The following is a 56,211-nucleotide window of genomic DNA, read 5'->3' as shown; positions in this document are numbered from 1 at the left end:
CCAGCGCATGAAAGGTCATCACCAGCGGCACCTTCAATTGCTCGCGTACCGGCAACGCCGCCAGCCCCGACATGAAGAAGTTGGCGTGCACCACGTCGTAGGGGCGGCGTTCCCGGCGGCAGAAGTCGAGCATCCATCTGCCGAACTCCGTCATGTAGGGCAGCAGCTGTTCCTTGGGCAACTGGCGCGCGGGCCCTGCGGGCACATTGATGATGCGCACGCCGGGCATCCAGCTGATCACCTCGGGCAGCACGGCGCTGTCCTTGCGGGTGAACACATCGACCGCATGGCCGCGCGCGGCAAGCTGGCGGGCAACGTTGGCCACATAGACGTTCTGTCCGCCGCTGTCCACGCTGCCCGCGTGTCCCAGCGGCGACGCGTGTTCACTGACCATCGCAATTTTCTGCATGACCGTTTTCCTGATAAGGGGGAGACCATCGCGCCACGTCGCCGTGCCGTATGGGGGGTGCTGTCGGGGGGTGCTGTCGGGGTAGTGCTGGCTGGGGGATAGGTATCAGGCAAGGCGCTCTCCTTCCATGCCGCCGCCGTCCTCGCGCGCCGGCTCGGCAAGCGCCAGGCGGCGCTGCATCGCGCGGACCGGCGCGGGAACGACACGTCGATGCCAGAGCGCCCACGGCATGCCGCGCAAGGTGTCGGCCAGCGTCGTCAGCGGGTGCCCCTCGACCACGGCCTGCCGCCAGGCGCGCCGCGTCTCACGCCATGCGTCACGCGCCGGCAGACGCATCCAGGCAATCCAGATCGCATTGCGCACCAGCAGCGACCGGCGCCGCACGGCGTCGCGCAGCAGGGAGGGGTCATGCCGCGTCACCACGCCGGCGCAATAGACCATGGCCCAATTGCGCGCGGCCAAGTCATAGGCCAGCAGCATCTCTTCGCCGCCAATGAACAGCTTCGGGCTGTACCCGCCGCACTCGCGGTAGGCGTCCGCGCGCATCACGCTGGCGCCGGCCATGAAGCCCAGCAGCCGGTGCCCCGGCAAGCCCTCCGACGGCAAAGGGCTGCGGGACATGAGCGTGCACGTCGGGTCCTCTTCATTGGCCGCGCCGACCAGGATCCGCGCGTTCACCACGGCCACATCAGGATGCAGGTCCAGGATGTGGGCCGCCTGCGCCAGGGCGCCAGGCTGCCAGCAGGTATCGTCGTCGCAAAAGGCCACATAGCGCGTGCGGACGGCGTCGACCCCGGCATTGCGTCCGGCCGCGCCCAGGTTGCGGGGGCAGCGCACCAGGGTGATGTCAGGATGATCGGCCGCCAGCGCCTCGGCCGTGCCGTCGGTCGACCCGTTGTCGACCACCACGATCGGCCATGCCTCGTTCAAAGCTTTCAGGCTGGCCACGGTCTGCCGGACCACTTCCCTGCGGTTGTAGGTCAGCACGACAAGGGTGACCTTGGGCAGATCCGTGGGCGGCAGCGGCGTGTCCTGCATCGTGTCAGGCTGCCGCATGAAGCAACCCTGCCCGGTCCAGCGACCAATACCCTTCCGGAAGCGTCGTGTCATCGAACCCGCCCGGCCCGAATGCTTTCAGCTGGCTCGCATAGCACGCCACGGCCTCGGCCTTTGCGGCGCGGTCGCCTTGCCACGTCATGGGAAAGACTGCGGACCGCACGCCCCCTTCGGCCAATCCCGCCAGCCGTTGTTCGCGCAGCCCGTCCATGCGCCGGTACAGCGCGTCCTCGTAGGCCATCCATCGGGGGGACCATGACGGCCGTAGCACCTCCTGCGACGCCTGATGCCACAACGCCAGACACGCGCGATGCGTCAGGTCGTGGTCCGAGTGGAACAGGCCAAGGGGGAACACGACGGCATCGGGTTGCTCGCGGGCGATCAGGGCCGCCAGCGCCTCGGCAATATCGTCCGGGTCAGGAGGCGGCGCAGCGCCGGGCGACCCGTCGCAATACTGGCTGTCCAGAAAGTTGAGCCATACCGGCCGCGCGCCCAGCCTGAGCAAGGCGCTGGCGTCTTCGTTGCGGCGGGTGACCATCGCCTCGCACGCCGAACGGAAACCGCAGGCGCGATCCCAGTCGGTGGCGGTGTGGCCTGCGGGCGGCGTGCCGGCAAACACCGTGGCGACCATGGCGTGGGGATGGGCGCTCAACAGTTCGCCGCACGAGAACACCGCATCATCCAGATGGGGCGAAATCACCATCACCTTTCCCAACGGCCCCACCCCCTCGCTCTGCATTGCATCACCCTAGTCAACATGATCGCAACACAGCATTAGCAAGAGCCGTACCGAACGGCTCTATGCCGTCAGGACGTCGCTTCGAGTCGTCTTTGGCGACCCATGCATGTAAAACATCGAAAGGGCTAAGCAGCTTCTGCTCAACAATGAGCCTGCTCAAAATCGATCATTGAAGAGCAATAATCGACTCTTCCGTTTGCGCCGCGTGCATCAGCTCGACTGCCCTGCGTACATGCTGCGGCATGCTTCCGCGCACGCGCGGCATGCCGCCGCGCAGCGTTGGCAATGGTCGGCCTCGTGCTTTTCGCAGACGGCGGCGCAGGCGTCGCACACCTTGGCGCATACGCCGCACACCTCAGCGGAAAACGCGCCTTCGCGCGCCATGGTGCTGGCGGCCAGCGTGCAGATTTCCGCGCATTCGATATCCAGGCGGATGCATTGCGTCATCGCGTCGGCATGGGGTTCCGACAGGCATGCCGAAGCGCATGGGTTGCAGGCCGCGGCGCAGGCATAACACATGTCGATGCACTGCTGGAAAGGATTGGGTGTCATGGCGCTTACCTCCGTTGAAACACACCGCCGGCCGCAAAACCCGTTCCGGCAACGCGCGTTGCAGGGAACACGCTTTGCGCCACGACCGGCATCCCCACCTCGCCATGACAGGAGCATTTCATGAACAAGACAGCGGCCGATATCCTGGTCGACACACTCGTCGACTGGGAAGTCGACACCCTATTCGGACTGCCGGGTGACGGCATCAACGGCATCATGGAAGCGCTGCGCACGCGCCAGGATCAGATTCGATTCGTCCAGGTCCGGCACGAAGAAGCCGCCGCCTTCATGGCCTGCGCGTATGCCAAATTCACCGGCAAGCTGGGGGTCTGCCTGTCGACGTCCGGGCCGGGCGGCGTGCACCTGCTGAATGGTTTGTACGACGCCAAACTGGACGGGGCGCCGGTGCTCGCCATCACCGGCATGCAGTACCACGACCTGATCGGCACCTACACCCAGCAGGACGTGGAACTGGATCGGCTTTTCATGGATGTGGCGGTGTACAACGCCCGCGTGATGGGTCCCGCGCATGTCGAGAACGTCGTGAACCTGGCCTGCCGAACCGCGCTTGCCCGCAATGGCGTGGCCCACGTAACGATCCCGGTCGAGATGCAGTCGCAGCCGGTCAAGGACGACAAACGGTCGTCGCGCAATGTCGCGCATCACGTGACCGACCTGCAGGCCAGCAACATCGCATTGCCAACCGACGACCAGTTCCAGCGCGCAGCCGCCGTCCTGAATGAAGGCAAGAAGATCTGCATCCTGGCGGGACGCGGCGCGGCCAGCGCCGGGCCGCTGCTCGAAACCTTGGCGGACCGGCTGGCCGCACCCGTCGCCAAACCCCTGCTGGGCAAGGCCGTGCTCGCCGACGACAATCCCTACTGCGTGGGGGGCGTAGGCCTCCTCGGCACGCGTCCCGCGCAGGACGCGCTCGAATCCTGCGACACCCTGCTCATCGTTGGCAGCTCATTTCCGTACATCGAGTACTACCCCGAGCCCGGCAAGGTGCGCGCGGTGCAGATCGATGCGGATCCGGCGCGCATCGGGCTGCGTTATCCGGTGGATGCGGCCCTGGTGGGCGACACGGGCCGCGTGCTCGCCGCCCTGCTGCCGCACCTCACGCCGCACGCGGACCGCAGCTTCCTGACGACCGCGCAAGACGGCATGAAGGAATGGCGCGACCTGCTGACCGAACGCGCCACGCGCACCGATATCCCCATGAAGCCGCAGGTAGTCACGCATCATCTGGATGGACTGCTGCGGGACGACGCGATCGTCGTCACCGACTCCGGCACCATCACGGCATGGGTCGCCCGCCACATCACGATGCGCGGCAGCATGAAATTTTCGTGCTCGGGCACCTTGGCGACCATGGGCTGCGCCGTGCCCTATGCCGTGGCGGCAGCCATTGCCTATCCGCAGCGGCAAGTGGTGGCGGTGGTTGGCGACGGGGGCTTCACCATGCTCATGGGCGAACTGGCGACTTGCGTCAAGTACGGGCTGGACATCAAGATCGTCATCATGAAGAACGATGCCCTGGGCATGATCAAGTGGGAACAGATGGGCATGCTGGGCAACCCGGAATACGGTTGTGAACTGCAACCGATAGACTTTGCGGCCGCCGCGCGGGCGTTCGGCGCCCAGGCGGTCACCATCAACGATCCGGCACATTGCCAGCAACAGCTGACCCAGGCGTTTGCGATGACCGGACCGGTGGTGATTGAAGCAGTGATCGATCCCCACGAACCCCCCATGCCGCCAAAGGCCTCGGTGGGTCAGGCAGCCCGCATGGCCAAGGCCATCGCACGCGGCACGCCGGATGGCGGCCGCATCATGCGCACACTGGGTGCCGACATCGTGCGGGAACTGACCTGATCAGCGTTCGCCGTCGCGGACTGGCAGCACGTTCGAGACCTTCTCGATCAGCTGGTCCATCGGCACGGGCTTGCACAGGTAGTCCGAAAAGCCCGCGGCCCGCACACTGTTGATGATCGCCGTGCCGCCGTAGCCGGTCAAGGCCACGGCCGGCACGTCGGCCAGGGGCGGCATCTCACGCAGCTTCTTGATGAGCTGCATGCCGTCCATCTCGGGCATCGCGATATCGGAAATGATCAGGTCAAACGACTGGCCCACAGCCACAGTCAATGCCGCCGCGCCACTGGCCGCGCTGGTGACCGTCGCGCCCTCAAGCTCGAGCAGCATGCCCATGGTTTCCAGCACGTCGGGCGAATCATCCACCAGCAGGATGCGCGCACCGCGCAACTGACCATGCGACACCGGCGCGTCGACGGCCTGTTCCGCCGAGTTGCCGCCGTCGGCCAGGGGCAGCAGGAAGGTGAACGTCGACCCCCGCCCTTCGCCTTCCGACAACGCCGTGACCGAGCCGCCATGCGCTTCGGCCAGTTGGCGAGCCAGCGCCAGGCCGATGCCCAGGCCGCTCTTGTTGCGGTTCGAATGCTGCCGATCGATCTGGTTGAACATGTCAAACACCGCGTCGACCGCTTCGGGCGCCATTCCGATTCCGGTATCCGTCACATCCAGCCGTGCATTGCCGTTGTCGGTCACCAGCGTCACGGTGACCGTGCCGCCTTCGGGCGTGAATTTGACCGCGTTGCTGAGCAGGTTCCACACCACCTGTTCCGATCGTGTTGCGTCCGCATCCACGATCACGGGGTCCTGCGCCAGATTGACCTTCAGCTGCACACTGCCCGCCGACGCTTGCGCCGACACTGTCTCGATGCACCCCTGCACCACCTGGACCAGGTTCAGGCGTCCACGGTTGAGCTTGAGCTTGCCGGTCGACACACGCGACATGTCGAGCAGGTCATCGATAATCTTGGACTGGTTGCGCACCGACCGCCGCACGGTTTCGACCGCCTTGCGGCCCACCGCCGACGTCACCATGCCCGGCGTGCGCGACAGGATGTCGACGTTCAACTGGATCAGGTTCAAGGGGTGGCGCAGTTCATGCGACATCACCGCAAAGAACAGGTCCTTCAATTCGTTGGTGGCGCTGGTGCGTTCCAGCGCTGCGTCCTGCGCATTTTCCTGCATCTTGCGATCGGTCAGGTCGCGGGCGATCTTGGCATAGCCCAGCAGGTTGCCATCGACCATCGGGTGCACCACGCCGCTGCAATAGAAGCGCGAGCCATCCTTGCGGATATGCCAGCGGTCGTCGGACGCATGGCCGAACTTGCGGGCGCGTTGCAGTTCGGCCGCCGGCACGCCCTGCTCCCGGTCTTCCGGCGTGAAGATGATGGCGCCGGACTGGCCTTCCACTTCCGACGCGCGATAGCCGAAGATCAGTTCGGCGCCGCGATTCCAGCCCGTGATCACGCCTTCTTCGTCCATGGTGATGATGGCGTAGTCGGTGGTCGAATCGGCCACCAGGCGCATCCGTTCCTGGCCCGCGCGCAGGCGTTCTTCAGCGCGCTTGCGCTGCGTGATGTCGATGAAGGTCAGCACGGCGCCTTCGATCCGGTCTTCGGCCGTGCGGTACGGCACCAGCCGCGCCAGGAACCAGGCGCCGTCGGTGCTGGGTACTTCGTTTTCGATCATCCGCAGCGACGTGAAGGTTTCGGCCGCATCTTCGGCCAGGGTCGGGTAATCCAGCCGATGGGTAATGTCCATCAGCGACCGGCCCGCGTCGGACGAAATCAGGTTGAACAGGTCGGCCGCGCGCGGCGTGTACCACTTCACCCGCATCGCCCGGTCCACGAACACGGTCGCGATCTCACTCGACGAAATCAGGTTCTGCAGGTCGTCGTTGATCTTGGCGGTCTCTTCGACTTTTGTCTTCAGCTCAAAATTGACCGTGATCAGTTCTTCATTGATCGATTGCAGCTCTTCCTTGCTGGTTTCCAGCTCTTCGGTCGCCGAACGCAACTCTTCGTTGATCGCCTGCAGTTCTTCGTTCGAAGCTTTCAGCTCTTCGGTCGATGTCTCGGAATGTTCGATGGTGTCCTGCAACTGGTCCTTCAGGCGCTGCAGCTCGTTTTCCAGCTGCGTCAGCACGCTGTCCTTGCCTTCGACCGATGTGCCGCTTTCCTGGCTCATCGACTCTTCGACCTCATCGAACAGCACCAGCACGAAGTCCGCATCGGCCTGGTGATCGCGAAATGGCTTGGCGACCATGTTCACGTAGTAGTTGCGGTCATTGCGCTGCAGCCGCACGCGGCGCGCTTCCACGCTCTTGTTGGACTGCACGGCCTGGAACAGCGCGGTGCGCAGTTCCAGCCGCAGTTCCGGATGCACCAGCGACAGCAGGTTGTGCGACGGCTCGCCGCCCACGTAACGCAGAAAGCGCCCGGCCTGGTCCGACATGTGCACGATGTCGCTGTTGTGGTTCACGATCACACTGGGCGGCGCGTATTGCTCGAGCACCCTGCGGTGGACTTCGGCGTACATGACTTTCCTTGAACTGGCCAGGCTGATCTCGGAAGCCACTTGCGGAAGCCGCGGGTAGGCGCTGGGGGCCGCGTCCGATATGGGCGCCCGGACGCTGGACGCGACCGGTTTGGCACGGTAGATACGGTGTTTCTTGTCGACGGTCACGAACAGCTCGTCGACGGCTTCCGCCGATTCGGACCCACCCAGGAACAGGTAGCCGCCGGGCATCAGCGCGAAGTGGAAGGTCTGGAGGATGTCCCGCTGCGCATCGCGATCCAGATAGATCAGCAGGTTGCGGCAGGAAATGAGGTGCAGCCGCGAAAAAGGCGGGTCACGCAGGATATTGTGAACCGCGAACAGGACCTTGTCGCGCAATTCTTTTTTGACGCGGAAATGGTTCTGGTGCTTCGTGAAGTACCGGTTCAGCCTATCGTTGCTGACGTCAACCAATATCGATTCGGGGTAGATGCCGCTGCGCGCGGTCGCAATGGCGCGCTCGTCGATATCCGTGGCAAACACCTGCACGGTGCCCATGCCCTGCGTGGCGTCCAGCGCATCCGACAGCAGCATGGCCAGGGAATACGCTTCTTCGCCGCTCGAGCAACCCGCGCTCCATACCCGCAGCGCGCCATCGCCCCCTTCGGCGCTGGCGCCCGTCAGGCGCCACACCACTTCATTGTCCAGCGCCGCGAACGACTCGAAGTCGCGGAAGAAATTGGTCACGCCGATCAGCATGTCCTTGAGCAAGGCGCCTGCTTCGTCCGGGCTGGCCTGGAGGAAGTCCCGGTAGCCCGGCATGTCGGTCAGGCCATTGACCTGCATGCGCCGTTCGATCCGGCGCAGGATGGTGCCGCGTTTGTAGTGCTTGAAGTCGTTGCCGGTCCGGTGGCGCAGCAGCAGCAGGATTTCGCGCAAGGCGATCTCGGCCGCTTCGGCACGTTCGAAGGATCGCGCCGGATGGACGTTGGTCGGTCCATCCTCCGTCCTGGGCATCTCGATCGATTCGGCGGTGCTCCAGATGCTGGCGATCTTGGCGGGAATGGACGCCACGGGCAGCACGAAATCGACCGCCCCGGTATCGACCGCCGCGCGCGGCATGCCGTCAAACAAGGCTTCCTGGGGGTCCTGCGCAATCGCGATGCCGCCCTGTTCCTTGATCCGTTCCAGCCCCAGCGCGCCGTCCGAACCCGTGCCTGACAGGATCACACCAAACGCGCGTTCCCGATGCACATCGGCCATGTCACGGAAGAACAGGTCAACCGCTACCTGGCGCTCGCGCGGCCGGTCGGCCGGCTCGACGTTCAGGTGCCCGTCGTTCATCGTCAGATGCAAGGACGGCGAGATCACATACACGTGATCCACGTCGATGGGCGTGCGTTCCTTGACCTGCAGCACAGGCATCGATGTCGTCCGCTGCAGGATCTGGTCAGCCGTGCTTTCATGCTCGGGCGACAGGTGCAACACGACCACATAGGCCATTCCGCTGGTGGGCGACGTGGCGCCAAAAAATTCCAGCAGCGCTTCCAATCCGCCAGCGGATGCGCCCAGTCCCACAACAGGAAACGTGAGATGGCTGCGTTCCAGCTCGGGCTGGTTGCGCGGAGTGGTGGCTGAGGAGTCGTTGGTCATCTGTTTCCTGCAAGCCCCGGCATGCCTGGGCTCGGGTGGCGCCGTGGCGAAAGGGAATCATCACATTTTTGCACAAGGGCTGGTGATTGGCGGCAGAGCCCGGTTTCTGTGACAATTCGAGGCCCGCGATTATCTCGCAATACGCACTGAAACTGGAGCTTTCTTTGACACGCATCGACGACCCGACGCATGACCGCGAAGTCGGCCTGGCCGACTCCACGCTGGATACCACCCGGATCGACGACGTGCGTATCAGCGCCGTCCGCCCGCTCATCTCACCTGCCCTGCTTCTGGATGAGCTGCCGGTCTCGCCCGCAGTACAAACCCTGGTGGAAACCAGCCGCGCGCGCATCGCCGACATTCTGCACGGCCGGGATGACAGATTGGTGGTGGTGGTCGGACCCTGTTCCATCCACGACCATGGCCAGGCCATGGAGTACGCCCGCCGGCTCAAGTCGGTGGCCGACGCGCTGGAAGGCGAATTGCTCATCGTCATGCGCGTCTACTTTGAGAAGCCGCGCACCACGGTTGGCTGGAAGGGCTATATCAACGACCCCCGCCTGGATGGCAGCTTCCGCATCAACGAAGGCTTGCGCCGTGCTCGCGAACTGCTGCTGGAGATCAGCGAACTCGGCCTGCCCACGGGCACCGAATTCCTGGACTTGCTCAGCCCGCAATTCCTGGCGGACCTGATCGCCTGGGGTGCGATCGGCGCGCGGACCACCGAAAGCCAGAGCCACCGCCAGCTGGCGTCCGGGCTCAGCTGCCCGATCGGCTTCAAGAACGGCACCGATGGCGGCGTGCAGGTGGCATCGGATGCGATTGTGTCGGCGCGGTCGCGGCACGCCTTCATGGGCATGACCAAGATGGGCATGGCCGCCATTTTCGAGACGCGCGGCAACGACGACGCCCACGTCATCCTGCGCGGCGGCAAAAGCGGCCCGAACTTCGACGCCGCTGCGATCGATGCCTGCTGCGCGGCGCTTGAAAAGGCCGGCCTGCGCGGCCAGGCCATGGTCGACTGCTCGCATGCCAATTCGTCCAAAGACCATGAACGCCAGGTCACGGTTGCGCACGACGTGGCAGGCCGGGTCGCCGCGGGCGAACGCCGCATTCTGGGCCTGATGATCGAAAGCCATCTGGAAGGCGGCCGGCAGGACCTGAATGAAGGCGTCTCGCTCAAGCCCGGCGTGTCGATTACGGATGCCTGCCTGGCCTGGTCGGATACCGAACCTGTGCTGCAAGCCCTGGCAGACGCCGTGCGCAAGCGGCGTGCGTTGTCCGCCGCGGGCTGACATGACAAAGGCATTGCGTGGCGGGCCAGCCGAGGCGCCTGGCGCCTCGGTACAGGCCGACGGGCAGATCAAGACGCTGCATCTGTCCACGCCCGTCGTCCAGAGCAGCATGTGGGTGCTCAAGCCCGACGCGCTGGACCTGGAATACACGCGCCTGATGATGGGCTTTCTGCTCTTTCATCCGGCGCCACCCCGCATTGCCATGATCGGCCTGGGCGGTGGTTCGCTCGCCAAGTTCTGCTATCGGCACCTGCCGAAAAGCGTGATCGAAGTGGCCGAGATCAGCGCCGAAGTCATTGCGCTTCGCAACGAATTTCATATCCCGCCCGACAACGCGCGCCTGACCATCCGCGAGATCGATGGCGCGCAATTCGTGCGCGATGTCGCGGCGCGGCCCGATGTCCTGCTGGTGGATGGCTTCGATGCGGACGGCGTGCCGCCGCAACTCAGCTCGCAGGACTTCTATGAGGACTGCCGCGCCATGCTGGCGGCGGATGGCGTCATGGTCGTGAACCTGCATCAGCAGGACCCCGAACTGCCGGACCTGCTGCGCCGCATCCGCCGCGCCTTCGATGACGCCGTGTTCGACGTCGTGGACGACGATGGCGCGAACTGCATCGTGTTTGCGCGCAACGGGCCGCCTTTCAGGGCGCCGGACTCGGTCGTCCCGCGCCGCCCCGGCCAACTGGACCGGGACGGCTGGCGGCAACTGATGCCCGCATTTGGGCAGATCGCCGCAGCAATGATGGCGCTGTAGCCAGCGGCAACGCCCGCTTCAGGCGCCGGCGCCGTGCTCAAGCGTCGCCGATATTCACCGTCACGACACCGCTTCCGCCGCACGCCTCGCAGGGCTGACCCGCCTGCGTGCCGCTGCCGCCGCACGCCGGGCACGTGTTCTCGCCCGTGCCCGGGGTGCCCTCGGGCACCTCGTCACCCGGTCGGGACGCAACGTCGCCCGGCACGATCGGCGCCATCATGCGCGACGGCCCCCTCATGGTTTCAACACCACTTTCACGCAGCCATCCTTCTTGTCGCGGAAGGTCTCGTACATGCCCGGCCCGTCTTTCAAGGACATGGTGTGCGTGATCACGAACGACGGATCGATCTTGCCTTCTTCGATCAGGCGCAACAGGTCATCGGTCCACTTGGCCACGTGGGTCTGTCCCATCTTCCACGTCAGCCCCTTGTTCATCGAGGCGCCAAACGGGATCTTGTCGACCAGTCCGCCATACACCCCGGGGATCGACAAGGTGCCGCCGGGCCGGCACACATAGATCATCTCGCGCAGCACGTGCGGCCGGTCGCTTTCGGCCATCACCGCCTGCTTGGCGCGGTCGACCATGCTGTCCAGGGACCGCGTCACGTGCGCCTCGAGGCCGACAGCGTCGATACATTTCTCGGGACCCTTCCCCTGCGTCAGCTCGCCCAGCCGATCGAGCACGCTCTCTTCATCGAAATTGATGGGGATCGCGCCGCCCGCCGCGGCCATCTGGAGACGTTCCGGCACGCGGTCGATGCAGATGACCTGCTTGGCGCCCAGCAGCACCGCGCTGCGGATGGTCATCTGCCCGACCGGGCCGGCGCCCCAGATGGCGACCGTATCCGTCGGTTCGATGTCGCATTGCACCGCGGCCTGCCAGCCGGTGGGAAAGATGTCCCCAAGGAACAGCACCTGTTCGTCGCTCAACGTGCTCGGCACCTTGACGTGCGTCGTGTCCGCATAGGGAACGCGGACGTACTCGGCCTGGCCGCCGGGGTAGCCGCCGGTCAGGTGGGTATAGCCGAACAGGCCGGCCGTGGTGTGGCCGAACATCTTGTCCGCCAGATTCTTGTTGCGGTTGGTTCGCTCGCAAACCGAAAAGTTGCCACGGCGGCACTGATCGCACTGGCCGCAGGTAATCGTGAACGGCACCACGACGCGATCGCCGACCTTGAGCTTGCGGGTCTCCTTGCCGACCTCGACGATCTCGCCCATGAACTCGTGGCCCATGATGTCGCCATGCTTCATGCCGGGCATGAAGCCATCGAACAAATGGAGGTCCGAGCCGCATATGGCGCAAGACGACACTTTCAATATCGCGTCGCCCGCATCCTCGATTTCAGGGTCGGGCGCATCGTCATACCGGATATCCTTCTTTCCATGCCACCGTAATGCTTTCATCATCGAGCTCCTTTTAGCGTTACCGGCGCCGCAACGGAAAGCGAACGAGACCGGCAGGCGGCATGACGCAATGACCATGCCGCGGTATGGTCTCGCGCACGCTTGCCAATGAGCCCTTACGCCAGGGCAAGCATTGCTCATCGTCGGAAAATATCGCTCATCGACAGGCTCGTGTCGGGCCATGCAAAGCGCGTGCAGTCGACGGCTACCGCCGCCGCATGTACTGCGCACCCGCCGAGACCGCGGACACCACCAGTACCGCCGCGGCGCCCCACAACAGCGGCCGCCCCGTTGTCGTCAAGGTCGTGTAGTAACTGCGGCTGCGAACCATGCGCGGCTCGTTCAGGCGCCCGCCTGCATCGTGTCGGGGCGCGTACAGCGCGCCTTCATGCTGTCCCGATGCCGTATCGCTGCGCTGCTGGTTGCGCATCACCGGGCCCAGCAGCAGGTCAGTCAGCTTGGGCATGCGGCGGGCAAAGGCGGACGTCATCTTCGACGCGCTGCCCACGTAGATGTCGCGTTGCGGATGCGCCGCCGCATACACAATGGCGCGCGCCACGGTCTCGGGGGCATACAGCGGAGGTGGCAGACGCGGCTCGACGTCCATGTAGTTCTTGGCGTTCTCGACAAACGACGTATCGATCGACGCCGGCTTGATCAGCGTCACCGACACCGGCAGGCCTTCGCCTTCGATCTCCATCCGCAGGGCATCCGTATAGCCCTTGACCGCGTGCTTGGACGCCGCATACGCGCCCTGCAGCGGCAAGGCCACATCCGACACTTCACTGCCCAGGTTGATGAGCGCACCGCCATGCTCGCGCAGCACTGACAGCGCCTTGAGCGAGCCGTACACCACGCCCCAGAAATTGGTCTCGAACAATTGCCGCTGGTCTTCGACCGACACCTGGTCCAGCTTGCCGAAGATCGAGACACCGGCGTTGTTCACCCAGGTATCCACGCGACCAAAACGCTCCATCGCGGCCGTCAGGATCTGATCATGGCTTTGCTGCTTGCCCACATCGACCGCGCACGAAATGGCCTCGGCGCCGTCCGCTGTCAGCGTGGCGACCAGGCTTTCGAGTGCGCTTGCATCGCGCGCAACCAGGACCAGTCTGGCCCCCTGCTTCGCGGCCAGTTCGGCGGTCGCGCGGCCAATGCCGCTGCTCGCGCCGGTGATGACCATGACTTGTTCAGATACGGGTTTGAGTTTGATCGCCATGGATATGCTCCGAAAGGGTGGCAGCCTGCGCGGGGTGGCAGGCATCGACCAGGTCGAGAGCAAGGACTGCGCCGGAGGGCGAACCTCAGGCAAGGCCAGGGATCAGACAGCGCCGGTGGCGCAGCTCATGCGGAAGGTGAAGCGGGTCTCGTCGACATTCGACACCACGTCCAGGCTGCCGCTATGGGCGCGGGCGATTTCCGAAACGATGTACAGACCCAGGCCCAGCCCTTCGGTTCGCGAGTCGGTCGCACGCACAAAAGGCTGGAACAGCTGCGCCAGGGTCTGCGGCGACATGGGCGTGCCATGGTTGATGACGGACAGTTCCAGGACGCCGCCGGTCGTCGACGCGGCCACATGGACCGGGCGGCTGGTGTCGCCATGCGTCAACGCGTTCGCAAGCAGGTTGGACAGCAACTGGCCGATGCGGCCCGGGTCGCACGCCACCGATTCGGTCATCGACAGGCTGGACGTGATCAGGCGGTCAGGCCACGCCACGCGCAGTTCGGACACCACCTGCTCGATCGTGGGTTGCAACGGTACGTTGTCTTGCCGCACCAGGCCCAGGCCGCCACCCAGGCGCCCCCGCGCAAAGTCCATGACATCATCGATCAGGCGCGCCATGCGCTGCACGCTCTTGCTGATCATGCCGACCATGGTGGACGCGCGGGTATCCAGCGGCGCGTGCGCCAGCACTTGCGCGCCCGCCGCGATCGACGCCAGCGGATTGCGCAAGTCATGCCCCAATACCGCAATGAACTGCTCCCGCAGTTCTGCCCGTTCGCGTTCGTCCAGCAAGGCGGCCTCGCTGGTGGCCAGGCGTTGCTGCGCATCCAGCTCCGACCCGATCAAATCGGCAAACAGCCGGAACATGCTGATCACTTCGTCGTTCTTGAGTTGCGCGGGACGGGGGTCGATCGCGCACAAGGTGCCGAAGAATTCTCCCGACCGCCGATAGATCGGCATCGAGATATAGCTTTGAAAGCCATAACGCGCCGGGGTGTGGTGAGTGCAAAAGTCGGGATCGGAGGCCACCTCGTCGATGACCACAGGTTCGCCGTTGGTGTAGATCTCGCTGCAGATGGTCGAATCGAGGTCAAGCTCGCCGCCCGGGTGGAGCCCGAACTGGATGTCGTCCCGCACGGCGCACGCAATCCAGCGGCTGTCTGTCACCCGCGCGACGGCGGCGAAACCCATACCCGTCACCTTGCAGATCACCGACAGGATCGTCGGAACGCCATCCAGGCGGCCGATCGCCGCCACATCCGCCTGAAGCTCGCTATCCACTTCGTTGCCTGACACCCTGTTGCGCCTTCGCAGCTACGTAATTTTGCATAATAGTGGATATCGTGAGAATTCCAGCCCACGTGTCGGTTCCGCGACGGATTAGGTCTCCACCCTCCCGGGCTAACGCACGGGCAGGAAACGAAAGAACATGAAGTTCTGCGCGTAGTTGATGCCGATCCGGCGGGTGTTCTCGCCCAGCAGGTTGGCCACCAGATCCAGCCGGCCGATCAGCGCGCCAAACTCGCGTTCAAAGCTCAGGTTCACCCCTCGCTCGGTCATCTCGTTGGCCAGCAGCAGGGGCTGCCCCGCGGCATCGCGCCGGGTGGCCAACAGCCAGGCCGCGGCTTCGACATTGCGCGCCGCGTTATAGACGTGATCGGCCGACAACAGGTCAAACGCGTAAAACCGCGTCTTGCCGTCATGGGCGGCGATGATGGTGTCGGCCATGCCGTAGACGAACGCCGCCACCCGATCGCCCGCGTAATTGGGATCCAGCGCGGCGGCCAGCAACTGGATATCGCGCAGGCCGGCCACGCTGGGCGGCGGCGTGCGCGACTCGATCGACAGGCGCACGGCCGCGATCGCCTCTTCCAGACTGCCCTTGCCGGACTTGCGCCATTCACGGGGATTGCGGCGATACAGCTTGCCCATCAGGTTGACCAGGCTCGATAGGTTGTCGCGCATGGCGATCGTCAGCGTCCGGTTGAAATCCGTCTGGGCCACCTGATCCGAGCTGAGGTCTTCGGTGCCGCGCATCGAGGGGTCGAACGGCAGGCTGGGATGCGTGGATCCGCAGCCCGCAAGAAGATGTGCTGTCAGCACGCTGATGATCAGCGCACTGACGGTGGACGCGCGTCGCGACGGTGGGCAGACAGCGCTGACGGACGGATCCGGCGCGGGCGTAGGCGTGGGCAAGGACAGAAGCGATCGGGCGGCGTGCAAAATTGCAGGCGTACGCTACAACAAAGCATCCGGCGGTGGGTGCCCGCCGCCACGCCGAGTTGTATCCAGCCGTTCCGGTGCGCCGCGGCCGGGTGCCACCCAGGCCGGCGGGCCAGGGGCTCAGCCCTCGTAGCGCTTGCCCTGGGCCAGCAGTTCCGGCGTTCCCAGCACCTCGTTCAGCCCATCGAAATCCAGCATGCGTTCGCGAAACGGCGTGGTCGTCCGGTGCGTCTTCAGGCTGCCGTAGTAATCCTGCAAGGTATGCGCCACTGCCCGCGCCGCGCCGCCCGGGAAGATGGCGATGCGGAAACCATGCCGCTGCAATTGGTCGGCATCCTGGATCGGGGTCTTGCCGCCTTCGACCATATTCGCCAGCAGCGGCACGCGGGAAGCAAAGCGTGCGCACGCGGCATCCATTTGCTCGGGCGTGCGCAAGGCCTCGATGAACAAGGCGTCCACCCCGGCTTCCAGATACTGCTCGGCCCGGTCCAGCGCAGCGTCCAGGCCTTCCACCGCAACCGCGTCGGTGCGCGCCAGGATCAGCGTGGCGGGGGAATGCCGCGCGTCCACCGCCGCCTTCAGCTTGCCGACCATTTCCCTTGCAGGGATCACCGACTTGCCGTCCAGATGTCCGCAGCGTTTCGGAAAGCCCTGGTCTTCGATCTGGATGACCGCGGCGCCTGCCCGCTCGAATCCGCGCACGGTCCGCATCACGTTCAACGCGTTGCCAAAGCCCGTATCGGCATCCACGATCACGGGCAATGCGACCCGCTCCGTAATACGCGCCAGGGTCTCTTCCACCTCGGAAAACGTGGTCAGCCCCACGTCCGATCGGCCAAGCCGCGTGTAGGCGACCGACGCGCCCGACAGATACAAGGCCTCAAAGCCGGTCTGTTCCGCAATCAGCGCGGTAAAGGCGTCGTAGACACCGGGCGCCAGCACGATGTCCGGCGACGCCAGGCGGGTTTTCAGGTCATGAGGCATGACGGGCTGTCCTTGGGTAGTTGAATCCTGCAACCACCTGGTCGCAGGTCAGGATATCGGCAATGGTCGCCAGGTCGGCCAATGACGCGGCGTGCACGGATTCCTTGAATGCCGCGCAGCCGTCCGACATGACCACCGTGTGGAACTCGCGCATGTGGGCCTCTCGTGCCGTGCTGGCCACGCCGCCGTTGGTCACGATGCCGCACACGATGACGCAATCGATGCCGGCATGCCGCAACACCCAGTCGAGTTGCGTGTTGAAGAAGGCCGAATAGGCGACCTTGGCGAATGCCACGTCGATCAATCCGTCCAGTTCGGCCACATTGGCCTGCCCCTTGCTGCCGGGTGCAAAGTCGCCGCGCTGCAAGAACGGCCGCAGCTGCAGCAGGTGCGGGGCGATCATCGGTTCGCCTCGCGCGTCCGGCCACAGCGTGAACTGGCTGGCGACCACCATGCCGCCGGCGGCCTTGACGACGCGTGCCACCTCGGCCACCCGTGGTGGCAAGGCGGCGGCCGCGGCACTGGTTGCGCCCCCGCGCGCATAGGCGCCATCGGGGGCCAGGAAATCGTTTTGCAGATCCACGATCAGGAGCGCGGTGCGCGCGCCGTCGAACGTGTGACTGTCATTGGCGGGCAGCATCGCATCAGCCATGGGTCAGCTCCTTTCCGTAACGGCGCGCCAGCTGGTTCAGCAAGCCACCCGCCTGCGCCATGTCCACCAGAAATGACGGGATCGGGGCGCACCGCAAGGTGCGTCCATCGGCGGCAAGAATCTCGGGGATGACCTGACCCTCGGTTGCCGGCACGTGCAGCGCGATGGCCTCGCCTTCCTCCAGTACGTCGACGTCCGGGCACGTGAGCAGCATCAGCCCCAGGTTGAACGCATTCCGAAAGAACAGGCCACCGTACGACGGCGCGATCACGGCTGCAACGCCCAGCGTCACCAGCGCACCCGCCGCCTGCTCGCGCGATGACCCGATGCCAAAATTCGGTCCCGCCACCAGCACGTCGCCTCTCTGCACGGTACTGGCAAACTCCGGGCGGACCGACTCCAGGCAATGGGTCGCGATCACGTCGATGCCGTGTTTCATCACATACCCGGGCGCCAGCAGGTCGGTGTCGATGTCGGCACCCAGCTTCCAGACGCGATGTCGCGCAGTGCTAGTTTGGGCATCGCTGGATGCGGATGCCGCCGTCGCATTCGATGATGCGGCCGCCGTCGCATTCGATGATGCGGCCGATGTCGCATTCGATGTCGCGGCCGATGTCGCAGTCGACATTGCGCCCGATCCTGCCGCCGATCCGGCCGTGTTCGATTCCCTGCTCATGCCAGCACCTCTCTCGGGTCAGTCACGCTGCCGCGCAGCGCCGACGCCGCCACGGTGTAGGGCGAGGCCAGATACACCTGCGCCGTGGCCGATCCCATCCGTCCCTTGAAGTTGCGCGCGGTGGTCGAGATCACGACGTCCCCATCGCCCATCGGACTGCCATACCCCGCACAGGCGCCGCACGACGTCGGGTACAGCTCTGCCCCTGCGTCGCGCAAAATCTGCAGGTCCCCCGACGCCTGGGCCGCTTCCTGGTCGCGCAGGCTGGCCGGCGCCACGATCAGGCGGACCCCGCTTGCCACCTTGCGTCCCCGCAGCACGCTGGCGGCTGCCTGCATGTCTTCCCGCTTTGCGCCGGTGCACGCGCCAATGTAGGCGACCTGAATCGCGGTACCGCGATGCGTATCCACCGGATGGCTGTTGGCCGGACTGTGCGGCGCCGCCACCATGGGTGGCAGGGTCGATGCATCGAAGTCATGCCGCGTCACGCGGGCATCCGCATCCGTAAACCACGGACCCGTGTCGACACCCGGCGCCCCATGCGCCGCCAGCCACTCGGCCGTTACCGCATCAGGCGCGATCAGTCCGACTTGCGACCCCAGCTCGGCGCTCATGTTCGACAGCGTCATGCGCTCTTCCATCGACAACGCCGTCACGGCGGGGCCGCAGAATTCCACCGCCTGGTAGTCGCCGCCGTTCATGCCGAACCGGGCCAGCATGTGCAGCATCATGTCCTTGGCCGTCACCCCTGCCGCCAGATGGCCCGACCAATGCATCTGGATCGTCTCGGGCACCCGCAACCAGATCTCGCCCGTCACGACCGCGCCCAGCATCTCGGTGCTGCCCACGCCGAACATATATGCGCCGAACGCACCGCCCGTGGGCGAATGGCTATCGCCACCCACGCACATCATGCCGGGCCGGATGTGTCCGTGCTGGGGCACCACCACATGGCAGATGCCCATGCTGTCATACACATTGGGCAGGGCCTGCTCGGCCGCCCATTCGCGCGCGATGCGGACAATGCGGCGCGAGTCGTCATCACGTTCGGGCACGTAGTGGTCCATGACCAGCACCACCCGCTGCGGATCCCAGATGTGCGCGCCCAATTGCTCCAGCATGGGCTTGAGGCGGCGGGGGCCGGACGAATCATGGAACATGGCCAGATCGACACGGCAGGTCACGATGTCGCCAGGAACGACTCGATCAGTGCCAGCGGCGCGGGCAATCAGCTTTTGCGCCAGCGTCTGGCCGGCGGACGACGTGAGGGGCATGCGTGCCTCCTGGGAATCGCGGACAAGCCCGGCGCATTCCCCCGTACGAAGGCAGCACACGGCCAGGCAACCGGCATGATGCCGGGCTGGTCATATTGTACTGTCAATAGAACAATTGTTTTTCGGGCGGAGGGCAGGGATTACCCCGCCCTGCCCGGATGCACCGTCAGGTCAATCCCGCCCCGTTGCCGGAGACGACCGATGATTTGCCACCCACACCTTGGCGTCGATATCACCGACCCGTGACAGGTCCATCTCGTATTCGTAGCGGTCGGGCCGGTACAGACCCTGCAACCACAGCACCGGGCGCTCTTCGGTGTCGAACACCACCCGGTTCACCGACAGCAGCGCCGAGCCAAGCGGCACATCCAGCGCCGTTGCCACCGCGGCGTCAGCCTGCTTGGCCGAAATGCTTTGCGTGGCGCGGCCGATATCGATGCCGCTTTCTTCCAGCAGCACCAGGATGGCTTTCTTGCCCAGCTGCTTGCGGCCCAGCCCCCGTGCCAGCGCATGCGGCACCCAGGTGGTGATGTGCGACACCGGACCCGCCCGGGTGCTGCGCACACGCACCGCACGCAGCACCTCGGCCCGCGACGCGACCTGCAACGTTTGCGCAACCGGACCGCTGGCTTCCACCGTCTCGTGCTCCAGCACCTTGACGGTCGTATCCAGGCTGGCCGCCACGATGTTGTCCAGCAGTCCTGTCAGGCGCGACGTGCTGGCCTTGACCGGCACGGCATCGTCGGGGGCATGCACACGGCGCGTGCCGCGACCGGCGGCACGCTCGATCAGCCCTTCGGCCGACAGGTTTTCAAGGGCCTTGCGCATCGTGGCGCGCGAGACGCCGAACTCCTCCATCAATTCCATTTCACCGGGGACACGAACGTCGTAAAGTCCGTCACGCAGCCGTTCTTTCAACACGAGATAGACGCTGTGGTACTTGGGGAGAGGCAGGGACTGCTGCATAGGAAATGGCACTCTGTCTTATTGTCTGTCTAATAGAACATTTGTCTTGACGCCGCGATGACACGTGCCCGACTATTTGCTTATTCCAAACAGCTGCGGGGCATGAGTCATGGGCAATCATAGTACAGGTGGGTCGGGCAAAAGGGCGCAGCCTGCGCCCCTGGCGCGCGGTGCGCAACGCCGCGCCTTCGTGCTCTCTGGCCTGGCCGTGACCGTGGCCATGACGCTGGCCGGCGCCACGTCGGCGATGGCCGCGCAGCCGGTCTATCCCGACCGCCCGATCACGCTGATCGTGCCCTTCAGCCCCGGCGGATCCACCGACATCATCGGCCGTCTGGTGGCCAACAGCCTTGGCGAAGTCCTGGGCAAGACCATCGTGGTTGAAAACAAGGGCGGCGCCGCCTCCATCCTGGGGACCGACCTGGGCGCCAAGGCGGCGCCCAACGGCTACACCCTGGTCATGACCAACGGCGCCGCCATCACCACCGGCCCGCTGCTTGGCCAGAAGACCCCCTACAAGCCGATCGACGACTTCACGCACATCATGCTGCTCGGCACCTTTCCGAATGGCCTGATCGTGCGGGCCAACCACCCCGCCAAAGACTTCAAGGAATTCCTGGACCTGGCCCGCAAGGCCGGGGGCAGCTACAACTATGGATCGGCCGGCGTCGGCTCGGCAGGCTTCCTGACCGGCGAGCAGCTCAAGCAGCGCGCCAACATCCAGATGACCCACGTGCCCTACAAGGGCACCGGCCCCGCCATGAACGACCTGCTCGGCGGCCAGATCGATGCGATCTTCAACAACATTGCCGTGGCGTCGGTCCAGGCGCGTGCCGGCAACGTGCGCGTGCTCGCCGTCAGCGGCCCCAAGCGCGTGTCGGCGTTTCCCGATGTGCCCACCATGGACGAAGTCGTGCCTGGTACGGTTGGCGAAGCCTGGTTCGGTGTCTCGGCACCGGCCGGTACCCCGCAACCCATCGTCGACACCCTGACTGCCGCGCTGACCAAAGTCATGGCCAACGCCGACTTCCGCGCCAAGCTGCTGGAACAGGGGCTGGTGTCGGTAGCCGCGCCGCAAGCCCAGTTCGTCCAGTTCATCAAGGATGAAGACCGCAAGTGGGCGCCCATCATCAAGTCCGCGAACATCAAGCTGGATTGATCGCCCGTGCCCGTCGAATACGCCCCCAAAGGCCTGGTCGGCCTGCTCACGCCGCAAGCCAATACCACCGTCGAACCGGAATACGCCATTCTTTTGCCCGCCGGCTACGCGCACATCAACGCACGCATGATGAGCGACAAGTCCAGCATCGAAGCGCGCCTGGTGGACTACGTGGACCAGCTGGACACCGCCTGCGACCAGTTCGCCAACGCGCCCATTGACGCGATTGCCGTCGGCACCACCGGCGCGTCCTATATGGTCGGCAAGGAACGCGAAGCCCGCGTGCTGGGCGAGATCGAAGCCAAGCGCGGCGTGCATGCCTTCACCGCTGCCACGGCCGTGGTCGATGCCTTGAAAGAACTCGGCGCGACCCGCATCGCGCTGGCCTCGCCCTACCCCGCCTCGCTGACGCAAGCCGGCGTGCGCTATTGGGAATCACGCGGCCTGACCGTGTCCAAGGTCGCATCCGGCGAATTGGACGACAGCCAGTTCCATCCCATTTACTCCATGAAGGCGGGTGCCGCCGGCGCCTTGCTCGAAGGCCTCGCCGACGATGCCGACGCCATCGTCATGCTGGGCACCGGCATGCCCACGCTCGGGCCTCTGCTGCAAGCCAACGTGCACTCCAAAGTTCCCGTGCTGTCCTGCATGCTGTGCCTCGGCTGGAAGGCCGTGGCCGCCTTGGCGCCTGAGCAGACACGGCTGGAAACGTGGATCCGCGGCGACCACTGGCGGGAGCGATTTGAACGCCAACAGGTGTCCGGATGAGGGCGGCCACCCCGCTCCACCCCGCACTTGCCTTCAACGTCCACCGTCCATGAAAAAGGCCGCGGCATCTTCCGATGCCGCGGCCATTTTTTTATTGCGCCCGAATCAAGCGATCTCGTTCGATTCCCTTAGCCCGGTAATCATCGAGGTTTCGAGCAAGTATTCGCGCGCCTGCACCGGGTCATTCGCCTTGCGCATCAGCCCGTGCAAGGTCTCGCGGCGTTTCTCTTCGCCACGTTCCTGCATGCGCGCCCGATTGCGGCCCGACTGCTCCAGCACGTGCTTGATGGCGATCGGACGGCGCTGCCGCTGATACTGCTCCAGCAGGTCAGCCGACTCACCTTCCAGAATCCGCTTGAGCTTGTCGCTCAGATTGAAGGCATCGTGGATACCGCCATTCATGCCCATGCCGCCACTCGGGCTGTTCACGTGCGCCGCGTCGCCGGCCAGCACGATGCGGCCGTGCACATACCGGTCCACCACACGCTGGTGGATGCGATAGGGACGGATCTCCATCACGTTATAAGGCACGTCGCGCGGATAGATGTGCTGCAGCTTGCGCTCGATCGACGGCGGGGTGATCGCCTCTTCCAGCGTCTCGCCTTCCCACGGGTACAGGCTCACTCGCCAGATACCGGGCAGCCGCAACAGGCTGAATGTGCCCGTCTCGGCCCAGCAATAATTGATGTACGAGAGCGTCGGAATATGTTCGTGAAACGGAAAATCCGTCGTCGCCAGCACGGTCGTTTCAGGAAAGGTATGCCCTTCAAACGACAACGACAGCGCATCGCGCACCGTGCTGCGCGCCCCGTCGGCGCCCACCAGATAGCGGCCCGTCAGCGTGCGCGGCGTGCCGTCCTCGGCCTGCACCTGTGCCGTGACCGACTCGGCATCCTGCGCCACCGACAGCAGCTTGTAGCCCATCAATAGTTCAACGTTCGGCAGGTTCTCGCGAATGTGTTCGATCAGGTATTCGGCCAGTTTCCACTGCTCGGTCTGCAGCCTATACGGGTGCGCCGTATCGTCCTTCAGCACCGACAGATCGAATTCCGCGTATTCGCTGGTCGCATGCATGCGCACCTGCCACGTCGGCGCCACCAGCCCTGCTTCGATCAGGCGCGGCGTGATGCCGTACGCGTCGAGCATGTCGAGCGTTGGCGGATGGAAGGTCGATGCCTTCAATGCCCGCGACACGGTCGCATCGGACTCGACCACCACCACGTCGATCCCGAAGTGCCCCAGCCGCATTGCCGTGACCAGCCCCACCGGGCCGCCCCCGACAACGATCACCTTGGGCCGGTCCGCCCCGCTCACGCCATGCCTCGGATCATCAGTGTCTTCCTGAAATCGGGAGCCCCGCCCATGCGGGATCAACCGGTCACGGCACTGCCATGACACGGGCATTTCACATGTTTTTCAATTGACCTGTCAATAGGACAAAGTGTTTGTCCCCCCATGGCGCTGCGCGCCTCCCCCAGGGGCGACACTGGCGGACTGGCGGAGCCAGATCCGCTGTGTCCTGGTGGGAACATGCGCTTTTGCGTGACAGGAGGTAGCGGGGTCAGATCGCGTAAGGTAGGCCGGTGAAGTTTTCGGAGAAGGCCAGGCGGCCGGCGTGGGTGCCGGTCAGGGTGTCCAGGTCGGCGCGTTGCAGGCGGCGTTCGAAGGCGCCTTGGCCGGGGAACTGGTGGACCATGGTGCAGAGACCGGCCGAGAAGCGCTGGACCAGCCACATGCGTTCCAGGCACAGCGCGGAGTACTGGTCGAGCACGTCGGTCGATGCGCGGCGGTAGAAATCAAGGATGCCGCGGCTCAATACTCGGATGTCGGCGACCGCGGCGTTGAGCCCCTTGGCGCCGGTGGGCGGCACGATGTGCGCGGCGTCGCCCGCCAGGAACAGGCGGCCGTGCTGCATGGGCTCGGACAGGAAGCTGCGCATGCCGGTCACGCCCTTCTGGGTAATGCGGCCCTCGATCAGCGGCGGCATGTCGTCGACGTCCAGTCGTTCGTGCAGGGTGTGCCAGATCCGGTCATCGGACCAGTTCTCGGGCTTGTCGTCGGGCGCGCATTGAAGATACAGGCGGCTGACGGTAGACGAACGGAAACTCAACATCGCAAATCCCGATTCATGACAGCCCCAGGTCACGGTCGGGGCGGCAGGCGGGACCTCGGCCAGGATGCCCAACCACGCGAATGGGTAGATGCGGTCGTAGCTGGTCCGCGCGTCCGCGGGCATGGCCTCGCGGCTCAGGCCGCGAAAGCCGTCGCAGCCGGCCACGATGTCACAACGCAGCTGATGGGGTTCGCCATCGACTTCGTAATGCACCACCGGCCGGCTGGTTGTCAGGTCGTCCAGCTGCGTGACGGGCGTGTCGAACCACACCTGCCCCCCTGCTTCCAGCCTGGCGCGGATCAGGTCGGTCACGACCTCGTGCTGGGGGTACACCATCACCTGCCGGCCACCGGTCTCGTGCGTAAAGTCGATCAGGTGGGACCGGCGTCCGAATCGGAAATCGATCGCCGTCTGCGGCATGCCGCGCGCCGCCATCCCCGCGCCCAGGCCGGCATCCCGCAGGGTGTCGACGGTGCCCTGCTCCAGCACGCCGGCACGCAAGCGGCTTTGTACATGGTCCTGGCTTCGGTGCTCCAGCACGACAGACTCGATCCCTTCCAGATGCAGCAGGTGCGACAGCAACAGTCCCGCCGGGCCACCCCCGACGATCGCGACCTGCGTCCGGTCTGTCCGCGTCATGGCCGCTCCTCCAGCGTGATGAGGCCCATGCCTGTCGTCATCGGTGCGTAGTAGTTGCGGTGCACACGCGACGCACCGGCCGACAGGGCACCGCGCATGACCAGCCACATGATGAGTTCGATACCTTCTGCACCGAACCGCTCCATGAATTCCTGATGCGTCAACGCCGCCAGGCTGTCGGGATCGGTTTCGATCCGGTCCAGGAAGTTCTGGTCCCAGGCTTCGTTCATTTCGCCAAAGTGTTTTCCCGTCAGCTGGTGCGACATGCCACCCGTGCCCAGGATCACGACCTTGATGTCCTTGGGATAGCTGTCGACCGCACGACGGATGGCCTGCCCCAGGCGCAGGCACCGGCGTGCCGTGGGCAACGGGTGCTGCAGCACGTTGACCGCAATCGGCACCGATGCGACCGGCCAGGTGTCGTCGTGGTCGAAACACAAATGCATCGGCACCAGAAAGCCGTGCTCGACCCGCATCTCCTGGCACACCGTGATATCGAATTCGTCGTACACCAGCGACTCGCACAGGTGCTGCGAAAACTGCAGATCGCCGCGAATGGCAGGGAACGGCCGGGTGCCAAAGCCCTCGTCTGCAATGGCGTAGCTGTCCGCTGCGCCGACTGCGAAGGTCGGGTATTTGTCAAAGAAGAAATCCGCGCCATGGTCGTTGTAGACCATGATCGCGACATCGGGCTTGATCTCTTTCAGCCATTCGCGCACGGGCACGTAGGCATCGAACAGCGGCCGCCATGCAGGCGTGGCCTGCTTGCCGCGGTCATGCGCCCCGCCAATCGACGGGACATGCGACGTGCCGATTCCAGCAATGAGGGTGCCCATGTCAGACCGCTCCGTGATCGTTGCGTGTTTCAAGGAACTGCTCGTAGGTTTCACCGCGCATGGATGCGCCCATGCGGTACAGACCGTTGCCGGTGACGACGCCCAGCTTGAGCAGGAAGTAGATGTTGGCGCCTGCGTCGAGCAGGCCGCCAAAATCGCGGGCCAGTACGAGCGCCTTCTGTTCCGGGCTAAGGTCATAGGCCGCCAGGTAGGCCTCTTCATCCGCCTGGTAGGCCGCCCTGTTCTCGGGCGAGGTCAGGGAATTGCACATCTTGTTGATGCGATAGCCCGCCCACGACAGGGGCAGGTCGAACACCAGCGACTCGTTGATGGGCCGCGATCGGTCTCGTTGAGGTGTCGTCATGAAGGCATTCTCCAGTGGGGGCCAGACAGCATCGTTGCAACGGGCAAGCCAGTGTCGGGACGGCGGCGTGCAAGGGCCCGGGACGTCTTGCCGCTGTCAGGCTTTTTATGGAGAATGACTCTAGCGCCCAACCGATTGATTGTTCTATACAACTTCCGCCAGCCGGGGTCATGACCATGTCTTTCAAACACCCCACTGTCTGCAACGACCTGCTGAACTATCGCCTGGCGCGCCTGCTCGGCAGCAGCGGCGCACCAATCATCCGCATCTGCGAGGGGCGCTACGGCATCACGCGCAGGGAATGGCGGCTGATCGCGATGCTTGCCGACTTCGGGCCGTTGTCGCCCTCCGCGCTGGCCGACCACGCGCATACCGATCGCCCGCTGGTGTCGCGCGCGATCAATGATCTGGTCGACAAGGGACTGGTGTCGCGCATCGTGTCGCCCGACGACAAACGCCGTGCCAGCGTCGCGCTGACCGACAAGGGGCGCGAGCTGCACGGCGAACTGTTTCCACAAACGGCGACCATCAATGCAAGCGTGCTGGCCTCATTGAGCGAAGAGGAACTGAAGGTGTTCGACCACGCGCTCGACGTGCTGACCGAGGCGGCGGCCCGCCTGAACCAGGAATATGCATTGACTGAGAGAGCCGACCGCCATCGTGGCGGCAGCCGCCGCCACCTGCACGGTCAGGCTACGGCGACCACACTCAGCGACCTGTGGTGAGCCCCGAGGTGCGCGTCATCCACCGACTTCATTTGCCTGCGCCGGTTGCCTTGATCAGGCGTCCCCACTTGCTTGCTTCGTCCTTCTGGAACGCGGCAAGCTCGTCGGGCGTGGTCGCGGCGAGCGTCACCCCTTCCTGGATGAACGTATCCCGAATGGCCGGTTGCGCCAGCGCGCGGCGCATCTCCTGGTTGAGTTTGGCAACGATCGCATCGGGCGTGCCCTTGGGCGTATACAGCGCGAACCACAAGGCGATCTCGTAGCCCGGCACGCCCGCCTCATTCATGGTCGGCAAGTCGGGGGCCGAAGGCGAACGTTCGCGGCTGGTCACGGCCAGGCCTTTGAGCTTGCCCGACCGCACCAGCGGCATGCCGATCGCGACCGAATCGAACACCATATCGACATGGTTGCCCATGACATCGGCCAACGCCTGCGCGGGGCCTTTCGCGGGCACGTGGACCATGTCGATACCCGCCAGCATCTTGAAGTATTCGCCTGCCATATGACCTGAGGTTCCCACGCCTTGGGAACTGTAATTCAGGCTTCCGGGGCGGCTCTTTGCCAGCTTGACCAGGTCCTGCACCGAATTGACGGGCAACGCCGGATTGACCAGCAGCACACTGGGCACGGTCGCAAGCAGCGTGACAGGTTTGAAGTCCTTCACGGCGTCGTAGGGCAGCGGTTCGAGCAGCGTGACGTTGATGGCGTGCGTGGCGTGCGTACCCATCAGCACCGTATAGCCGTCACCCGGCGCCTTGGCGGCCAGGTCGGCACCGATGGTGCCGCCTGCCCCGCCGCGATTCTCGACCACGACCGGCTGCTTCCACGATTCGGTCATTTCGTGCGCGAGCGAGCGCGCCAGTTTGTCGGTCAGTCCCCCCGCCGTGAAGGGCACGATGAACCGGATAGGCTTGGACGGATAAGGTTCCGCCGATTCTGCGTGGACCTGCGGACAGGCTGCGGCGGCAACCATGGCCAGTGGCATCAGCCAGTGCCGGGCGCGCGCCTGCAGTGCTGCGGAAAGACGAAGATGCGACATGATCTGCTCCTTGGATGGGACGACGGAAAGCTTGCGTACGGTGGGCAAATCAGGCGGACACGTGCCGGGGCAAGCCAGCGTCGGCTTCGGCCTCGGCCAATTTTTCGATCTTGCGGCGTGCTCGTGTCGGACCGGTATCGATGGCCAGCCAGGTGTGCTGACGCTTGCCGGTGGCGTCCTGCTCGCGCTGGATGGCGGTCACGACGACGTTGTCTTCCTCGAATGTCGCGCTCATCGCAGCAACGAGCCGGGCTTCCAGCGCCGCATCGCCCACACCAAAGTTCCGGACATGCATCCAGAAGAAGTGGGTCGATTGGTCGGACTCCGGGGTCAGGAATTTGTAGCTGTAGGCGCGCAGCCCGCGATCCATATTGGCCTCGGTATGCGCCTGGCCCGCGTCCATCGTGACCACGTCCACCCGCGACACGCAGGGCGGATAGAAGATGTAGCGCTGGCACCGGTCGGTCAGGCCGGCGAACTTGCCGTTGACGCGGTCGGCGGGCGGCGGTTCGGCATCCACCGTCCAGCGATAGGCGACGATGAAGTCGTCTTCCTCTTCGATAAGGATGGGCACGTCGCTGGAAGCGGGATTGCCGATGGTGCGCGGGTGCACGAAGGTGGTGTGCGCGGGGTCTTGCAGGTTTTCGACGATATTCAGGTAGTGGGATCCATGCCGCTGGTAGTCGCCCCACACCACCGCCCAGCCGTCTTCCTCGAAGCGCTGAACGGGAATGATGCGATCCGGATCGGCCTCTTCGGGCTGCCCCATCCAGATCCATGTCGCACCGTACCGTTCGACCAGCGGAAAGTGGCGCACACAGGCGGTCGATGGAATACGGGACTGCCCGGGCACGTGGACACAGGTGCCCGCTGCGTCGTAGCGCAGGCCGTGATAGCCGCACTCGATCGTGTCGCCCACCACCCTTCCCATCGACAACGGAAGCAGCCTGTGCGCGCACCGGTCAAGCAACGCAACAGGCGACCCATCTTCTTTCCGGAATGCCACGATGGGCTCATCGAGCACACGGCGCGCCAGCGGCGTGCGGCCGATTTCGCTGGACCACGCCAGCACATACCATGCATGTCTTACCACGCTTTCCACCTTGCCGCCCTCCCGATACCTTCAGGTTCACCGGTTGCCTGCAGGCATGGCAACCTCGATTGGGCGGACTCTAGCTTGCGTCCGAACGATTGTTCTATACAACTATCCGGCGCTGGAAAGCCGTGTCACGCGGAGGTGCGCGCACGCACCAAAATGGTCCGGGGCGCGGCGACCTCGACGCACTGTTTGCCCGTGCGGCGGCAGTGGTCCTGCGCGCGCCAGAAGCTGCCATGCCCGATGCACCCCGTCTGGCAAATCACCAGGTCGGCCTGCACCAGGCTGGCTTCGAGCACGGCCGGGTCGGCGTCGTCCGCGCCATCGTGCTGCAGGAAGCGGCCGCCCGACGTTTCGATCCAGCGCCGCGTGGCGATGCCGTCGGCGGGGTCCTGTCCGATCCACAGCACCGCCCGCTTGCGCACGTTGATCGCCGGCAGCGGCAACGCGGGTGAAGTTGCCGCTGCGACGGCAGACGCCGCGCCCCGCGGCTGCCCCCACGGCTGCCCCCACCCCCGGGCGCGTTCGCGCGTCAGGGCCTGGATGCGATGCACCAGCATGTCGATGTGGCGCACCAGCGCCAGCCGGCGGGGCAGGCCCGGAATGCTGTTGGCCAGCGCGGCGTGATCCTCGCGCGCGAAGGCCAGGGCCGTGTCGCGCGCGATCACCGCGGCGCGCAGGCGCATGATCTCGGCATCGCGATCGTCGATGGCCTGTTGCCGTTCCTGCAGCAGGCGCGAGCAGCGCTTCTGCACGCGACCGTAATGCCGCAGCAGACGGGCGTGTTCATCGATGATCCGTTCCATGTCGACGGTGATTGGCATGGTGCGCTCCCAGGGTCAAGCCACGGAGTATAAATGAGAATCATTCGCTAAAACTCCACTAGGTCCCCCGCCGGGTATCATCGCGGGTTACCCCGCCCTCCCCCTGGCAACGATACGTGGACACCCTGACCCCATTGCGCGCCGGCCAGCTTGCCGGCATCCAGCGTCTGAGCCTGTCGGCCGGCCTGACCGAGATTCCCGACGAGGTCTATGGCCTGGCGGACAGCCTGGAAATCCTGGACCTGTCGAACAACGCCTTGCGCGATCTGCCGCATGACCTGTCGCGACTGACGAAATTGCGCGTCATCTTCCTGTCGAACAATGCCTTCGAACACGTGCCCGAAGTCCTGGGGACCTTGCCCTCGCTGACCATGGTCGGCTTCAAGGCCAACCGCATCCGCCATCTGCCCGCCGCGTCGCTGCCGCCGCACCTGCGCTGGCTGATCCTGACCGACAACGATCTTGACACCCTTCCCGATGCGCTGGGCCACTGCACCGATATCCAGAAGCTGATGCTGGCCGGGAACCGGCTGTCGGCCTTGCCGAACAGCATGGCGGCCTGCCACAAGCTGGAACTGCTGCGCATTGCCGCCAACCGGTTTGAATCCCTGCCCGACTGGCTGTTCGACCTGCCGCGCCTGTCGTGGCTGGCGTACGCCGGCAACCCGTGCTGCCGGATGGATGACGCGGCCGTGGCGGCGCAGGCGCGGGTCGGCGCGGTGTCCTGGAATCGGCTCGCCCTGAAACAGGTGCTGGGACAAGGAGCGTCGGGCGTGATTCATCAGGCGGACCTGATGGCGGACACCGGTTCGCATGACAGCGCGGCGGCCATGCCCCGTAACGTCGCCGTCAAGATCTACAAGGGCGCGGTGACCAGTGACGGGTCGCCCGAAAGCGAGATGGCGGCCTGCGTCGCCGCCGGCGCCCATCCCCATCTGATCCCGCTGGAAGCAACACTGGCCGACCACCCGGCCGGCACGCCGGGCCTGGTCATGTCGTTGATCGACCCGGGCTTTACCGACCTGGCGGGGCCGCCCAGCCTGGCCAGTTGCACGCGCGACGTGTACGCACCGGGCACCGTGTTCACGGTGGAGACTGCCCGCCGTATCGCCGCCGGCATTGCGTCAGCCGCCGCGCATCTGCATGCGCTGGGCATCATGCACGGCGACTTGTATGGCCACAATATTCTGCGCAACACGCAAGGCGACAGCCTGCTGGGTGACTTCGGCGCAGCGTCGTTTTATGCCTTGGGCGACGCGCAGCGTGCAACGGCGCTGCAACGCCTGGAAGTCCGCGCGTTTGGTTGCCTGCTGGAAGAATTGATCGCGCAGGTGGATCCGGAAGCCGCCGCGCCAGGCGACAAGCAGGCCTCATCGCGGCTTGCACGCATGATCGCCCTGCGCGACGCCTGCCTGTCACCTGTGCCCACCCAGCGCCCTTTGTTCCCGGAGATCGCGGCAGCGCTGGCCGAATAAATCCGCGCCGACGCAGACCGCACCGGGTTTGTCACCGTCGACACAGGTGGTTCAGCTCTTCATCTTGCACAAGCCCTGGTAGGCATCCTGATAGTCCTTCAACGGCGTGGCCAGGGTCTTGAGCGAGTTGCGGCCCTGCGCGTCTTTTGCGACCTGCACGACGTGCATGGACTGCACCGGAAAGTGGTTGGTGCCAAAGCGGAAGTTCCCGCGCACGGACTTGAAGTCCGCCGCCTTCAGTGCCGCGGCAAACGCCTTCTTGTCGTCGACCTTGCCATTGACTTTGGCAATCGCCGAATCCAGCAACTGCGCAGCGTCGTAGCTCTGCGCCGCATAGTTCGACGGAATGCGTTTGTACTTCGCCTCGAAGGCCTGCACGAAATTCTTGCTGGCCGCATTGTCGAAGTCAGGCGCCCAGAAGCTGCCGCTGACCATGCCGACCGCCGCATCGCCGATGGCAGGCAAGGACAGCGCGTCCACCGTGAACACCGACAACAGCGGCAGGGTCTTCATCAGGCCCGCCTGCGCATACTGCTTGGCGAACGCGATGCCCAGGCCGCCGGGAAAGAACGCAAACACCGCATCGGGTTTGGCAGCCGCGATTTGCGAGAGCTCCGCCGCAAAGTCCAGCTGCGACAACGAGGTGTAGACCTCGTCAACCACCGGCGTCGTATAGAAACGCTTGAAGCCCGCCACCGTGTCCTTGCCCGCCTGGTAATTCGGCGCCATCGTCACGACCCGCTTGTAGCCCTTTTCCTGCGCATACTTGCCAATGGCTTCGGCGGCCTGGTCACCCTGCCATGACGTGATGAACTGATACGGCGAACACTGCGCGCCCGCAATCTGCGACGGCCCCGCGTTCGATCCGATCAGGAACACTTCCTTGTCGGTGATGGTCTTGTGCACGGCCATCATGACGTTCGAGAACGACACGCCCGTAATGATGGACACCTTTTCGCGCTCGATCAGCCGGCGCGCCACCTGGTTGGCGACCTCCGGCTTCATCTGGCTGTCTTCCTTGATCAATTGGATCGGGTAGCCGCCCAGCTTCCTGCCATTGCGTTCCACCAGCAGCTTGAAGCCGTCCAGCTGATCCTGCCCCACCCCCGCTGTCGATCCCGACAGCTCGCCAATGAAGCCGATGCGGATCGGCGCGGCACCCGCGGCCGCAGCCGGCGCCGCCCCTTGCGCCCCCGCCGCCGTTGCCGCACAGCCCATGGCTGCCACCGCGACTGCAATGGCACCCTTTGCCTTGTTCCACGTTCCTGTCATGCCTGTCTCCTGCCTGCCTTGTTGGCGTATCGCAGCGTGTGTGCGGTCGCTGTTGTCGTCGTGCAAAAAAACCCGGTCAGGCGGTCTGTTCCGCTTCGGCCTGCAAGCGCCGCGTAATCGCGCGGCGCATCCGCACCGGCCCCAGGTCGATGCTCAGCAGCACCGGCTTCAATGACCAGAAGTCGGCATCGCCGATCGCTTCCTGCTGCGCGTCGATGATGGGCTTGTCCTGCATCTCGAAGGCGTAACGCCGCAGCGCCCGGAACTTCTCGTCCGTTTCCGGGGACATGCGCGTGCCGATCGGCATGGCCGCGGCAAAGTGGTAATGGGTGGTGCGTTCGGTCTCGGGCGTCAGGATGTGCACGCCGTAATACCAGCCGTGGTCTTCGCGCTGCGCCGCGCCTGCCTCGTGCACGCCCGAATCCAGCAGGAAGCAGCTGGGTGGCATCCACAGCATCCGGGTCCACATGTCGACCGGCTTGCCATCCTGGCGGTACAGCATGTTGAAGATGCCCGGCGGCGTGACGGAAGGCATCCAGCGGTTGCACAACAGATGGTCGCCCTCTTCTTCCACCACCTGGTCGGCGCCCGCCTGCTCGGGGCTGCCCAGGTAGCCGTCGTGCAGGTAGGTGATGTGGCTCAGATCCAGCAGGTTTTCACCCATCAGCTCGTAGTTGGCCTGGATGTGCAGATACCCGCGGCTGCTCGTGAACGCCGCCGTGTCGTCCAGCACGCCGTAGTCCGGAATCAGGGACGCGTCGGCCGGCGCATCGCCCATCCAGATCCACATCATCCCGTGCCGCTCATGCACCGGATAGGCCGCCACGCGCGCCGCTTCGGGCACGCGCCCGTCGCCATGCGGGTTCTTGACGCACCGGCCCGAACAGTCGAACTGCAGCCCGTGATAGAGGCACTCGATGCGATCGTCAACGATCTTGCCCAGGTGCAGGGGGATGAAGCGATGCGCGCAGCGGTCTTGCAGCGCGACGGGCGTGCCGTCCGCCTTGCGATAGAACACCACGCGTTCGCCCAGCAATTGCCGATGGAACATTTCGCCAGCCTTGACCTCGTCGGCCCAGCCCGCGACATACCAGGCGTTCTTGATGAAAGCCATGTGTCACCTCCACTATCGTTATGTGCTGAAATCCTATCACATACAGAGTGAACGGTTTGTTTTATTGCGGACGAATGGCGCGGTGATTACCCGAAGGGCTGAGGCTATACTCGCCGCATGCCCGCCCAGCCCTCGCCCGCCCCCGCCCTGCCCCCTCGCCGCAAGCAGGAAGACCGCACGCGCGAGGCCAAGGAAAAGTTGCTGTCCGCAACCATTGATGTCTTCATGCGGTCAGGCTACAGCGGCCTGACCACGAAGGAAGTCGCGCGCACGGCCGGGCTGTCGAACGGCGCGTTGATGCATCACTACGCCAACAAGGCGGAATTGGTGGTTGCCGCCACCGCGGCCATCTACGACGAAGCGATTGTGCGCGGGCAGCGCGTGGCGCGCAGTGCCGAAGCCGGCCGCAAGCCGATCGAAGGCTTCATTGCTGACTGCCTGAGCGTGTATTTCGACTGGCCGTTCATTGCCGCGCTGGAAGCCATCGTGGCGGCGCGGACCGACCCGGAACTGATGGCGCGCATCCTGCCGGTCATGGACCATTACCGGCAGTCCACCAACGCATTGTGGCTGGACGTGTTTCGCGACGCGGGGCTGACCCCGAAGGAAGCGCGGCTGGTGCTGAACCTGACGCTGAACATGATCCGCGGCATGGCCGTGAACCGCATGTGGCAGCAGGATGAATCGCACTACCGCGCGTACCTGAAGGACTGGGTCAAGCTGGTGCACGAGCGCTATCCGGCGCTCGCCGCGAAAGAAGGCTGAGGGCGCCCTGCCCGCAACGCCTTCAGGCGCCCCCTTCCCCTTATTCCGCGTCGGGCTGACGCGACGGATGCGCCGCCTGGAACGCCGGCACGGCCTCGCAGGCATCCACAATCGCCGTCACGGTCGGATACGGCGTCAGATCCAGCGCAAACCGCTTGGCATTGAATACCTGAGGCACCAGGCAGCAGTCCGCCAGCGTCGGCGTGTCGCCAAAGCAGAACTGCCCACGGCGCGGGGACGCCGACAGCTCCGCTTCCAGCCCCGCAAGGCCCAGGCCCAGCCAGTGATGGATCCACGCCGTCTTGGCCGCTTCGTCCAGGCCCAGCGTACCGGTCAGGTACTTCAGTACGCGCAGGTTGTTGATCGGATGCATTTCGCATGCGATCAGCATGGCCAGCTGGCGTACATAGGCACGGTCGCCCAGGTCCGACGGCAGCAGGGGATGTTCGGGATACGCCTCTTCCAGGTATTCCAGCATCGCCATCGACTGATGGATTTCGTGGCCCTGGTCATTCAGCACCGGCACCAGCGCATGCGGGTTCCTGGCCCGAAAGGCCGGCGCGAACTGCTCGCCACCGTTGCGGGTCAGGTGCACAGGCACGTAGTCATAGGGCAGCCCCTTCAGGTTCAGGGCGATACGGACGCGGTACGCCGACGAGCTGCGAAAGTAGTTGTGCAGCACACGGTCAGTGGCTGGCGCGGCGTGGGCCATGGTCAGACTCCAAGATAGGTATGGATGATGTGGGTTTCGCCTCGCAAGGCGGCGGACGTCCCGTTCCAGACGTCCTTGCCCTTTTCGAGCACGTAGTGGCGGTCGGCAAAGTCCATCAGTGCACCGACATTCTTGTCGATCACGATCTGGGCGAGGCCATCCCGCTTGAGTTCGGTCAGGGCCTGCCATATTTCCGCGCGGATCAATGGCGCCAACCCTTCCGTGGCTTCATCGAGCACCAGGATGCGGGGATTGGTCATCAATGCGCGTCCGATCGCCAGCATCTGCTGCTCGCCGCCCGACAACTGCGACCCCAGATTATCGCGGCGCTCTTTCAATCGCGGGAAAAAACCGTAGACGCGGTCCAGGCCCCAGGACGTCTGACCGCCCGCTTTCGCCATGCCGCCGGTGGCCTTGGCCAGGCGCGCCGTGGCCACCAGGTTTTCTTCCACCGACAGATTGCTGAAGACCTGCCGACCTTCGGGCACCAGCCCCAGGCCCATCCGTGCGATGCGATGGGACGGCAGGCCTACGGTCGATTCCCCTGCGAAATGCATGCTGCCGGATGTGGTGGGCAGCAGCCCGAACAGGCATTTGACGGTGGTGGACCGCCCCATGCCGTTGCGTCCGAGCAGGGTCACGACTTCGCCCTCGCGCACGTCGAACGACACGCCGAACAGGGCCTGCGCATTGCCGTACGACGCATGCAGGTCGCGCACTTCCAATAGTGTTGTCATCGTGGATTCCTCAGGCGGCTGGCGTCATGCATGAGCCGTATCGCCCAGGTACACGGCGCGTACCTCGGCATTGTTGCGGATCTCATCGGGCGTACCCGACACCAACGTCTTGCCATACACCAGCACCGTGATCCGGTCGGCCAGCTTGAACACCGCGTCCATGTCGTGCTCGATCAGCAGGATGGCGTAACGCTGCTTGAGCCGATGCAGCAAGGCCACCACCGCGGCGGATTCCTGCGAGCTCATGCCGGCCATGGGTTCGTCCAGCAGCAGCACCGTCGGCTCGGCGGCCAGGGCCATGGCCAGTTCCAGCTGCCGCCGCTCGCCGTAGGCCAGGGATGCCGCCGAGACCGCCGCGCGGCCCGACAATCCGGTGTCTTCCAGAGCCTCCCGCGCACGTGCGACCAGGTCGGCGCGGCCCAGCATCGGGCGCCAGAACCGAAAGGCGTGTTCCTTGGCGCCCAGCGCCGCGAACACAACGTTTTCCAGCACCGTGAAGTCCTCGAAGATCGACGTGATCTGGTAGGACCGCAGCAGGCCCTGGCGGGCGCGCTGGGCAATGTCCTGTCCCGTCACGTCCTTGCCCGCGAACAGCACCTTGCCCGAGTTGGATCGCAGTTCGCCCGACAGCTGGTTGATCAGTGTCGTCTTGCCCGCGCCATTCGGGCCGATGATGGCGTGGACCTCATTGGCGCGGATGTCGAGCGACACCGCGTCAGTCACCAGCAGGCCGCCATAACGCTTGACCAGGGCCTCGGTTTGCAGCAACACGGGGTTCATGGCGACACCTCCGCCGGCAGTGAGCCGGCAGGCGACGCCTTGGACGCCACCTGGCGTGACCGCCGCTCGCTCAATGACACCAGAAACCCCTGGATGCCCGCGCGGCCTAACAGACCGACAAGTACGATAATCGGACCAAAGATCGCCATCCAGTATTCGGTCACCATCTTCAGGATCTCTTCCATGCCGATAAAGGCCAGCGCGCCCAGCAAGGGGCCAAAGACCGAGCCCATGCCGCCCAGCACCACCATCACGATCAGGTCACCCGACACGACCCACGACAGGGTGCTGGGCGACGCAAAGGCGTTCAGGTTGGCCAGCAGCATGCCGGCGATGCCGCACAACACCGCCGACAGCACATACGCCGTCAGCTGGTAGTTGCGCGCGGGTACGCCCAACGCGTTGACCCGGCGAAAATTCTGCCGTCCGCCGCGCAGCACCATGCCAAAGGGCGCGACACGCAAACGCGCCATCCACCAGGTCAGTCCGATCAGCACGGCCAGCGACACCAGGTACACGGTGTAGACGCCGCCCAGATCCAGCCCGAGCAGGCGGCTGGTCGCCACGATGCTGGTGCCGTCATCACCACCGTATTGCTTCAGGCTGACGAACAGGAAATAGCCCATCTGTGCAAAGGCCAACGTGATCATGATGAAGGCGATGCCCGACGTGCGCAGGCTGATCGCACCCGTGACCAGGCCCAGCACCGCGCAACAGCCGATACACAGCGCCAGATGCACCCATCCGTTGTCGATGCCATGAAAGGCAGGGATCGCGACGCTATACGCGCCCACGCCAAGGAACAGCGCATGCCCCAGGCTGACCAGACCGCCATAACCCAGCGCCAGGTTGAGCGCGGTGGCCGCGATCGCATAGATCACGATGCGGGCGAAGAACGCGACCCAGAACACTTCGCCCGTGGCCCACGACGCCACCGGCACCGCCAGCAGCAAGGCAAAGACCAACAGCGGCACGACGACCGGCAGACGCCAGCCCGACGACGAGGTAGCCATCATTTTTTCCCCACTGGAAAGAGACCCTGCGGACGCACGGCCAGCACCACGGCCATGAGCACATAGATCAGCATGGACGCCAGCGCGGGGCCGGCGGCGTTGGCAATGTCGCGCGCCATCATCTCCCGCATCATCAGAGGCAGGAAGACCCGGCCCAGGGTGTCGGCCACGCCGACCACCAGGGCGGCATAGAACGCGCCGCTGACCGACCCGATGCCGCCGATCACGATCACGACCAGGGTCGTGATCAGCACGGGTTCCCCCATGCCTGACTGCACGGACAGCAAGGGTCCGGCCATGACACCCGCCAGCCCGGCCAGCGCCGCGCCCAATGCGAACAGGATGGCGTTGAGCAGCTTGATGTTGACCCCGAGCGCGCCCACCATCTGCGGATTGAGCGACCCGGCGCGGATCAGCATGCCCAGCCGCGTCCGGTGCATCAGCGCATGCGCCCCGACCGCCACCAGCAGGCCGACCGCGATGATCGCGAACCGGTAGGCCGGATAGGTGATGCCCATCAGGTCGACCGTGCTGTCGAGCCAGCCCGGCACCGGCAGGAAGTACGGCTGCGATCCCCAGATCAGCCGCACGATCTCGTTGAAGAACAGCACCATGCCGAAGGTGACAAGCACATGGTCCAGGTGATCGCGGTGATAGAGCCGCGACACCGCCACCCGCTCCAGGATCATGCCCAGCGCCACACAGCCCGCGATCGCCGCGACCACGGCCATCGTGAAGGACTGCGTGAAGTTATAGGCGCTGGCCGCAAAGTAGGCGCCCATCATGTAGAGCGAGCCATGCGCCAGGTTCACGAAGCTCATGATCCCGAACACCAGCGTCAGGCCGGCCGCGAGCAGGAACAGCAGGACGCCGTACTGCAGCCCGTTCAGCAATTGCGTCAGCAACAGGTTGAGGGTCATGGCCGTGTCCTAGCGCGCGGCGCACTTGGCGTAGTAGGCGTCCTTGTGGTTCGCCAGGGTCACGCCCAGTTCCTTGACCACGGGCTGCGGGCTGCCCTTGCCCACTTCAAAGGCGTAGTAGTTCTGCACCGGCAGGTTGTTCGTGTTGAAGCTGAACGGGCCGCGCACCGACTTGAATTCCGACCCGGCCGCCTTGACCGCGGCCGCAAAGGCTTTCTTGTCGGACGTGTTGCCGCCCGCCTTGGCGACAGCCACATTGAGCAGCTGGGCCGCGTCGTAGGCCGTGGCGGCGTATTCGCTGGGCACGCGCTTGTAGCGGGCCTGGAAGGCATCCACGAAACGCTTGTTTTCGGGCGTGGCCAGGGCGGCGTCCCACATCGCGGTGTAGATGCTGCCGACCGCCGCGTCGCGCTGCGAAGGCAAGGTCGTGCCGTCGATCGTGAACACCGAGAACAGCGGCGTCTTGGCCATCAGGCCGACCTGGCTGACCTGCTTGACGTAGTTCACGCCCATGCCGCCCGGATAGAACACAAAAACGGCGTCGGGCCTGGCGGCTTGCAGCTGGGAAATTTCGGCCGAGTAGTCGGTCTGCCCCACCTGCGTGTAGACCTCGTCAACGATCTCGCCCTTGAAGAAGCGCTTGAAGCCTTGCAGCATGTCCTTGCCGGCCTGGTAGTTGGGCGCCATCAGGTAGACCCGCTTGTAGCCCTTGTCCTGCACATACTTGCCCATGGCTTCGGCCGCGCCGTCGTTTTGCCACGCGGTCGAAAACACGTTGGGCGCGCAGGCCGGTCCGGCGACGGGCGACGGGCCGGCATTGGTGGCGATGGCCACCGTGCCGGAATCCACGATCTGCTTCAGGCCGGCCATCATGACGTTGGAAAAGCCCAGGCCCACGATCGCATCCACCCGATCCTTCTCGATGAACTTGCGGACGATCTGGTTGCCGATCTCGGGCTTGAGCTGGTCATCTTCCTTGAAGACCGTGACGGTCTTGCCGCCAAACTTGCCGCCCAGCTGCTCGACCGCGAGCGTGAAGCCGTCGATCTGATCCTGGCCGACCGCGGCCTGGCCACCGGTCAATGGCGCCGAAAAACCGACCTTGACCTGTGCCTGCGCGGCGCCCGTGGCGGCCAATGTTGTAAATGCTGCGGACAGCAGTACCCCTTGCATGGTGTTCATGCCTAGTCTCCGTACCTGAGTTGTGATTGTTGTCAACGCGCGCCAGACGGCGCGCGGTGGGTCAGGGCAGCTCGACGAGCACCCTGCCGTCTTCGACCTTGATCGGATAGGTCCTGACGTCTTCCGTCAGCGGCGCGCACATGGCCTTGCCGCTACGGATGTCGAAGCGGCCCTGGTGCAGCGGGCATTCGATCTCGTGGCCTTCCAGGAAGCCATCGCACAGGCGTGCGTGGCCGTGCGTACAGATGTTGTCGGTGGCGTAGACCTCGCCTTCGACCCCGTACAGCGCCAGGCTCTTGCCGCCCAGATCCACGCCGATCACATCGTCGTCGGGTATGTCGTCGCGTGCCGCGACATCCAGCCATTGCGTCATGGGAGCGTCCTCAGATGGGATAGATCATTGAGTTCGGAATCATTTCCGAGTCGTAGATGCAAAAGCGTTGTTCGAAACGCAGACCGTCTTCGGTCGTGCGCAGGCGGTCCAGATAGCGGCCGACATTGAAGACGGTCGACTCGCCATCGAGCTTGGTGCGAAACACGGCGTAGTTGGCTTCGCTCACGATCACGCCGTCTTCGGCGCTCAAAATGCGCGGCGCCGACACGATATGCCGCTGGTAGTACGGGTCGTGGAACAGCGTCTCCTTGATGCCGTATCCACGATCGCGCAGCATGCCGCGGCTCAGGAACCACATGGTCGCGAGCGGAAAGCCGCGTTCAAAGTTTTCCCGCGGCTGGACCTTGTATTCGCAGGTCTCCAGGAACAGGTCGGCCCATGCGTCCCAATCGTTGTTGTCGACGGCGGCGGTGTAATCCGTGTAGATATCCTGCACGGCAAGGAAGGTGTGCATCGGGTCCATCGTCATACCTCCATCACATCGCGCCAGTAGCCATACATGCCGCGGATCAGCGTTTCAGTCACCATGTGATCGGTGTTGCCGACCTCGGTGCCGCCCAGTTCGGCCAGCGCGCGGTGATAGGGCTTCTGCTCGAAACCGCTTTGCGAAAACTCGATCACCTCGCCATCGTCCGCCGACACGAAGCCCGCCGGGCCGAACAGGTTGGACTGGATCAGGCGGCGCTGCGTCATCTCGGGCGTGTCGTCTTCAAATCCGAAGTGGGTCCAGACGAAATCGAACGCCCCGGTGCCGCTCGGCTGGATATGCCGGGTCGACACGCTGTTGACCTGCTGCTGGAAGATGACGCTCGGGAACACGGTCATCATCACGGCCGTGGGACCTTTCCACCAGTCTTCCTGCACGATGTCCAGCAGGCGCTTGTCGTTGATCTCCATGCTTTCCTTGAAGCTGGTGACCCCGCTGGTGACTTCGTTCTTGGCGCCGCTGTTGCCGCGCGTCGAAATCATGGCCGCGTGACGATGGTGGCTGTCCATCTTCAGTTCCGACTTGTTGTCGGCGCGCCAGAGCCCATAGGTGATGAACCAGGTATGCAGCAGGCCCGGGTGGTACGGGTCCTTGATGTTTTCCTGCATCAGCTTCCAGTTGCCCGGAATGCGCTGGCGGTTGTAGCCAAGAATCGTCAGCTTGCGGCCGTTGAACAGGCGGTCGAAGTAACGCAGGATATCGGGCCCCAGAAAGTCTTCGAGGCTTTCGATGTCGTGGTCGAACGACGCAAAGACCACACCGCCGCGCGTCGCAACCTTGAGCTTGTTCAATCCGTTGTCTTCGGTCTTGAAGTCTTTCGGCATGCCGCCGTTGACCTTGCCGTCCTGCTTGACCCCGCGCCGGAACGGCACGCCCTGCAGGTCACCCTTCAGGGAATAGTTCCATTGGTGGTAGGGACAGACCAGGTCTTTCTTGTTGCCGTTGCGTTCGCGGCAGAATTGCATGCCGCGGTGCGCGCACACGTTCTCGACCACGTTGATGCCGCCTTCCTGGTCGCGCGTCATCAATACCGAACGTTCGCCCACTACCGTGCGCTTGAAGTCGCCCGGGTTCGGGATCTCGGCTTCCAGGCCGACATAGCACCAGTGCTTGCCGTAAAAAAAACGTTCCAGTTCTTTCTTGTAGAGCGCCTCGTCGGTGTAGGCCCAGAACGGAATACGGCTTGATCCCTCGCCCTGCCAGGCGGGGTCGTTCGGGAATACCGGCGCGTTCGCTGCGGTCGTTTCCATGGCGGTCTCCTCCATTGGTGTGACGGAATCAGCCTGCGACGCGCACGGTAATGGGCGTCAGGCCTTCGATCGTGCCGTGCATGACCTGACCTGGCTTGACTGCGCCAACACCTTCGGGCGTGCCGGTCATGATCACGTCACCGGGTTCCAGCGTCTCGTACTGCGACAGGTAGGCGATCGATTCAGCTACCGACCAGATCAGCATGTCGATGTCGGAACTCTGCTTGGTCTGGCCGTCCACCGTGACCGCAATCGCGGCTTTGTCCGGATGGCCGATGTCGCTGACTCGCGAAATGGGGCCGATCGGCGCCGACTTGGAAAACGACTTGCCGAATTCCCAGGGGCGGCCCTTGTCGCGCGCATCCAGCTGCAGGTCGCGGCGCGTCATGTCCAGGCCCACGGCGTAGCCGTAGACGTGTTCAAGCGCCTGGTCGATGGCGATGTCCTTGCCGCCCGTGCCGATCACCGCCACCAGTTCGATTTCATGATGGAAGTTGCTGGTCTGGGGCGGATAGGGAATGGTGATCTCGGTCTCGCCCGCCTGCACGACGGCGTTGGCCGGCTTCATGAAAAAGAAAGGCTTCTCACGATCCGGATCCCGGCCCATTTCGCGGGCATGCGCGGCATAGTTGCGGCCGACACAGAACACGCGGTTGACGGGAAACTGATCGTCGGTGCCGACGATGTCGAGCGCAACTTGTGCCGGTTGGGCAATGGCGTAGGTCATGAAGACTCCTTGGTCGAATCAAATGAATGTCGATGGCCGCGGGATGGATGCCGCGCGGCCTGGATCACAACTTCTGTTCGCGCCACAGGCCAAGGGACTGCTGGGCCGGGCGATCGGAATAGCTGAAAAGGATCGTGTCCTTGCGCGCCTGCAGACGCAGGGTGTGCCAGGACGGAACCACAAAAACGTCGTTGGGCTGGAAGGGGAACGCTTCGCCATTGATCTCGGCGACGCCTTCACCTTCCAGGCAGGCGTACACCGTGCCGTCGGTGGACCGGTAAGACTGCGTCTCGAAACCGGCAGGCAGGTGCTGGGCGAAGGCGCCCATGGTCGGCATGGGCGAGGCACCCGTGGCCGGGTTCACGAAACGCAGCTTGTGGCCCATGTGCGGATCGGCCGCCGTGCGCGCAATCGACAGCAGCGATTCGCGGGTACGGGCAAAGGGATAGACGAACACCTTGGTGGGCTGGGCGGACGTCTGCTGAAAATCCATGGGCAGCATGTTGTTGCCATAGCGCGCCAGGGCGTCGCCTTCGGGCCGCAGTTCGGACTGCGCCACGGTATGGCCGTGCTCGGCAAAGCCGGCGTCAAAGAAACGCAGCAGCGGGATGTCGAGACCATCGAGCCACACCACCGGGGTGTCGCCCAGGTTGCCATGGTCGTGGTAGGTCCAGGCCGGCGTGATGATGAAGTCGCCCCGTTTCATGGTGGTGCGTTCGCCGTCGACGGCGGTGTAGGCGCCCTCCCCGTCCAGCACCAGGCGCAGCGCGCTCTGGGTGTGACGATGTGCCGGTGCGATCTCGCCGGGCAGAATCAATTGCAGGCCCGCGTACAGCGTCTGTGTGATGGACGAGTTGCCGCGCATGGCGGGGTTCTCGAGGATCAGCACGCGGCGCTCGGCTTCTTCGGCCGTGATCAGGCGGCCGGCTTCCATAACGTAGTCGCGGATGTCGGCGTATTTCCACAGCGCGCCCACGGCGGGCGAATTCGGCTGCTTGGGCACCAGGGCGCCCAGCACTTCCCACAGCGGCGTCAGGCTGCTTTGAGAGATGCGGTCGTAGTAGGCGGCGCGTTGGCGCGCGGTGTCATCGATCTGGATTTGCGCATTCATGATCGTGTCTCCTTGTAATGGCTAAGCTGCCGCGTAGAACGCGTCATGCATGTGTCTAAGCTGCCGCGTAGAACGCATCAGCGTGAATATGCTCCGGCGCCGCGCCCTTGCGTGCGGCGAGCAAGGCGGCGGCTTCCACCATGGGGGGCGCACCGCACAGGTACACCCGCCAGCCGGTCAGGTCCTGCCAGTCCTGGTCGACCGCGTCGGTCACCCAGCCGCCCCGCATGCCCGCCCCCGGGGCGCCTGCGGCGACCACGATGTGGGTGCGCAGGTTGGCATGGCGTGCCGCCAGGTCGCTCAGGCGCTCCGCGCAATACACGTCCTGTACCGAGCGTACGCCGAAGTACACGTGAATGGGATTGGTCATGCCGCCAGCCAGGGCGCCCCGCACGATCGACAGCACGGGCGCCAGGCCGGTGCCGCCGGCCACGCACAGCATGGGGCCTTCGTGGCGGCGGCGCAGGTAGGCGGTGCCCAGCGGGCCGCTGACGCGCACGGTATCGCCCACCTTCAGGTCGGTATGCACATAGCCGGTCACGCGGCCGTCGGGCACCTTACGGACATGGAATTCAAGCAGTTCATCGCCTGCCACGCCCGCCATCGAATAGGGGCGGATGTGATCGGGGCTGAACTGCAGGGTGGCGTACTGGCCGGGAGAAAACGCGAGTGGCTTGGCGGACTTCAGACGCAGCCCGATGATGTCGTGGGCCAGGGGGTCGATATGCGCCACGGTGGCTTTCAGGATGCGCGCCGGATGGGTCACGACCTCGTCGGCCTCGGGCACCTCGATCCGACAGGACTGGGTGAGCACGCTCATGCAGGCCAGCACGTAACGGCCTTCGGTGTCGCCGCGTGGCCGGGTGTAGGTGATCTCGCGACCGGACTCGAGCACGTCGCCGTCCAGCACCTTGCACCGACAGGTGCCGCAGCGGCCGCTCATGCAGCTGTACGACACCGGCACGTCGTTGGCGCGCAGCGTGTCGAGCAGGTTGGCGCCGGCTTCGAACGTTAGGGATCTGCCCTGGGGCTCTACGTGAAGTTCCATGAAGCTGTCTCGGCTTGCATTGTTGTGTTTATGGACGCAGTGTAGAGAGCGAAGAAAAATTAATATATAGAATGTCGTGAATCTTGATAATCACGGCTGTGAATACTGCTGCGGGCGTGATTGCGAACGCAGGCACGACCGTAGGCGACCCCGGGAATACCCATGGACCTGAAGGACATCGACCTGAATCTGCTGGTGGTCTTCCAGCGGCTCATCACCGAACGCCGCGTGTCGGCCGCTGCCGCGTCGCTGGGCCTGACCCAGCCGGCGGTCAGCAATGCGCTCAAGCGGCTGCGCCTGCTGCTGGACGACGAGCTCTTCATTCGTACCGCGCGCGGCATGGAACCCACCCCCTACGCCGCGCAGCTGGCCGAGCCGATCGCCTATGCCCTGAATGCCATCCACAGCAGCCTGAACCAGCGCAGCACCTTCGATCCGGCCACCAGCACGCGCAAGTTCACGATCAGCATGACCGACCTGGGCGAGATCGACCTGATGCCCAGGCTGATGGACCGCCTGGCGACCGAAGCGCCCTTCGTCACCCTCAGCACGGTGCGCAACACGCTCGATCACCTGGCCGACGCCATGGAGGCGGGCCAGGTCGACGTGGCGGTCGGGCTGATTCCCCAGCTCAAGACCGGCTTTTTCCAGCGCCGCCTGTTCCTGCAGCGCTATGTGTGCATGTTCCGCGCGGGGCACGAGGTGGACGGCAGGAAGCTGACGGCCAAACGCTTCTTTGATGCCGACCACGTGGTGGTGGTGTCCCAGGGCACGGGCCATGCGCGCATGGACGAGATCATCGAATCCAAGGGCACGCGGCGCGCGCTGCTGACGGTGCCGCACTTCGTGGCCGTGGGGCACATCCTGAGCACCACGAACATGCTGGCCACGGTGCCCGAACGGTACGCGCTGCGGTCGGCCGGACCGTTCGGGCTCAAGCACGTGCCGCACCCGCTGCCCCTGCCCCCGATCGGCATCAACCTGTTCTGGCACGCCAAGTTCCACAAGGACCCGGCAAACCAGTGGTTACGCAACATCGTGTTCGAATCCTTCGTGGGCTGAAGCGGGCGATCGGCTGCGGCTGCTATTCTTGGCCCTCTCTTTTTCGTTGACCGGAGCCCGTGTGCAGCCCGTCGTATCCGTCAAGAACCTGTCGAAGACCTATGCGTCGGGCTTCCAGGCGCTCAAACACATCGACCTCGATATCCGCCAGGGCGAAATCTTTGCCCTGCTCGGACCGAACGGGGCCGGCAAGACCACCCTCATCAGCATCATCTGCGGCATCGTCAATGCGAGCGAAGGCACGGTCATGGCCGACGGCCACGACATCCGCGATGACTACCGCGCGGCGCGTGGCAAGATCGGCCTGGTGCCCCAGGAAATCTCCACCGACATGTTCGAGAGCGTGTGGAGCAGCGTCAACTTCAGCCGGGGATTGTTCGGCAAGCCGGCCAATCCCGCCTACATCGAAAAGATCCTGCGCGACCTGTCATTATGGGAAAAGCGCGACAGCCGCATCATGGCGCTGTCGGGCGGCATGAAGCGCCGGGTCATGATTGCCAAGGCCTTGTCGCATGAACCCCGCATCCTGTTCCTGGATGAGCCCACCGCGGGCGTGGACGTGGACCTGCGCCGCGGCATGTGGGAAATGGTGCGCCAGCTGCGCGAGAACGGCGTCACCATCATCCTGACCACGCACTACATCGAAGAAGCCGAAGAGATGGCGGACCGCATCGGCGTCATCAACCGCGGCGAAATCGTGCTGATCGAAGAAAAGACGGCGTTGATGGAAAAGCTCGGCAAGAAGCAGCTGACGCTGGAACTGCAGCACCCGCTGTCTGCCGTGCCCGCGGCGCTGGCGCATTACCGGCTGGACCTGTCGCCCGATGGCTGCAAGCTGATCTATACCTTCGACAACGAAGGGCAGCGCAGTGAAATCGCCGGCCTGCTTCGCCTGTTGAGCGAGAACGGCATCGAGTTCAAGGACCTGCAGACTTCGCAGAGTTCGCTTGAAGACATCTTTGTCAGCCTGGTCCGGGGGGACGCATGAACCTGTACGCCATCCGCGCTATCTACCGCTTTGAAATGGCGCGCACTTTCCGCACCCTGATGCAGAGCATTGCATCACCGGTCATTTCCACGTCCTTGTACTTCGTGGTGTTCGGCTCGGCCATCGGCTCGCGCATGGTGGCCATCGACGGGATCAGCTACGGGGCCTTCATCATTCCCGGCCTGATCATGTTGTCGTTGCTGAATGAAAGCATTTCGAACGCGTCATTCGGCATCTACATGCCCAAGTATTCCGGAACGATCTACGAGGTCCTGTCGGCCCCCCTGTCGTATGTCGAGATCGTGATCGGCTACGTAGGCGCCGCGGCGACCAAGTCGGTCATGCTGGGGCTGATCATGCTGGTGACCGCCAGGCTGTTCATTCCGTTCGAGATCGTGCACCCGGTGTGGATGGTGACCTTCCTGGTCCTGACCGCGGTCACCTTCAGCCTGTTCGGTTTCATCATCGGCATCTGGGCCGACGGCTTCGAAAAGCTGCAGATCATTCCGATGATGATCGTGACCCCGCTGACCTTCCTGGGCGGCAGCTTTTATTCGATCGACATGCTGCCGCCCTTCTGGCAGAAAGTGACCCTGTTCAATCCGGTGGTGTATCTGGTCAGCGGTTTCCGCTGGGCCTTCTATGGCGTGGCGGACGTCAGCCTGTTCGCCAGCGTCGGCATGACGCTGGTGTTCCTTCTGCTCTGCATGCTGGGCGTGCGGTGGATCTTCCGCACCGGTTACCGGCTCAAGAACTGATCGCAAACGGTTGAGCATGGCGCGCCCGTCCGTCCACAGTCAAGTGGCCGACGGCCCAAAAATTATCCACAGATCATGTGGATAAAATCGCCCTGGCCGGGCTGCGAAGCCCGGCCCCACGTGACCCCATCGGGCCGCCGTGAATTTGGGCAACCACGGTAAAAACCAACGAGCCGACCTATGACCTCCGCTTTCGCGACCGACGCTTCCTCAACCGCCACGGTGGTCGACGCCGCGATTACCAGCCGGCGATCCGTCCGCGCATTCCTGCCGCGGCCGGTGCCCGAGGCGGATGTACGAGCCATTCTGCAGGTGGCGTCCCGCGCCCCGTCGGGCAGCAATGTGCAGCCCTGGAAAGTCTACGTGCTGACGGGGGACCGACTGACGGCACTGTCGGACGCCATCGTTGCCGTCTACAACGATCCGCACAAGGCGGCTGCGCAGTCCGAGCCCTATGCCTATTACCCGCGCCAGTGGATCGAGCCTTATCTGGCGCGCCGCCGCAAGGTCGGCTGGGACCTGTACGGCCTGTTGGGGATCGGCAAGGGCGACAAGCCAGCCATGCACGCACAACACGGCCGCAACTATCGCTTCTTTGACGCGCCGGTCGGCCTGCTCTTCACCATCGACACCACCATGGAGCAAGGCAGCTGGCTGGACTACGGCATGTTCCTGCAATCCATCATGGTGGCGGCGCGCGGGCGCGGGCTGGACACCTGCCCGCAAGCGGCCTTCAACGGCTTTCACGAGGTCATCCGCGCCGAGCTGGCGCTGCCCGACAACGAGACCTTCGTGTGCGGCATGGCCCTGGGCTACGCCGACCCCGACGCCATCGCCAACCGCCTGACGACCGAGCGCGCGGCGATTGATGACTTCGTCACGTTTCTTTCCTGACCCTTGGCTTTCCTGACCCTTGCTTTCGGAGTACCTGTTTCATGAGCCTGGCTTCGGTCCGCCGCTTTCTTGACGAACACGCTCCCGACATCGACCTGATCGAACTCGACACCAGCACGGCCACCGTGCCCCTGGCCGCGGCAGCCCATGGTGTGGCGCCCGGCCAGATCGCCAAGACGCTGTCCTTGCGCATTGGCGAACGGGTGGTGCTGGTGGTGACCCCGGGCGACCGCCGCCTGGACAACAAGAAAATGAAAGCGGCCCTGGGCGGCAAGCCCCGCTTTCTTGAAGCCGACGACGTGGCGCGGCTGACGGGCCACCCCGTGGGCGGCGTATGCCCCTTCGGCCTGGCCACGCCGCTGCCCGTGCTGTGCGACGTGGCGCTGCAGGCGTACGACGTGGTCTTGCCTGCCGCCGGTGACATCCATTCCGCGATCCGCATCGCGCCGCAGCGCATGGCGGACCTGACCGGGGCGCAGTGGGTGGACGTGTGCGCGGAACCGGTCGCAGCAGAATCATCCTGACAAATAGCTGAGAACATTCACGGAATCGTCATATTGCCTCTTTAAGCTTGCGGTCAGTTTCAGCCGGATGCAGTGCATCGCCTGAAGCCTACCCCACCAAATTAAGAGGTTTGCATGTCCTATTTGACAGACGAGTTCCGCGCCAAAAAACGCGCCGAGCAAGGCGTGGTGACCGTTGAAGGTCAGATGCTGGAAGACATCGTGGCGGCCAATCCTAGCCGTCGCACCATGCTGAAAAGCGGCTTTGGCCTGTCGATGCTGTCGGTATTCGGCGTTACCAGCCTGGCAGCCTGTGGTGGCAGCGACGACAACGACAACGGTACGTCGACGCCGACCTCTCCCGCACTGAACTACGGCGTGACCTTCACGCCGATTGCCAAGGTCACCGACCGCGCTGCGCCGGCATTTGACGCCGTGATCGTTCCGAACGGCTATGTGGCCGAAGTGATCTTCTCGGCCGGTGACCCGGTCGTTGCCGGCTCGACCGGCTACAAGGGCGCCTTCCAGACGTCCGCTGAAACCGAGCGCCAGTCCGGTGGCCAGCATGACGGCATGCACTTCTACGCGATCCCGAACGTTGATCCGCAAAAGGGTGGCCTGCTCGCCATCAACCACGAAGCGCTGGATACCGCCATCCTGTTCGCCGGCAGCTACAACGCCGCCACCGCCACTGCGGAACAGAAGAAGATCGCCCTGTCGAACGTTGGCGTGTCGGTCATTGAAGTGCAGCGTGCCGACGACGGCAAGTGGTCGGTCAAGCAGAACTCAACCTACAACAAGCGCTACACCGGCAACACGGTCTACCAGGTCGGCGGCCCGGCCAAATCGGTCGTGGGCAACACGGTCGTCGGTACCCTGAACAACTGCTCGAGCGGCCATACGCCGTGGGGCACGTACCTGACCTGTGAAGAGTCGACCGACAACTACCTGGATCCGACGCAGCCGGAAGTCGGCTACGGCTGGGTCGTGGAAATCGATCCGCTGGGCACGCTGGTCCAGCCCACGAAGCGCACGGCCATGGGCCGCTTCGACCACGAAAACACCGCCTACATGACGAACTCGGCCAACCGCGTTGCGTTCTACATGGGCGATGACGGCACGCCGGGCTGTATCTACAAGTTCATCCCGAGCAAGGCTTTCGATCCGGCCAACCGCGCCGCGAACGCCAACCTGCTGGACGAAGGCACGTTGTACGTCGCGCGCTTCAACGGCGACGGTTCGGGCAACTGGGTCGAGCTGACCCAGGGCAAGAACGGCCTGGTGGTCGGTGCGACCGATCCGGGCAACTTCACGCAAGTCGCCGTGGGCGCCGTTGCCCCATCGACCGTCGTGAACTTCAACACGCAAGCCGACGTGCTGGTCAACACCAAGTCGGCCGCCCGTGTGGCTGGCGGTACGCTGATGGACCGTCCGGAGTGGATCACGGTCGGCCAGGACGGCACCGTGCTGTGCACGCTGACCAACAACGGCAGCCGCAAGCGTGTCGACGCCGCCAACCCGCGTGTCGACAACGCCCACGGTCATATCGTCCGTTGGAAGGAAGCCGGCAACTCGCCGCTGGCCACGACCTTCACGTGGGACCTGCTGCTGCAAGCGGGTGACCCATCGATCGCTGCCACGAACCTGAAGGGCAACATCGTCGGCAATACGTTCTCGAGCCCGGACGGCATCCGCATTGACCCGCAAGGTCGCCTGTGGGTCCAGACCGACTCGGGTACCGGCGCCAACATCACGGACACCTTCGGCAATAACTCGATGTACTACATCGACCAGAAGACCGGCGAATCCAAGCGTTTCCTGGCCGGCCCGACCGGTTGCGAAATCACCGGCATCGCCTACACGCCGGACCTGACGACGTTCTTCATCAACATCCAGCACCCGACTGGCAAGTGGCCCTCGGCCAACCTGCCGGCACGGTCGTCGACCGTGGTGGTGCGTCGCACGGACGGCAAGCCTGTCGGCGCGTAATCCTTAGCCTGTAATCAGTAGCCTGCAGTAATGAAACGGCGTCACCTTCGGGTGGCGCCGTTTTTTTGTCTTGCGCAGGCATTCCATTGGCGCAGGCACAATGTCGGACTTCGATCCCCCTTCCTGCCCCCCGACATGCCCCTGACCCCCGCCCGTCTGGCCGCCTTTCGCGCCGCTGCCCGCGACTTGCAGGGCATCGACATCGACGCCTACACCGCCAGCGGCAAGGATCCGCTGGATCCCATCCTGGGCCTGGGTGCGCCCACCCGGCGCATCGCCTTTTTCGGGCGGGATCCGGGCCGCGACGAAGTGCGGCGCGGCGAACCGTTTATTGGCGCGGGGGGCCAACTGGTGCGGCGCGTGATTCAGGAACACCTGACGGGACACGCCGCAGCCGACATGGACACATTGAGCGCGCTCACGGATGACTTCTTCTGGATCAACACCGTTCCCTACAAGCCAATTGGCAACAAAGCCTGGTCCATGGCGGCCAAGCGGCGCTTCCAACCGCTGATCGCCGACTTGCTGCTGAACGTGTGGCGCGGCGATACCGTGATCACGCTGGGGCGCGAAGCGTTCCTGTGGTTTGGCATCGGGCAGCCGGCGGACACGCGCGCGCAGCTGGATGCGTTCTGGGCGCGCGACGACCGGTTCGTCCGCACACTGACAGTCTCGTTGCAGACGTCCACGACAGCATCCTGTCCATTGACGCTCTGCCCCCTGCCCCACCCGTCTCCGCTGAATGCCGTCTGGTATGCGCGGTTTCCGGGCTTGCTGCGCGACCGGCTGGTGGCGCTGGATGTTCGTCGCGACACGCTGGATAGTCGACAGGCCTAGCGGACACAGCACGCCTTCACCGCACAAGGTCAGCCTTTGATCGCTTGCGCTACGACCATGTAGCCGCCCAGAAGAATCAGGCTGCCCAGGAAACATCGGCGGAACACCGTGGGCGATAACGCATGGCGTATGCGCTGGCCGATCAGCATCCCCACCCATGCGGGCAGCAACAACAGCGCCGACGCCCCGGCCACACCCAGCGAGATATCGGCGCTGCGGGCCAGCACCACCGCCAGCGCCGCCACCGAGATCATGAAGCTGATGGCCATGGCCTGGACCAGCTCGTCGCGGGTCAGGCCCAGCGACTGCAAGTACGGGACGGCAGGAATGACGAACACGCCCGTGATTGCTGCAATGGCACCGGTCGCTGCGCCTGCCAGTGGCCCCAGCCAACGCTCGGTCTGCCGTGACAGATGCAGGGGCCGAGCCAGCAACCCCCACGCGCCGTAGGCCATCAGCGCGCCACCGAGCAGGTAGGCCGCACCGGCGCCCGATGGGGCTCCCCACTTCCAGGCCGCCAGCCACGTGCCCGCACACACGCCCACCTGCATGCCGGCCAGGCGGCGCAGCACGCGCCACGCCGATCGCCACGGCAGGGCCTGCCACACGTTGGTCAGGAAGGCCGGGATGATCAGCAACGCCGCGGCCTGCGCAGGTGGCATGACCAACGCCAGCAAACCCATCGCGACCGTCGGCAGCCCCAATCCGACGATGCCCTTCACGCAGCCCGCCACCCCAAAGATGACGATGGTTGCGAGGGCGACAGGGGAAAACAAGGCAGCCACAAGGGGAGACCAGAAAGCAGACATGGTGCGCGAACTCGGTAGAAAAGGTCGGGATGACGGCGGGCGGACCGGTGGGGTGACAGCATCGGCCGTAACGTCACGCCATTGTGCGCTCGGCATGCGCAGGGTCTGCATCGGGAAGAAGCGCAAGGTGCCTCAGGCTTTGCCTGATTCATCCGGATCATGCCGTGCAGGCGTCGCGGCCAGGACATTGCCACCTGGCCTGCTACGATTTGCCCATGCGCCTTGACCTGACCGACCTGCAACTCTTCCTTCATATCTGCGAAGCCGGCTCCATTACGGGCGGTGCGCAGCGGTCGCACATGACCCTGGCGTCTGCCAGCGAACGCATCCGCGACCTGGAAGCGGCGCTGGGCGAACCGCTGCTGATTCGCAATCGGCGGGGCGTGACCGAGACGCCTGCCGGGCGCACGCTTGCCCATCATGCACGTCTGGTTACCCAGCAGATGGAGCATCTGAAGGGCGAGCTGAACCAGTACGGCAACGGGGTGCGGGGCCATGTCCGGCTGCGCGCCAATGCCGCGGCCATCAGTGAACATTTGCCCGAAGTGCTGGCGGATTTCCTGGTGGCGCACCCATTGGTGTCGCTGGATGTGCATGAACACACCAGCGCCGACATCGCCCACGGCGTGCGCACCGGCATGTGCGACATCGGCGTGGCGTCGGACGCGGCCGACCTGCAAGGCCTGATCGTGATGCCATTCAGGGCGGATCAGCTGCTGCTGATTCTGCCTAAGGACCACCCGTTGGCTGACGGCAGGTCCGTCGCATTCGCGGACGTGCTCGACGAACCCTTCATCGGTCAGGCAGAGCAAGGCGCCATGGCCGCATTGTTGACGCACCACGCCAGGCTGGCGGGCAAGACGCTGGCGTATCGGGTGCGGCTGGACAGCATGGACGCCATCTGCCGGATGGTCGGGCGCGGCGCGGGCGTGGCCGTGGTTCCCGAAGCGGCCGCGCGGCGGATGGGTCGCGCGGCCGGTATCCGCAGGCTGCGGTTGACCGACGCCTGGACGCGCCGGCAGGTGGTGGTGTGCGTGCGGGCCCCGGATCAACTGCCCCTGCCCGCTCGCCAGTTGCTGGACCATCTGCTGGCGCAGGCCGGATAGACCACGCAGCCGATGCCCCCGGCCGGATCCCTATTCCGGCTTGATCCCCGCCTTCTTCGCCACGTCTCCAAACACCTTCAGTTCCCGCTCGATGCGCGCCTTGAACTGCCCGGCGTTTTCGCTATTGGGCTCGAAGCCCGCCGTGCGCAGCTTTTCGACGTACTCCGGATTTGCAGCCACCTCGTTCACGGCAGTTTCCAGCTTCTTGCGAATCGCCGGATCGGTACCCGACGCCACCATCAGGCCGAACCAGATGCTCAGCACCACGTCGGGATACTTCTCGGCCGCAGCGGGTACGTTGGGCAGGCTGGCCAGGCGCTTGGGCTCCATGACCACCAGCGGGCGCAGCCGCTCGGTGCGGATGAATTCGGCCGACGGCGCGGGTGTGGCGGAGGCCAGGTCCACCTGGCCGCCCACCGCATCGGTCACCACGGCAGCCGCGCCCTTGTAAGGCACGTGCGTAATGTCGATACCGCTGGCGGCCTTGAGCAGTTCGACGGCAAAGTGCTGCGGCGTGCCGTTGCCCGAGCTGCCGTAGTTCAGCTTGCCGGGGTTGGCCTTGGCATAGGTGATCAGTTCGGCGAACGACTTGACCGGAATGTTCGGATTGGCCAGCAGCAGCAAGGGCGTGCCGGCGATCAGGCCCAGCGGCTGCAGGTCTTTCGAGATGTCAAAGGCCAGGTCCTTCTGCATGTACGGGCCGATGGTGCGCGCGGTGTCCGTAAACAGGATCGTGTAGCCATCGGGCGCGCCCTTGGCGACCAGGTTCGAGCCGATGGCGCCACCGGCACCGGCGCGATTTTCGACAATGACCTGCTGGCCCAGCTTGGCTGACAGATACGGTGCGACCAGCCGGCCGACGATGTCGGTGCCGCCGCCCGGGCCGAACGGCACGACGAGCCGGATCGGTTTGTTGGGATAGGCGTCAGCGGCCACTGCGGCCAACGGGCTGGCCAGAACGGCCGTGCCGATCGCGGCGGCGATCAGGGTGCGAATGAAGGTCATGCTGTCTCCTCGGTGGCCCGCAAGGGGCCTGGCGCTGTGCGCTCGTTGTGTGGACTGCGGTCGTGCAAGGAACGGGGCCCCGGCCCCGTCCCGGGTAGAAGGCGCAATGAAGGGCTTACCTCACGGCGCCAGGTTGACGTTCACGTTCTTGATCTGCGAGAACTCCAGCAGTTCTTCAAAACATTCTTCGCGGCCGATGCCCGACTGCTTGTAGCCGCCGAACGGCGCGCCCAGGAAATGCTTGCTGGTGTCATTGATCCAGACATAGCCTGCTTCCACACGTTGCGCGGCACGATGGGCCGTGACCAGGTCGCGCGTCCAGATCGATGCAGTCAGGCCCAGTTCGACGCGGTTCACCATCTCGAACAGTTCGTCTTCGTCTTCCCACTTGAACATCGACAGGACCGGACCGAAGATTTCTTCGCGGGCGATGGTCATGTCGGCATTCACGTCGGCAAAGATGGTGGGCTCGATAAAGAAGCCGTCGGCCAGCCCTTCGGTGTCCGGATGCTTGCCGCCGATCACCAGCCGCGCGCCCTCTTCCTTGCCCGAGAGGATGTACTTCATGATCTTGTCGTACTGGGTCTGGTTGATGACGCAGCCCATGGTCGTGGACCAGTCGGTCGCCATGCCGGGTTTGTGCCGTTCGCACGTCAGCCTGGCAGCGCCCTCCACCACCTGGTCGTAGATCGATGCGTGAATGAACGCGCGGCTGGTCGATCCGCAGGATTGGCCCGCCCACGTGAAGTTCATGCCGCGCACCAGTCCGTCGGTCAGCGCCTTGACGTCGGCATCCGGAAAGCCGATCAGGGCATTCTTGCCGCCCAGTTCCAGCAGCACGGGCTTGAGCGAATCGGCCGCGCTGCGCATGATCGCTTTGCCGGTCGGCACGCTGCCGATCAGGGTGATCTTCTTGACCAGCGGATGCACGGTCAGCGCCTGGCCGCATTCCTTGCCGCCGCTCAGGATGTTGAGCACGCCCGGCGGAAAGATCGGGCCGATCAGTTCGGCCAACCGGATGCCCGACAGCGGCGCCGGTTCGGCCGACTTCATGACGACCGTGTTGCCGGCGGCCAGGGGGGCGGCGATCTTGGCGCCCACGAACATGAAGGGATGGTTGTAGGCCACGATGCGGGCCACCACGCCCAGCGGTTCGCGCAGCGTGTAATTCAGGCGGTCGTCGCCCATCGGGATCGTCGATCCCTTCAATTCCATCACGACGCCCGCAAAGTAATCGAGGCTGGCGGCCGCGATATTGGCGTCCGAAATCATTTCGGACACCGGATTGCCGGTGTTGATGGCATCGATCAGCGCAAGTTCTTCGGCATGATCGCGCAGCACGGTGGCGGCGCGGCGCATGATGGCGGCGCGCTCCATCGGCTTCATGCGGCGCCAGGCCGGATAGGCGGCGTGGGCAGCCTTGACGGCCGCATCGACGTCGGCGGCGTCGGCGTCGGCGGCTTCACCCACCTGCCGGTTC

The 56,211-nt window shown here is 64.6% G+C and carries 55 protein-coding genes (2 of these 55 running past the window's edge); 16 read left to right on the top strand and 39 right to left on the bottom strand.

Annotation, left to right across the window (positions count from 1 at the left end; translation table 11 throughout):
* The 4 genes from HD883_RS03735 to HD883_RS03720 all read right to left on the bottom strand — a co-directional run.
* A protein-coding gene (locus HD883_RS03735; protein ID WP_179587766.1) for a glycosyltransferase family 4 protein crosses the window boundary here: on the bottom strand, positions 1-409 show its start. Its footprint begins 869 nt before the window's first position; 409 of the gene's 1,278 nt are visible here — the first part of the coding sequence; its start codon is at positions 407-409; its stop codon lies beyond the left edge, outside the window.
* Positions 410-514: 105 nt separating this feature from the next.
* Complete coding sequence (locus HD883_RS03730; RefSeq protein WP_257021983.1) at positions 515-1,465, bottom strand: glycosyltransferase family 2 protein; 951 nt, start codon at positions 1,463-1,465, stop codon at positions 515-517.
* Positions 1,452-2,168 carry a PIG-L deacetylase family protein gene (locus tag HD883_RS03725; RefSeq protein WP_179587767.1) on the bottom strand — a complete coding sequence of 239 codons (717 nt, stop codon included), beginning with the start codon at positions 2,166-2,168 and terminating at the stop codon, positions 1,452-1,454. Before HD883_RS03725 ends, HD883_RS03730 begins: the two co-directional genes overlap by 14 nt.
* Positions 2,169-2,414: 246 nt before the next feature.
* Complete coding sequence (locus HD883_RS03720; protein ID WP_179587768.1) at positions 2,415-2,756, bottom strand: four-helix bundle copper-binding protein; 342 nt, start codon at positions 2,754-2,756, stop codon at positions 2,415-2,417.
* A gap of 120 nt (positions 2,757-2,876) precedes the next feature.
* Between HD883_RS03720 and HD883_RS03715 the strand changes: the two genes are divergently transcribed.
* Positions 2,877-4,631, top strand: a complete 1,755-nt coding sequence (locus HD883_RS03715) for a thiamine pyrophosphate-dependent enzyme (RefSeq protein WP_179587769.1) — start codon at positions 2,877-2,879, stop codon at positions 4,629-4,631.
* On the opposite strand, the gene HD883_RS03710 is transcribed toward HD883_RS03715, so the two are convergent.
* On the bottom strand, positions 4,632-8,774 hold the full coding sequence (locus HD883_RS03710; protein WP_179587770.1) for a CheR family methyltransferase: 4,143 nt from the start codon (positions 8,772-8,774) through the stop codon (positions 4,632-4,634).
* Between the two features lie 164 nt (positions 8,775-8,938).
* Here HD883_RS03710 and HD883_RS03705 point away from each other — a divergent pair, with 164 nt between their 5' ends.
* Complete coding sequence (locus HD883_RS03705; RefSeq protein WP_179587771.1) at positions 8,939-10,069, top strand: 3-deoxy-7-phosphoheptulonate synthase; 1,131 nt, start codon at positions 8,939-8,941, stop codon at positions 10,067-10,069.
* Between the two features lies 1 nt (position 10,070).
* Positions 10,071-10,826: a spermidine synthase gene (locus tag HD883_RS03700; RefSeq protein ID WP_179587772.1), complete on the top strand. Its 756-nt coding sequence runs from the start codon at positions 10,071-10,073 to the stop codon at positions 10,824-10,826.
* A gap of 37 nt (positions 10,827-10,863) precedes the next feature.
* On the opposite strand, the gene HD883_RS03695 is transcribed toward HD883_RS03700, so the two are convergent.
* The 10 genes from HD883_RS03695 to HD883_RS03650 all read right to left on the bottom strand — a co-directional run bounded on the left by HD883_RS03695 (position 10,864) and on the right by HD883_RS03650 (position 20,230).
* Positions 10,864-11,064 carry a hypothetical protein gene (locus HD883_RS03695; RefSeq protein WP_257021982.1) on the bottom strand — a complete coding sequence of 67 codons (201 nt, stop codon included), beginning with the start codon at positions 11,062-11,064 and terminating at the stop codon, positions 10,864-10,866.
* Positions 11,061-12,230: a zinc-dependent alcohol dehydrogenase gene (locus HD883_RS03690; RefSeq protein WP_179587773.1), complete on the bottom strand. Its 1,170-nt coding sequence runs from the start codon at positions 12,228-12,230 to the stop codon at positions 11,061-11,063. Before HD883_RS03690 ends, HD883_RS03695 begins: the two co-directional genes overlap by 4 nt.
* A 205-nt stretch (positions 12,231-12,435) precedes the next feature.
* A complete protein-coding gene (locus HD883_RS03685) occupies positions 12,436-13,449 on the bottom strand; it encodes an SDR family oxidoreductase (RefSeq protein WP_179587774.1) in 1,014 nt (337 codons plus the stop codon).
* 102 nt (positions 13,450-13,551) lie between these two features.
* On the bottom strand, positions 13,552-14,736 hold the full coding sequence (locus HD883_RS03680) for a GAF domain-containing sensor histidine kinase (protein ID WP_179587775.1): 1,185 nt from the start codon (positions 14,734-14,736) through the stop codon (positions 13,552-13,554).
* Positions 14,737-14,856: 120 nt separating this feature from the next.
* Entirely contained in the window at positions 14,857-15,558 is a 702-nt protein-coding gene (locus tag HD883_RS03675; RefSeq protein WP_373563303.1) for a hypothetical protein, read from the bottom strand.
* Between the two features lie 240 nt (positions 15,559-15,798).
* Positions 15,799-16,662 (bottom strand): isocitrate lyase/PEP mutase family protein, encoded by an 864-nt coding sequence (locus HD883_RS03670; RefSeq protein WP_179587776.1) that lies wholly within the window; start codon positions 16,660-16,662, stop codon positions 15,799-15,801.
* On the bottom strand, positions 16,652-17,314 hold the full coding sequence (locus tag HD883_RS03665) for a cysteine hydrolase family protein (protein ID WP_257021981.1): 663 nt from the start codon (positions 17,312-17,314) through the stop codon (positions 16,652-16,654). The genes HD883_RS03670 and HD883_RS03665 overlap by 11 nt, the downstream gene beginning before the upstream one ends.
* Positions 17,307-17,942, bottom strand: coding sequence for a LeuD/DmdB family oxidoreductase small subunit (locus HD883_RS03660; protein WP_179587777.1), 636 nt, complete (start codon positions 17,940-17,942; stop codon positions 17,307-17,309). The genes HD883_RS03665 and HD883_RS03660 overlap by 8 nt, the downstream gene beginning before the upstream one ends.
* A gap of 44 nt (positions 17,943-17,986) precedes the next feature.
* Positions 17,987-19,264, bottom strand: a complete 1,278-nt coding sequence (locus tag HD883_RS03655) for a 3-isopropylmalate dehydratase large subunit (protein WP_179587778.1) — start codon at positions 19,262-19,264, stop codon at positions 17,987-17,989.
* Between the two features lie 171 nt (positions 19,265-19,435).
* Positions 19,436-20,230 (bottom strand): GntR family transcriptional regulator, encoded by a 795-nt coding sequence (locus tag HD883_RS03650; protein WP_179587779.1) that lies wholly within the window; start codon positions 20,228-20,230, stop codon positions 19,436-19,438.
* Positions 20,231-20,339: 109 nt separating this feature from the next.
* On the opposite strand from HD883_RS03650, the gene HD883_RS03645 reads away from it, so the two are divergent.
* Both HD883_RS03645 and HD883_RS03640 read left to right on the top strand, forming a co-directional pair.
* Entirely contained in the window at positions 20,340-21,389 is a 1,050-nt protein-coding gene (locus tag HD883_RS03645) for a Bug family tripartite tricarboxylate transporter substrate binding protein (RefSeq protein ID WP_179587780.1), read from the top strand.
* A gap of 6 nt (positions 21,390-21,395) precedes the next feature.
* Entirely contained in the window at positions 21,396-22,157 is a 762-nt protein-coding gene (locus tag HD883_RS03640; RefSeq protein ID WP_179587781.1) for a maleate cis-trans isomerase family protein, read from the top strand.
* Between the two features lie 105 nt (positions 22,158-22,262).
* On the opposite strand, the gene HD883_RS03635 is transcribed toward HD883_RS03640, so the two are convergent.
* From HD883_RS03635 to HD883_RS03620, 4 genes are all read right to left on the bottom strand, one after another.
* A complete protein-coding gene (locus tag HD883_RS03635) occupies positions 22,263-23,471 on the bottom strand; it encodes an FAD-dependent oxidoreductase (protein WP_218863256.1) in 1,209 nt (402 codons plus the stop codon).
* Between the two features lie 247 nt (positions 23,472-23,718).
* Positions 23,719-24,909, bottom strand: coding sequence for a 4-hydroxybenzoate 3-monooxygenase (locus tag HD883_RS03630; RefSeq protein ID WP_179587783.1), 1,191 nt, complete (start codon positions 24,907-24,909; stop codon positions 23,719-23,721).
* Positions 24,906-25,745 (bottom strand): class III extradiol dioxygenase family protein, encoded by an 840-nt coding sequence (locus HD883_RS03625; protein WP_179587784.1) that lies wholly within the window; start codon positions 25,743-25,745, stop codon positions 24,906-24,908. The genes HD883_RS03630 and HD883_RS03625 overlap by 4 nt, the downstream gene beginning before the upstream one ends.
* Position 25,746: 1 nt before the next feature.
* Entirely contained in the window at positions 25,747-26,109 is a 363-nt protein-coding gene (locus HD883_RS03620) for a protocatechuate 3,4-dioxygenase (protein WP_179587785.1), read from the bottom strand.
* Between the two features lie 176 nt (positions 26,110-26,285).
* Between HD883_RS03620 and HD883_RS03615 the strand changes: the two genes are divergently transcribed.
* Positions 26,286-26,834 carry a MarR family winged helix-turn-helix transcriptional regulator gene (locus HD883_RS03615; RefSeq protein WP_179587786.1) on the top strand — a complete coding sequence of 183 codons (549 nt, stop codon included), beginning with the start codon at positions 26,286-26,288 and terminating at the stop codon, positions 26,832-26,834.
* Between the two features lie 28 nt (positions 26,835-26,862).
* On the opposite strand, the gene HD883_RS03610 is transcribed toward HD883_RS03615, so the two are convergent.
* From HD883_RS03610 to HD883_RS03600, 3 genes are all read right to left on the bottom strand, one after another.
* Positions 26,863-27,873: a Bug family tripartite tricarboxylate transporter substrate binding protein gene (locus tag HD883_RS03610; protein WP_179587787.1), complete on the bottom strand. Its 1,011-nt coding sequence runs from the start codon at positions 27,871-27,873 to the stop codon at positions 26,863-26,865.
* Between the two features lie 49 nt (positions 27,874-27,922).
* Complete coding sequence (locus HD883_RS03605; protein ID WP_179587788.1) at positions 27,923-28,966, bottom strand: aromatic ring-hydroxylating dioxygenase subunit alpha; 1,044 nt, start codon at positions 28,964-28,966, stop codon at positions 27,923-27,925.
* Positions 28,967-29,100: 134 nt separating this feature from the next.
* Complete coding sequence (locus HD883_RS03600; RefSeq protein ID WP_257021980.1) at positions 29,101-29,793, bottom strand: DUF2325 domain-containing protein; 693 nt, start codon at positions 29,791-29,793, stop codon at positions 29,101-29,103.
* A gap of 116 nt (positions 29,794-29,909) precedes the next feature.
* Here HD883_RS03600 and HD883_RS03595 point away from each other — a divergent pair, with 116 nt between their 5' ends.
* Positions 29,910-31,268, top strand: a complete 1,359-nt coding sequence (locus HD883_RS03595) for a leucine-rich repeat-containing protein kinase family protein (RefSeq protein ID WP_179587789.1) — start codon at positions 29,910-29,912, stop codon at positions 31,266-31,268.
* 51 nt (positions 31,269-31,319) lie between these two features.
* On the opposite strand, the gene HD883_RS03590 is transcribed toward HD883_RS03595, so the two are convergent.
* Both HD883_RS03590 and HD883_RS03585 read right to left on the bottom strand, forming a co-directional pair.
* Positions 31,320-32,540, bottom strand: a complete 1,221-nt coding sequence (locus HD883_RS03590) for an ABC transporter substrate-binding protein (RefSeq protein WP_257021979.1) — start codon at positions 32,538-32,540, stop codon at positions 31,320-31,322.
* 76 nt (positions 32,541-32,616) lie between these two features.
* Positions 32,617-33,654: an aromatic ring-hydroxylating dioxygenase subunit alpha gene (locus HD883_RS03585; protein WP_179587790.1), complete on the bottom strand. Its 1,038-nt coding sequence runs from the start codon at positions 33,652-33,654 to the stop codon at positions 32,617-32,619.
* A gap of 117 nt (positions 33,655-33,771) precedes the next feature.
* Here HD883_RS03585 and HD883_RS03580 point away from each other — a divergent pair, with 117 nt between their 5' ends.
* Positions 33,772-34,419: a TetR/AcrR family transcriptional regulator gene (locus HD883_RS03580; RefSeq protein ID WP_179587791.1), complete on the top strand. Its 648-nt coding sequence runs from the start codon at positions 33,772-33,774 to the stop codon at positions 34,417-34,419.
* A 40-nt stretch (positions 34,420-34,459) separates the two neighbouring features.
* Here the strand turns inward: HD883_RS03580 and maiA are convergent, their stop codons facing one another.
* The 12 genes from maiA to HD883_RS03520 form a co-directional block, all read right to left on the bottom strand.
* Positions 34,460-35,131, bottom strand: a complete 672-nt coding sequence (gene maiA / locus HD883_RS03575) for a maleylacetoacetate isomerase (RefSeq protein ID WP_179587792.1) — start codon at positions 35,129-35,131, stop codon at positions 34,460-34,462.
* 2 nt (positions 35,132-35,133) lie between these two features.
* A complete protein-coding gene (locus HD883_RS03570) occupies positions 35,134-35,868 on the bottom strand; it encodes an ABC transporter ATP-binding protein (protein ID WP_179587793.1) in 735 nt (244 codons plus the stop codon).
* A 24-nt stretch (positions 35,869-35,892) separates the two neighbouring features.
* The gene (locus tag HD883_RS03565) at positions 35,893-36,648 is read right to left on the bottom strand and encodes an ABC transporter ATP-binding protein (protein WP_179587794.1); all 756 of its coding nucleotides are present in this window, start codon (positions 36,646-36,648) and stop codon (positions 35,893-35,895) included.
* The gene (locus HD883_RS03560; protein WP_179587795.1) at positions 36,645-37,661 is read right to left on the bottom strand and encodes a branched-chain amino acid ABC transporter permease; all 1,017 of its coding nucleotides are present in this window, start codon (positions 37,659-37,661) and stop codon (positions 36,645-36,647) included. Before HD883_RS03560 ends, HD883_RS03565 begins: the two co-directional genes overlap by 4 nt.
* On the bottom strand, positions 37,661-38,581 hold the full coding sequence (locus HD883_RS03555; protein WP_179587796.1) for a branched-chain amino acid ABC transporter permease: 921 nt from the start codon (positions 38,579-38,581) through the stop codon (positions 37,661-37,663). The genes HD883_RS03560 and HD883_RS03555 overlap by 1 nt, the downstream gene beginning before the upstream one ends.
* A 9-nt stretch (positions 38,582-38,590) precedes the next feature.
* Positions 38,591-39,763: an ABC transporter substrate-binding protein gene (locus HD883_RS03550; protein WP_373563302.1), complete on the bottom strand. Its 1,173-nt coding sequence runs from the start codon at positions 39,761-39,763 to the stop codon at positions 38,591-38,593.
* Positions 39,764-39,824: 61 nt separating this feature from the next.
* A complete protein-coding gene (locus HD883_RS03545) occupies positions 39,825-40,136 on the bottom strand; it encodes a non-heme iron oxygenase ferredoxin subunit (RefSeq protein ID WP_179587797.1) in 312 nt (103 codons plus the stop codon).
* Between the two features lie 10 nt (positions 40,137-40,146).
* Positions 40,147-40,620: an aromatic-ring-hydroxylating dioxygenase subunit beta gene (locus HD883_RS03540; protein WP_179587798.1), complete on the bottom strand. Its 474-nt coding sequence runs from the start codon at positions 40,618-40,620 to the stop codon at positions 40,147-40,149.
* Positions 40,621-40,622: 2 nt separating this feature from the next.
* Positions 40,623-41,894 (bottom strand): aromatic ring-hydroxylating dioxygenase subunit alpha, encoded by a 1,272-nt coding sequence (locus tag HD883_RS03535; protein WP_179587799.1) that lies wholly within the window; start codon positions 41,892-41,894, stop codon positions 40,623-40,625.
* A 28-nt stretch (positions 41,895-41,922) separates the two neighbouring features.
* A complete protein-coding gene (locus HD883_RS03530; RefSeq protein ID WP_179587800.1) occupies positions 41,923-42,621 on the bottom strand; it encodes a fumarylacetoacetate hydrolase family protein in 699 nt (232 codons plus the stop codon).
* A gap of 64 nt (positions 42,622-42,685) precedes the next feature.
* Positions 42,686-43,732: a gentisate 1,2-dioxygenase gene (gene gtdA, locus HD883_RS03525; protein ID WP_179587801.1), complete on the bottom strand. Its 1,047-nt coding sequence runs from the start codon at positions 43,730-43,732 to the stop codon at positions 42,686-42,688.
* Positions 43,733-43,787: 55 nt separating this feature from the next.
* Positions 43,788-44,780 (bottom strand): 2Fe-2S iron-sulfur cluster-binding protein, encoded by a 993-nt coding sequence (locus HD883_RS03520; RefSeq protein WP_179587802.1) that lies wholly within the window; start codon positions 44,778-44,780, stop codon positions 43,788-43,790.
* A 162-nt stretch (positions 44,781-44,942) separates the two neighbouring features.
* On the opposite strand from HD883_RS03520, the gene HD883_RS03515 reads away from it, so the two are divergent.
* The 7 genes from HD883_RS03515 to HD883_RS03485 all read left to right on the top strand — a co-directional run bounded on the left by HD883_RS03515 (position 44,943) and on the right by HD883_RS03485 (position 51,811).
* Complete coding sequence (locus tag HD883_RS03515; RefSeq protein WP_179587803.1) at positions 44,943-45,842, top strand: LysR family transcriptional regulator; 900 nt, start codon at positions 44,943-44,945, stop codon at positions 45,840-45,842.
* Between the two features lie 61 nt (positions 45,843-45,903).
* Positions 45,904-46,830 (top strand): ABC transporter ATP-binding protein, encoded by a 927-nt coding sequence (locus tag HD883_RS03510; RefSeq protein WP_179587804.1) that lies wholly within the window; start codon positions 45,904-45,906, stop codon positions 46,828-46,830.
* A complete protein-coding gene (locus tag HD883_RS03505; RefSeq protein WP_179587805.1) occupies positions 46,827-47,588 on the top strand; it encodes an ABC transporter permease in 762 nt (253 codons plus the stop codon). The genes HD883_RS03510 and HD883_RS03505 overlap by 4 nt, the downstream gene beginning before the upstream one ends.
* A gap of 180 nt (positions 47,589-47,768) precedes the next feature.
* The gene (locus tag HD883_RS03500; RefSeq protein WP_179587806.1) at positions 47,769-48,482 is read left to right on the top strand and encodes a nitroreductase; all 714 of its coding nucleotides are present in this window, start codon (positions 47,769-47,771) and stop codon (positions 48,480-48,482) included.
* 41 nt (positions 48,483-48,523) lie between these two features.
* Positions 48,524-49,006 carry a YbaK/EbsC family protein gene (locus HD883_RS03495; protein WP_179587807.1) on the top strand — a complete coding sequence of 161 codons (483 nt, stop codon included), beginning with the start codon at positions 48,524-48,526 and terminating at the stop codon, positions 49,004-49,006.
* Between the two features lie 114 nt (positions 49,007-49,120).
* Positions 49,121-50,974, top strand: coding sequence for a PhoX family protein (locus HD883_RS03490; protein ID WP_179587808.1), 1,854 nt, complete (start codon positions 49,121-49,123; stop codon positions 50,972-50,974).
* 135 nt (positions 50,975-51,109) lie between these two features.
* A complete protein-coding gene (locus HD883_RS03485; RefSeq protein ID WP_179587809.1) occupies positions 51,110-51,811 on the top strand; it encodes a uracil-DNA glycosylase family protein in 702 nt (233 codons plus the stop codon).
* 29 nt (positions 51,812-51,840) lie between these two features.
* On the opposite strand, the gene HD883_RS03480 is transcribed toward HD883_RS03485, so the two are convergent.
* On the bottom strand, positions 51,841-52,620 hold the full coding sequence (locus HD883_RS03480) for a sulfite exporter TauE/SafE family protein (RefSeq protein ID WP_179587810.1): 780 nt from the start codon (positions 52,618-52,620) through the stop codon (positions 51,841-51,843).
* Positions 52,621-52,835: 215 nt separating this feature from the next.
* On the opposite strand from HD883_RS03480, the gene HD883_RS03475 reads away from it, so the two are divergent.
* Complete coding sequence (locus HD883_RS03475) at positions 52,836-53,726, top strand: LysR substrate-binding domain-containing protein (RefSeq protein ID WP_179587811.1); 891 nt, start codon at positions 52,836-52,838, stop codon at positions 53,724-53,726.
* Between the two features lie 30 nt (positions 53,727-53,756).
* Here the strand turns inward: HD883_RS03475 and HD883_RS03470 are convergent, their stop codons facing one another.
* Positions 53,757-54,731, bottom strand: coding sequence for a Bug family tripartite tricarboxylate transporter substrate binding protein (locus HD883_RS03470; RefSeq protein WP_179587812.1), 975 nt, complete (start codon positions 54,729-54,731; stop codon positions 53,757-53,759).
* 120 nt (positions 54,732-54,851) lie between these two features.
* Positions 54,852-56,211: the 3' portion of an aldehyde dehydrogenase family protein gene (locus HD883_RS03465; RefSeq protein WP_179587813.1), read on the bottom strand. 143 nt of this gene lie beyond the right edge of the window; 1,360 of the gene's 1,503 nt are visible here — the last part of the coding sequence; its start codon lies beyond the right edge, outside the window; its stop codon occupies positions 54,852-54,854.

Source organism: Pigmentiphaga litoralis (genome assembly GCF_013408655.1).
Taxonomy (GTDB): Bacteria; Pseudomonadota; Gammaproteobacteria; order Burkholderiales; family Burkholderiaceae_B; genus Pigmentiphaga; species Pigmentiphaga litoralis_A.
Note: the sequence above shows the minus strand (reverse complement) of the source record. Positions and strands in the feature narration are given on the sequence as shown.

What these genes read in the sequence shown, in the direction of transcription:
- HD883_RS03555 (WP_179587796.1), bottom strand. Translation starts at nt 38,581, where the DNA reads ATGACCCTCAACCTGTTGCTGACGCAATTGCTGAACGGGCTGCAGTAC.
- HD883_RS03625 (WP_179587784.1), bottom strand. Translation starts at nt 25,745, where the DNA reads ATGGGCACCCTCATTGCTGGAATCGGCACGTCGCATGTCCCGTCGATT.
- HD883_RS03530 (WP_179587800.1), bottom strand. Translation starts at nt 42,621, where the DNA reads ATGACCTACGCCATTGCCCAACCGGCACAAGTTGCGCTCGACATCGTC.
- HD883_RS03725 (WP_179587767.1), bottom strand. Translation starts at nt 2,168, where the DNA reads ATGGTGATTTCGCCCCATCTGGATGATGCGGTGTTCTCGTGCGGCGAA.
- HD883_RS03480 (WP_179587810.1), bottom strand. Translation starts at nt 52,620, where the DNA reads ATGTCTGCTTTCTGGTCTCCCCTTGTGGCTGCCTTGTTTTCCCCTGTC.
- HD883_RS03600 (WP_257021980.1), bottom strand. Translation starts at nt 29,793, where the DNA reads ATGCCAATCACCGTCGACATGGAACGGATCATCGATGAACACGCCCGT.
- HD883_RS03645 (WP_179587780.1), top strand. Translation starts at nt 20,340, where the DNA reads ATGGGCAATCATAGTACAGGTGGGTCGGGCAAAAGGGCGCAGCCTGCG.
- HD883_RS03490 (WP_179587808.1), top strand. Translation starts at nt 49,121, where the DNA reads ATGTCCTATTTGACAGACGAGTTCCGCGCCAAAAAACGCGCCGAGCAA.
- HD883_RS03540 (WP_179587798.1), bottom strand. Translation starts at nt 40,620, where the DNA reads ATGGACCCGATGCACACCTTCCTTGCCGTGCAGGATATCTACACGGAT.
- HD883_RS03715 (WP_179587769.1), top strand. Translation starts at nt 2,877, where the DNA reads ATGAACAAGACAGCGGCCGATATCCTGGTCGACACACTCGTCGACTGG.
- HD883_RS03685 (WP_179587774.1), bottom strand. Translation starts at nt 13,449, where the DNA reads ATGGCGATCAAACTCAAACCCGTATCTGAACAAGTCATGGTCATCACC.
- HD883_RS03580 (WP_179587791.1), top strand. Translation starts at nt 33,772, where the DNA reads ATGCCCGCCCAGCCCTCGCCCGCCCCCGCCCTGCCCCCTCGCCGCAAG.
- HD883_RS03565 (WP_179587794.1), bottom strand. Translation starts at nt 36,648, where the DNA reads ATGAACCCCGTGTTGCTGCAAACCGAGGCCCTGGTCAAGCGTTATGGC.
- HD883_RS03500 (WP_179587806.1), top strand. Translation starts at nt 47,769, where the DNA reads ATGACCTCCGCTTTCGCGACCGACGCTTCCTCAACCGCCACGGTGGTC.
- HD883_RS03690 (WP_179587773.1), bottom strand. Translation starts at nt 12,230, where the DNA reads ATGAAAGCATTACGGTGGCATGGAAAGAAGGATATCCGGTATGACGAT.
- HD883_RS03505 (WP_179587805.1), top strand. Translation starts at nt 46,827, where the DNA reads ATGAACCTGTACGCCATCCGCGCTATCTACCGCTTTGAAATGGCGCGC.
- HD883_RS03695 (WP_257021982.1), bottom strand. Translation starts at nt 11,064, where the DNA reads ATGAGGGGGCCGTCGCGCATGATGGCGCCGATCGTGCCGGGCGACGTT.
- HD883_RS03550 (WP_373563302.1), bottom strand. Translation starts at nt 39,763, where the DNA reads ATGAACACCATGCAAGGGGTACTGCTGTCCGCAGCATTTACAACATTG.
- HD883_RS03535 (WP_179587799.1), bottom strand. Translation starts at nt 41,894, where the DNA reads ATGGAAACGACCGCAGCGAACGCGCCGGTATTCCCGAACGACCCCGCC.
- HD883_RS03545 (WP_179587797.1), bottom strand. Translation starts at nt 40,136, where the DNA reads ATGACGCAATGGCTGGATGTCGCGGCACGCGACGACATACCCGACGAC.
- HD883_RS03710 (WP_179587770.1), bottom strand. Translation starts at nt 8,774, where the DNA reads ATGACCAACGACTCCTCAGCCACCACTCCGCGCAACCAGCCCGAGCTG.
- HD883_RS03520 (WP_179587802.1), bottom strand. Translation starts at nt 44,780, where the DNA reads ATGGAACTTCACGTAGAGCCCCAGGGCAGATCCCTAACGTTCGAAGCC.
- HD883_RS03570 (WP_179587793.1), bottom strand. Translation starts at nt 35,868, where the DNA reads ATGACAACACTATTGGAAGTGCGCGACCTGCATGCGTCGTACGGCAAT.
- HD883_RS03515 (WP_179587803.1), top strand. Translation starts at nt 44,943, where the DNA reads ATGGACCTGAAGGACATCGACCTGAATCTGCTGGTGGTCTTCCAGCGG.
- HD883_RS03585 (WP_179587790.1), bottom strand. Translation starts at nt 33,654, where the DNA reads ATGGCTTTCATCAAGAACGCCTGGTATGTCGCGGGCTGGGCCGACGAG.
- HD883_RS03470 (WP_179587812.1), bottom strand. Translation starts at nt 54,731, where the DNA reads ATGACCTTCATTCGCACCCTGATCGCCGCCGCGATCGGCACGGCCGTT.
- HD883_RS03660 (WP_179587777.1), bottom strand. Translation starts at nt 17,942, where the DNA reads ATGTCGACTGCGACATCGGCCGCGACATCGAATGCGACATCGGCCGCA.
- HD883_RS03620 (WP_179587785.1), bottom strand. Translation starts at nt 26,109, where the DNA reads ATGACGACACCTCAACGAGACCGATCGCGGCCCATCAACGAGTCGCTG.
- HD883_RS03670 (WP_179587776.1), bottom strand. Translation starts at nt 16,662, where the DNA reads ATGCCTCATGACCTGAAAACCCGCCTGGCGTCGCCGGACATCGTGCTG.
- HD883_RS03730 (WP_257021983.1), bottom strand. Translation starts at nt 1,465, where the DNA reads ATGCGGCAGCCTGACACGATGCAGGACACGCCGCTGCCGCCCACGGAT.
- HD883_RS03615 (WP_179587786.1), top strand. Translation starts at nt 26,286, where the DNA reads ATGTCTTTCAAACACCCCACTGTCTGCAACGACCTGCTGAACTATCGC.
- HD883_RS03665 (WP_257021981.1), bottom strand. Translation starts at nt 17,314, where the DNA reads ATGGCTGATGCGATGCTGCCCGCCAATGACAGTCACACGTTCGACGGC.
- HD883_RS03720 (WP_179587768.1), bottom strand. Translation starts at nt 2,756, where the DNA reads ATGACACCCAATCCTTTCCAGCAGTGCATCGACATGTGTTATGCCTGC.
- HD883_RS03650 (WP_179587779.1), bottom strand. Translation starts at nt 20,230, where the DNA reads ATGCAGCAGTCCCTGCCTCTCCCCAAGTACCACAGCGTCTATCTCGTG.
- HD883_RS03610 (WP_179587787.1), bottom strand. Translation starts at nt 27,873, where the DNA reads ATGTCGCATCTTCGTCTTTCCGCAGCACTGCAGGCGCGCGCCCGGCAC.
- HD883_RS03495 (WP_179587807.1), top strand. Translation starts at nt 48,524, where the DNA reads ATGAGCCTGGCTTCGGTCCGCCGCTTTCTTGACGAACACGCTCCCGAC.
- HD883_RS03475 (WP_179587811.1), top strand. Translation starts at nt 52,836, where the DNA reads ATGCGCCTTGACCTGACCGACCTGCAACTCTTCCTTCATATCTGCGAA.
- HD883_RS03630 (WP_179587783.1), bottom strand. Translation starts at nt 24,909, where the DNA reads ATGACGCGGACAGACCGGACGCAGGTCGCGATCGTCGGGGGTGGCCCG.
- gtdA (WP_179587801.1), bottom strand. Translation starts at nt 43,732, where the DNA reads ATGAATGCGCAAATCCAGATCGATGACACCGCGCGCCAACGCGCCGCC.
- HD883_RS03590 (WP_257021979.1), bottom strand. Translation starts at nt 32,540, where the DNA reads ATGACAGGAACGTGGAACAAGGCAAAGGGTGCCATTGCAGTCGCGGTG.
- HD883_RS03485 (WP_179587809.1), top strand. Translation starts at nt 51,110, where the DNA reads ATGCCCCTGACCCCCGCCCGTCTGGCCGCCTTTCGCGCCGCTGCCCGC.
- maiA (WP_179587792.1), bottom strand. Translation starts at nt 35,131, where the DNA reads ATGGCCCACGCCGCGCCAGCCACTGACCGTGTGCTGCACAACTACTTT.
- HD883_RS03560 (WP_179587795.1), bottom strand. Translation starts at nt 37,661, where the DNA reads ATGGCTACCTCGTCGTCGGGCTGGCGTCTGCCGGTCGTCGTGCCGCTG.
- HD883_RS03655 (WP_179587778.1), bottom strand. Translation starts at nt 19,264, where the DNA reads ATGCCCCTCACGTCGTCCGCCGGCCAGACGCTGGCGCAAAAGCTGATT.
- HD883_RS03700 (WP_179587772.1), top strand. Translation starts at nt 10,071, where the DNA reads ATGACAAAGGCATTGCGTGGCGGGCCAGCCGAGGCGCCTGGCGCCTCG.